Annotated in this window: 56 protein-coding genes, 2 tRNA genes and 1 pseudogene (2 of these 59 only partly in view); 25 read left to right on the top strand and 34 right to left on the bottom strand. The window is 69.2% G+C overall.

The window, feature by feature from the left end; genetic code table 11:
- From U5918_RS08540 to U5918_RS08500, 9 genes are all read right to left on the bottom strand, one after another.
- On the bottom strand, positions 1–2,031 hold the 5' portion of the coding sequence (locus U5918_RS08540; protein ID WP_336000908.1) for a CARDB domain-containing protein. Its footprint begins 69 nt before the window's first position; the window shows 2,031 of its 2,100 coding nt (coding positions 1–2,031); it begins with the start codon at positions 2,029–2,031; its stop codon lies off the left edge, out of view.
- Positions 2,032–2,394: 363 nt separating this feature from the next.
- Positions 2,395–3,009 (bottom strand): 30S ribosomal protein S7, encoded by a 615-nt coding sequence (locus tag U5918_RS08535; protein ID WP_336000907.1) that lies wholly within the window; start codon positions 3,007–3,009, stop codon positions 2,395–2,397.
- Position 3,010: 1 nt separating this feature from the next.
- Positions 3,011–3,439 (bottom strand): 30S ribosomal protein S12, encoded by a 429-nt coding sequence (locus U5918_RS08530; protein ID WP_336000905.1) that lies wholly within the window; start codon positions 3,437–3,439, stop codon positions 3,011–3,013.
- A gap of 86 nt (positions 3,440–3,525) precedes the next feature.
- A complete protein-coding gene (locus U5918_RS08525) occupies positions 3,526–3,951 on the bottom strand; it encodes a NusA-like transcription termination signal-binding factor (protein WP_336000904.1) in 426 nt (141 codons plus the stop codon).
- A 4-nt stretch (positions 3,952–3,955) separates the two neighbouring features.
- The gene (rpoA2, locus tag U5918_RS08520) at positions 3,956–5,200 is read right to left on the bottom strand and encodes a DNA-directed RNA polymerase subunit A'' (protein WP_336000902.1); all 1,245 of its coding nucleotides are present in this window, start codon (positions 5,198–5,200) and stop codon (positions 3,956–3,958) included.
- Between the two features lie 2 nt (positions 5,201–5,202).
- The gene (locus tag U5918_RS08515) at positions 5,203–8,121 is read right to left on the bottom strand and encodes a DNA-directed RNA polymerase subunit A' (protein ID WP_336000901.1); all 2,919 of its coding nucleotides are present in this window, start codon (positions 8,119–8,121) and stop codon (positions 5,203–5,205) included.
- Positions 8,122–9,948: a DNA-directed RNA polymerase subunit B gene (gene rpoB / locus U5918_RS08510; protein ID WP_336000900.1), complete on the bottom strand. Its 1,827-nt coding sequence runs from the start codon at positions 9,946–9,948 to the stop codon at positions 8,122–8,124. It lies immediately after the preceding gene.
- 1 nt (position 9,949) lies between these two features.
- A complete protein-coding gene (locus U5918_RS08505; protein WP_336000898.1) occupies positions 9,950–11,515 on the bottom strand; it encodes a DNA-directed RNA polymerase subunit B'' in 1,566 nt (521 codons plus the stop codon).
- On the bottom strand, positions 11,516–11,743 hold the full coding sequence (locus tag U5918_RS08500; RefSeq protein WP_336000896.1) for a DNA-directed RNA polymerase subunit H: 228 nt from the start codon (positions 11,741–11,743) through the stop codon (positions 11,516–11,518).
- A gap of 282 nt (positions 11,744–12,025) precedes the next feature.
- Between U5918_RS08500 and U5918_RS08495 the strand changes: the two genes are divergently transcribed.
- The 5 genes from U5918_RS08495 (at position 12,026) to U5918_RS08475 (ending at position 15,182) form a co-directional block, all read left to right on the top strand.
- Positions 12,026–12,098 (top strand) — tRNA-Asp (locus U5918_RS08495).
- A 269-nt stretch (positions 12,099–12,367) separates the two neighbouring features.
- Positions 12,368–12,781, top strand: coding sequence for a group I intron-associated PD-(D/E)XK endonuclease (locus U5918_RS08490; RefSeq protein WP_336000894.1), 414 nt, complete (start codon positions 12,368–12,370; stop codon positions 12,779–12,781).
- Between the two features lie 102 nt (positions 12,782–12,883).
- Positions 12,884–13,540: a hypothetical protein gene (locus U5918_RS08485; RefSeq protein WP_336000893.1), complete on the top strand. Its 657-nt coding sequence runs from the start codon at positions 12,884–12,886 to the stop codon at positions 13,538–13,540.
- Positions 13,541–13,869: 329 nt separating this feature from the next.
- Positions 13,870–14,169, top strand: a complete 300-nt coding sequence (locus tag U5918_RS08480) for a winged helix-turn-helix transcriptional regulator (protein ID WP_336000892.1) — start codon at positions 13,870–13,872, stop codon at positions 14,167–14,169.
- A gap of 59 nt (positions 14,170–14,228) precedes the next feature.
- Complete coding sequence (locus tag U5918_RS08475) at positions 14,229–15,182, top strand: AAA family ATPase (RefSeq protein ID WP_336000890.1); 954 nt, start codon at positions 14,229–14,231, stop codon at positions 15,180–15,182.
- Position 15,183: 1 nt separating this feature from the next.
- Here the strand turns inward: U5918_RS08475 and U5918_RS08470 are convergent, their stop codons facing one another.
- The 9 genes from U5918_RS08470 to U5918_RS08430 form a co-directional block, all read right to left on the bottom strand.
- On the bottom strand, positions 15,184–16,866 hold the full coding sequence (locus U5918_RS08470; protein ID WP_336000889.1) for a DUF7519 family protein: 1,683 nt from the start codon (positions 16,864–16,866) through the stop codon (positions 15,184–15,186).
- Positions 16,863–18,239 carry a DUF58 domain-containing protein gene (locus U5918_RS08465; protein ID WP_336000888.1) on the bottom strand — a complete coding sequence of 459 codons (1,377 nt, stop codon included), beginning with the start codon at positions 18,237–18,239 and terminating at the stop codon, positions 16,863–16,865. Before U5918_RS08465 ends, U5918_RS08470 begins: the two co-directional genes overlap by 4 nt.
- Complete coding sequence (locus U5918_RS08460; protein WP_336000887.1) at positions 18,239–18,907, bottom strand: DUF7269 family protein; 669 nt, start codon at positions 18,905–18,907, stop codon at positions 18,239–18,241. The genes U5918_RS08465 and U5918_RS08460 overlap by 1 nt, the downstream gene beginning before the upstream one ends.
- A complete protein-coding gene (locus tag U5918_RS08455) occupies positions 18,904–21,960 on the bottom strand; it encodes a transglutaminase domain-containing protein (protein WP_336000885.1) in 3,057 nt (1,018 codons plus the stop codon). The genes U5918_RS08460 and U5918_RS08455 overlap by 4 nt, the downstream gene beginning before the upstream one ends.
- A 119-nt stretch (positions 21,961–22,079) precedes the next feature.
- Positions 22,080–23,180, bottom strand: a complete 1,101-nt coding sequence (locus U5918_RS08450) for an aminotransferase class V-fold PLP-dependent enzyme (RefSeq protein WP_336000883.1) — start codon at positions 23,178–23,180, stop codon at positions 22,080–22,082.
- Between the two features lie 38 nt (positions 23,181–23,218).
- Positions 23,219–24,196 carry a fumarylacetoacetate hydrolase family protein gene (locus U5918_RS08445; protein ID WP_336000882.1) on the bottom strand — a complete coding sequence of 326 codons (978 nt, stop codon included), beginning with the start codon at positions 24,194–24,196 and terminating at the stop codon, positions 23,219–23,221.
- Between the two features lie 52 nt (positions 24,197–24,248).
- The gene (locus U5918_RS08440; protein ID WP_336000881.1) at positions 24,249–24,599 is read right to left on the bottom strand and encodes a fluoride efflux transporter FluC; all 351 of its coding nucleotides are present in this window, start codon (positions 24,597–24,599) and stop codon (positions 24,249–24,251) included.
- Positions 24,596–25,015, bottom strand: coding sequence for a fluoride efflux transporter FluC (locus tag U5918_RS08435; protein WP_336000880.1), 420 nt, complete (start codon positions 25,013–25,015; stop codon positions 24,596–24,598). Before U5918_RS08435 ends, U5918_RS08440 begins: the two co-directional genes overlap by 4 nt.
- A 23-nt stretch (positions 25,016–25,038) precedes the next feature.
- Positions 25,039–26,190 carry an acyl-CoA dehydrogenase family protein gene (locus tag U5918_RS08430; protein ID WP_336000879.1) on the bottom strand — a complete coding sequence of 384 codons (1,152 nt, stop codon included), beginning with the start codon at positions 26,188–26,190 and terminating at the stop codon, positions 25,039–25,041.
- A 116-nt stretch (positions 26,191–26,306) separates the two neighbouring features.
- On the opposite strand from U5918_RS08430, the gene U5918_RS08425 reads away from it, so the two are divergent.
- Complete coding sequence (locus U5918_RS08425) at positions 26,307–26,750, top strand: DUF7382 domain-containing protein (RefSeq protein WP_336000877.1); 444 nt, start codon at positions 26,307–26,309, stop codon at positions 26,748–26,750.
- A gap of 15 nt (positions 26,751–26,765) precedes the next feature.
- Here U5918_RS08425 and U5918_RS08420 read toward each other — a convergent pair whose 3' ends face one another.
- The 4 genes from U5918_RS08420 to U5918_RS08405 all read right to left on the bottom strand — a co-directional run bounded on the left by U5918_RS08420 (position 26,766) and on the right by U5918_RS08405 (position 29,928).
- On the bottom strand, positions 26,766–27,530 hold the full coding sequence (locus tag U5918_RS08420; RefSeq protein ID WP_336000874.1) for a protein-L-isoaspartate O-methyltransferase family protein: 765 nt from the start codon (positions 27,528–27,530) through the stop codon (positions 26,766–26,768).
- Positions 27,531–27,608: 78 nt separating this feature from the next.
- Positions 27,609–28,235, bottom strand: coding sequence for a protein-L-isoaspartate(D-aspartate) O-methyltransferase (locus tag U5918_RS08415; RefSeq protein ID WP_336000872.1), 627 nt, complete (start codon positions 28,233–28,235; stop codon positions 27,609–27,611).
- 1 nt (position 28,236) lies between these two features.
- Entirely contained in the window at positions 28,237–28,890 is a 654-nt protein-coding gene (locus U5918_RS08410) for an HVO_0476 family zinc finger protein (RefSeq protein ID WP_336000870.1), read from the bottom strand.
- 81 nt (positions 28,891–28,971) lie between these two features.
- The gene (locus U5918_RS08405; RefSeq protein WP_336000869.1) at positions 28,972–29,928 is read right to left on the bottom strand and encodes an aminopeptidase; all 957 of its coding nucleotides are present in this window, start codon (positions 29,926–29,928) and stop codon (positions 28,972–28,974) included.
- A 145-nt stretch (positions 29,929–30,073) separates the two neighbouring features.
- Here U5918_RS08405 and U5918_RS08400 point away from each other — a divergent pair, with 145 nt between their 5' ends.
- Both U5918_RS08400 and U5918_RS08395 read left to right on the top strand, forming a co-directional pair.
- Positions 30,074–31,099 (top strand): type II glyceraldehyde-3-phosphate dehydrogenase, encoded by a 1,026-nt coding sequence (locus U5918_RS08400; protein WP_336000868.1) that lies wholly within the window; start codon positions 30,074–30,076, stop codon positions 31,097–31,099.
- 89 nt (positions 31,100–31,188) lie between these two features.
- On the top strand, positions 31,189–31,572 hold the full coding sequence (locus U5918_RS08395) for an Hsp20/alpha crystallin family protein (protein WP_336000866.1): 384 nt from the start codon (positions 31,189–31,191) through the stop codon (positions 31,570–31,572).
- 3 nt (positions 31,573–31,575) lie between these two features.
- Here the strand turns inward: U5918_RS08395 and U5918_RS08390 are convergent, their stop codons facing one another.
- Entirely contained in the window at positions 31,576–31,941 is a 366-nt protein-coding gene (locus U5918_RS08390; protein ID WP_336000865.1) for a hypothetical protein, read from the bottom strand.
- A 68-nt stretch (positions 31,942–32,009) separates the two neighbouring features.
- Complete coding sequence (locus U5918_RS08385) at positions 32,010–32,885, bottom strand: ATP-grasp domain-containing protein (protein ID WP_336000864.1); 876 nt, start codon at positions 32,883–32,885, stop codon at positions 32,010–32,012.
- 96 nt (positions 32,886–32,981) lie between these two features.
- On the opposite strand from U5918_RS08385, the gene U5918_RS08380 reads away from it, so the two are divergent.
- The gene (locus U5918_RS08380; RefSeq protein WP_336000863.1) at positions 32,982–33,413 is read left to right on the top strand and encodes a universal stress protein; all 432 of its coding nucleotides are present in this window, start codon (positions 32,982–32,984) and stop codon (positions 33,411–33,413) included.
- A gap of 189 nt (positions 33,414–33,602) precedes the next feature.
- Here the strand turns inward: U5918_RS08380 and U5918_RS08375 are convergent.
- Positions 33,603–33,707: transfer RNA gene (locus U5918_RS08375), tRNA-Arg, on the bottom strand.
- 98 nt (positions 33,708–33,805) lie between these two features.
- Here U5918_RS08375 and U5918_RS08370 point away from each other — a divergent pair.
- From U5918_RS08370 to U5918_RS08360, 3 genes are read left to right on the top strand one after another with little or no spacing between them, the layout of a single operon-like run.
- Complete coding sequence (locus tag U5918_RS08370; RefSeq protein ID WP_336000862.1) at positions 33,806–34,360, top strand: AAA family ATPase; 555 nt, start codon at positions 33,806–33,808, stop codon at positions 34,358–34,360.
- Complete coding sequence (locus U5918_RS08365; protein ID WP_336000861.1) at positions 34,357–34,773, top strand: coaE operon protein; 417 nt, start codon at positions 34,357–34,359, stop codon at positions 34,771–34,773. The genes U5918_RS08370 and U5918_RS08365 overlap by 4 nt, the downstream gene beginning before the upstream one ends.
- Positions 34,770–35,384: an HAD family hydrolase gene (locus U5918_RS08360; protein WP_336000859.1), complete on the top strand. Its 615-nt coding sequence runs from the start codon at positions 34,770–34,772 to the stop codon at positions 35,382–35,384. Before U5918_RS08365 ends, U5918_RS08360 begins: the two co-directional genes overlap by 4 nt.
- Before the next feature lie 12 nt (positions 35,385–35,396).
- On the opposite strand, the gene U5918_RS08355 is transcribed toward U5918_RS08360, so the two are convergent.
- Positions 35,397–36,353, bottom strand: coding sequence for a lamin tail domain-containing protein (locus U5918_RS08355; protein WP_336000858.1), 957 nt, complete (start codon positions 36,351–36,353; stop codon positions 35,397–35,399).
- 90 nt (positions 36,354–36,443) lie between these two features.
- On the opposite strand from U5918_RS08355, the gene U5918_RS08350 reads away from it, so the two are divergent.
- Together U5918_RS08350 and U5918_RS08345 are read left to right on the top strand one after the other, a co-directional pair.
- Positions 36,444–37,343: a CBS domain-containing protein gene (locus U5918_RS08350; RefSeq protein WP_336000857.1), complete on the top strand. Its 900-nt coding sequence runs from the start codon at positions 36,444–36,446 to the stop codon at positions 37,341–37,343.
- A 128-nt stretch (positions 37,344–37,471) separates the two neighbouring features.
- Positions 37,472–37,603 carry a hypothetical protein gene (locus U5918_RS08345; protein WP_336000855.1) on the top strand — a complete coding sequence of 44 codons (132 nt, stop codon included), beginning with the start codon at positions 37,472–37,474 and terminating at the stop codon, positions 37,601–37,603.
- A gap of 43 nt (positions 37,604–37,646) precedes the next feature.
- On the opposite strand, the gene U5918_RS08340 is transcribed toward U5918_RS08345, so the two are convergent.
- A complete protein-coding gene (locus tag U5918_RS08340) occupies positions 37,647–38,303 on the bottom strand; it encodes a helix-turn-helix domain-containing protein (RefSeq protein WP_336000854.1) in 657 nt (218 codons plus the stop codon).
- Between the two features lie 83 nt (positions 38,304–38,386).
- On the opposite strand from U5918_RS08340, the gene U5918_RS08335 reads away from it, so the two are divergent.
- A complete protein-coding gene (locus U5918_RS08335; RefSeq protein ID WP_336000852.1) occupies positions 38,387–39,595 on the top strand; it encodes an FAD-dependent monooxygenase in 1,209 nt (402 codons plus the stop codon).
- Between the two features lie 48 nt (positions 39,596–39,643).
- Here U5918_RS08335 and U5918_RS08330 read toward each other — a convergent pair whose 3' ends face one another.
- From U5918_RS08330 to U5918_RS08320, 3 genes are read right to left on the bottom strand one after another with little or no spacing between them, the layout of a single operon-like run.
- Positions 39,644–40,669 carry a nucleoside recognition protein gene (locus tag U5918_RS08330; RefSeq protein WP_336000850.1) on the bottom strand — a complete coding sequence of 342 codons (1,026 nt, stop codon included), beginning with the start codon at positions 40,667–40,669 and terminating at the stop codon, positions 39,644–39,646.
- Positions 40,670–40,715: 46 nt separating this feature from the next.
- The gene (locus U5918_RS08325) at positions 40,716–41,273 is read right to left on the bottom strand and encodes a magnesium transporter (RefSeq protein WP_336000848.1); all 558 of its coding nucleotides are present in this window, start codon (positions 41,271–41,273) and stop codon (positions 40,716–40,718) included.
- The gene (locus U5918_RS08320; RefSeq protein WP_336000847.1) at positions 41,273–41,851 is read right to left on the bottom strand and encodes a magnesium transporter; all 579 of its coding nucleotides are present in this window, start codon (positions 41,849–41,851) and stop codon (positions 41,273–41,275) included. Before U5918_RS08320 ends, U5918_RS08325 begins: the two co-directional genes overlap by 1 nt.
- Before the next feature lie 78 nt (positions 41,852–41,929).
- On the opposite strand from U5918_RS08320, the gene surE reads away from it, so the two are divergent.
- The 10 genes and pseudogenes from surE (at position 41,930) to U5918_RS08270 (ending at position 50,619) form a co-directional block, all read left to right on the top strand.
- A complete protein-coding gene (gene surE / locus U5918_RS08315) occupies positions 41,930–42,823 on the top strand; it encodes a 5'/3'-nucleotidase SurE (protein ID WP_336000846.1) in 894 nt (297 codons plus the stop codon).
- Between the two features lie 153 nt (positions 42,824–42,976).
- The gene (locus U5918_RS08310; protein ID WP_336000845.1) at positions 42,977–43,987 is read left to right on the top strand and encodes an NAD(P)-dependent alcohol dehydrogenase; all 1,011 of its coding nucleotides are present in this window, start codon (positions 42,977–42,979) and stop codon (positions 43,985–43,987) included.
- Positions 43,988–44,022: 35 nt separating this feature from the next.
- The gene (locus tag U5918_RS08305; protein ID WP_336000844.1) at positions 44,023–44,235 is read left to right on the top strand and encodes a YgaP family membrane protein; all 213 of its coding nucleotides are present in this window, start codon (positions 44,023–44,025) and stop codon (positions 44,233–44,235) included.
- Positions 44,236–44,317: 82 nt separating this feature from the next.
- Complete coding sequence (gene rpl18a / locus U5918_RS08300) at positions 44,318–44,491, top strand: 50S ribosomal protein L18Ae (protein WP_336000842.1); 174 nt, start codon at positions 44,318–44,320, stop codon at positions 44,489–44,491.
- Positions 44,488–44,952: a prefoldin subunit alpha gene (gene pfdA / locus U5918_RS08295; protein WP_336000841.1), complete on the top strand. Its 465-nt coding sequence runs from the start codon at positions 44,488–44,490 to the stop codon at positions 44,950–44,952. The genes rpl18a and pfdA overlap by 4 nt, the downstream gene beginning before the upstream one ends.
- Before the next feature lie 6 nt (positions 44,953–44,958).
- Positions 44,959–46,116 (top strand): signal recognition particle-docking protein FtsY, encoded by a 1,158-nt coding sequence (gene ftsY, locus U5918_RS08290; RefSeq protein WP_336000839.1) that lies wholly within the window; start codon positions 44,959–44,961, stop codon positions 46,114–46,116.
- Between the two features lie 291 nt (positions 46,117–46,407).
- A complete protein-coding gene (locus U5918_RS08285; protein WP_336000837.1) occupies positions 46,408–47,439 on the top strand; it encodes a metal ABC transporter substrate-binding protein in 1,032 nt (343 codons plus the stop codon).
- Positions 47,436–48,173 (top strand): metal ABC transporter ATP-binding protein, encoded by a 738-nt coding sequence (locus tag U5918_RS08280; protein ID WP_336000835.1) that lies wholly within the window; start codon positions 47,436–47,438, stop codon positions 48,171–48,173. The genes U5918_RS08285 and U5918_RS08280 overlap by 4 nt, the downstream gene beginning before the upstream one ends.
- 49 nt (positions 48,174–48,222) lie before the next feature.
- Positions 48,223–49,089, top strand: a pseudogene (locus tag U5918_RS08275) (metal ABC transporter permease); the annotation flags it as partial.
- 117 nt (positions 49,090–49,206) lie between these two features.
- Entirely contained in the window at positions 49,207–50,619 is a 1,413-nt protein-coding gene (locus U5918_RS08270; RefSeq protein ID WP_336000833.1) for a signal recognition particle protein Srp54, read from the top strand.
- 1 nt (position 50,620) lies between these two features.
- Here the strand turns inward: U5918_RS08270 and U5918_RS08265 are convergent, their stop codons facing one another.
- The 4 genes in view from U5918_RS08265 to U5918_RS08250 are tightly spaced (each overlapping or abutting the next) and all read right to left on the bottom strand, a layout consistent with a single transcriptional unit that may run on beyond the window.
- Complete coding sequence (locus tag U5918_RS08265; RefSeq protein WP_336000832.1) at positions 50,621–51,322, bottom strand: maleate cis-trans isomerase family protein; 702 nt, start codon at positions 51,320–51,322, stop codon at positions 50,621–50,623.
- Positions 51,319–52,914 (bottom strand): hydantoinase B/oxoprolinase family protein, encoded by a 1,596-nt coding sequence (locus U5918_RS08260; RefSeq protein WP_336000831.1) that lies wholly within the window; start codon positions 52,912–52,914, stop codon positions 51,319–51,321. Before U5918_RS08260 ends, U5918_RS08265 begins: the two co-directional genes overlap by 4 nt.
- Positions 52,911–54,914 (bottom strand): hydantoinase/oxoprolinase family protein, encoded by a 2,004-nt coding sequence (locus U5918_RS08255; protein ID WP_336000830.1) that lies wholly within the window; start codon positions 54,912–54,914, stop codon positions 52,911–52,913. The genes U5918_RS08260 and U5918_RS08255 overlap by 4 nt, the downstream gene beginning before the upstream one ends.
- Positions 54,915–55,200, bottom strand: the 3' end of a protein-coding gene (locus U5918_RS08250; RefSeq protein ID WP_336000828.1) for an Nramp family divalent metal transporter. Its footprint extends 923 nt past the window's final position; 286 of the gene's 1,209 nt are visible here — the last part of the coding sequence; the start codon falls outside the window, past its right edge; the stop codon is at positions 54,915–54,917.

The raw sequence follows: 55,200 nt of genomic DNA, 5'->3' as shown, positions 1-55,200 counted from the left end.
ACCGGACGGTGCGGGCAGGCCGACGTCGCCGTTGACCGTGCTGTCGAGGACGTTACAGCCGCTCGCGCCGGGCACCTCTAACTCGTTGTCGACGAGCGTGGCCCGGGCCGTGCCGTTCTCCTCGAAGGTGGCCGGGTCGGCGGGCGAGCCAGTCAGATTGCCGCTCTGACCGGTGGTCCCCTCGACGTTGACCGAGATGCCACAGTCCTCACCCTGACCGAGCTCCTCGATATTAGCGAAGATGGGGGCGTTGAACGATCCCGAACCGTTGGAGGTGTCGAGCGACCCAGTGATGGTGTCGGTAGCTCTATTGTCGGTGGCCAGCGGACCCAGCGTGTTCGACGAGAAGTCGATCACGGGGAAGTTGAAGTTCTCCGGTGAGACAGTGTAGTCGCCAGTCGACTGGTCGAAGCTGGCGTTGAAGTACACACAGCCCTTGTCCGTCTGGGCTTCACCGTTGGGACAGTGCGGGATTTCACCGTAGCCGGCGGTGCTGCTGTTCCCCACGTCGATGTAGCCGTCCTCGGTGTAGGCGGTGAACGACTGGTACTCGGTTCCGCCCGAGCCGGAGTCGCTCTCGACGGAAACGCTCGTCGAGCCGGTGTCGTTCGCGCTACCGACCGTGGCGGTGTAGTCGCCAGCGTCGCCAGACGCGGTGGTCCACGACAGCGAGACGTCCTGGCTCGCACCGCTGTTCAGCGTCACGCTCGTGTCGTCACGAACGGTCCCGCCGACCGACAGCTCGACCGTCTGCGTTCCGGCCTGGTCCCCGGTGTTCTGGACCGTCGCGTTGACGAGCAGCGTGTCGCCTTCCGTCACCGGCGAGTTGCTGTTCACACCCGAGACCTGGAAGTTCGCGGCCGAGTCGGGAGCGTTGACCTGCACGCTCGTGCTCACGGAGTCGTTCTCCGTCGCGACCGTCGCCGAGGAAGAGCCGGCGTCACCGGTCTGGGTGGGCACCGACAGCGTGACTTCCTGGCTCGCGCCGCCGGCCAGGGTCACGTCGGAACTGTCGCTCTCGTCGAGCACCGACAGCGTGACCGTCTGCGTGCCCTCCAGGTCGCCGGTGTTCTGGACCGTCGCGTCGAGAGTCAGCGTCTCGCCTTCCGTCACCGGCGAGTTCGTGTCGATGTTCGAGACCTGGAAGTTCGCCGGCTGATCGGGCTGCTGGGACTCCAGCGTGATCTGCGCGGTCGCTGAGTCGTTGGCCGTTGAGACGCCGTGCGTGTAGGTACCGGCCGATAGCGAACTCGTGTCGACGTCGAAGGTCACCGTGGTGCTCCCAGCGCTGGCCAGGGTCTGGTCCTGACTCGCGAGCGTTTCTAGCGTTCCGTCACCGTCCGTGTCGACGCCGAAGGTGACCGCCTGGGTCCCTTCGGACTCGCCGACGTTCTCCACGTCCGCCGAGACGGTGATCGTGTCACCGACCGTCGCCGTGCCCGGTGCGTTCAGGTTCGAGACCTGGAAGTCCGCGGGCCCGGCCGGATCGGTGTCGGTCCCGTCGTCACCGTCGCCGCCATCGTCACCGTCGCCACCGTCACCGATGCCGCCGAAGTCCGGCGCTTCGCCGTCACCGATGCCGGAGAAGTCGGGACCTTCACCTGCGCCGTCGCCGATCCCGCCGAAGTCCGGCCCGTCGCCACCGTCACCGATGCCGCCGAAGTCCGTTGCGTCTCCAGTGTCACCGATGCCGGAGAAATCCGGCGCGTCGCCGTTCCCGATGCCGGAGAAGTCGGGGGCGTCACCGCTGCCGCTCCCGATGCCGGAGAAGTCGGGCGCCTCACCGGCGTCGCCGAAGCTGAACCGCGGTGAATCGCTGGCGTCGCCGAAGCTAAAGACCGGACTGTTGCTGTCCCCGTCGAATCCGAACTCGCCTCCATCCTCGCTATCGTTGAGGTTGAAGTCGAAGTCGGAGGTGTCCTCGGCCTGCGCGGCTGCCGGTGTGGCACCCACGAGCAGCAAGCCGACGACGGCCAACAGGGTGACCGTTACGATCGTTCCGTTAGGTATCGTTCCCTTGTCGTATCCCATAGTGTCGCTCCATGCTGTTCGCGCTGGTTCGCTCCCAACGCGGTGGCACGACCCCCAACACCGGGACTGGCGGCCAGTCCCGTCCGCGGGCCCCACTACCCGCGGACGACCTCTCGTTCCCTCAGCGCATGCACGGGGCCACCCGCGCACGCGAAATCGACTCAGGCCGTCCTGGCGTCGTGGCCACTACGGAGATACTGGGTGGCGACGTCGTGCTTAGGATTTCCCCGGACATGGACGGCTATTTATTACTAACTGGTTCGGATGGGGAAAATATACTTGCGGGACGCCACCGGATTACCGGCTCCGCGGACTGGTGACTCTGCGGACTCCGGGCGTCGGCGAAAAAGAGGCGCGCGTGTCTCAGCGAGCGGCCGCGGCGACGCGTTCTTTCTCTTCTTTCTGGTTGACGGCGTAGGTGCCGACGTCGTCGTTGGCGGCGCCGACGAGCTGGTTCGCCAGCGCCTCCTCCACGTCGGTCGTCGTCTTGAAGGCGTCCTGGTAGACGCCCTCGGCGAGGAACTTCAGGGCCTGGTCGACGCGGCGCTGGGGCGCGACGTCGACTGCCTTCGGGACGGAGATGCCACCGTACTTCAGGCGGACGGTCTCCTCGCGGGGGGCGCTGTTCTCGACGGCGTGGACGAGGACCTGGACGGGGTTCTCGTCGGTCCGCTCGTGGACGATCTCGAACGCCTCCCGGACGATCCGGGTCGCCTGCTGTTTCTTGCCCGTGTTCTCCTCGGTCTGCATCAGCCGGTTGATCAGGCGCTCCACGATGGAGATCTCGCTTTTCTTGAACTGCTTGCCGGCGTGACGCCCCATCGTGTGGGCGATGGGGGTGATCGTGATGTAGCGTTCGGTGCTGGGGTCGTAGTACTCCATGTCCGTGACCTCCCACTGACCGAACAGCTTCGCGGGTGCGCTCTCCTCTTCGTCGGTGCCGGCAGGGGACTCCGGCTCGGGTGCGTCGCTGGACATGTTATCGGACCGGTTTCTCGGCGTTGCCGCGGACCAGTTCGATCATCGACACGCCGTTGACCTTCTCGACCTTGTAGTTGACACCGGAGAGGTCGCCCATCGCGCGACCCTTCGCGCCACCGATCCCGGCGATGGTGACCTCGTCGTGTTCGTCGATAAAGGAGATAGCGCCGTCACCCGGACAGAAGGCGGTCACCTGTTTGCCGTTCTTGATCAACTGGACCCGGACGCATTTCCGGACCGCGGAGTTGGGCTGTTTGGCCTCGACCGCTGTCTTTTCGAGTACGATACCGCGACCCTGGGGCGCCCCCTCGAGTGGGTCGGACTTCTCCCGAAGTCCCCGCTCTCGGCGCGCGTACTTCGAGTCGGACCACCGGTGCTGCTGGCGGTCCTTCCGGAGCTTGCGCGCGGCGTATTTGCCGTTCGCCATAGTACCCGTCCGTACCCTATCGAGATACTTAAGCGTCCTCTTTCGCACTCGAAAAAATCACGCGAGGGCGTACCACGCTGCCGTCCTCACGTTAACTGGATGTCGTCCACGTCGAAGTGTCGCTTCGCCATCCGCCGGGCGGCCTCGATGTTCCGGCCGTCCTTGCCGATGGCGACGCCGGTGTCGTCGTGGTCGACCTCGGCGTAGGCCACGGTGTCCTCGTTCTCGCTGATCGTGACGTTGTACACCGCGGCGGGGGCCAGCGCGTTGGCCACGAACGCCTCGGCGGTGTCGGCGTCCTCGATCAACTCGACCGTGCTTCCCAGTTCCTCTTCGATCTGCTCGACGTTGCGTCCCCCCGGGCCGATCGCCTCGGCCATCTCCCCCGCCGCGACGACGAAGACGACGCGGTCGTAGGTCTCGTCGACGACGCAGTCCCGGACCGTGACCCCGATCTCGTCCTCGAAGCGCGCGATGTACTGGCGCTGCCGGTCCGAGAGGGAGACGGTCATCGACTCAGTCGGCTCCCTCGCCGTCGCGGGCCGGCTCCGACCCCATCCGGAGGTTCACGTCGCCGGTGCCGAGCTTGATCGGCTTGCCGACGATGACGTTCTCCGTCACGCCGTTGAGGTCGTCGACCTCGCCGTGGATCGCCGCGTCCAGCAGGTGGTTGACCGTCACCTCGAACGCCGCGCGTGCGAGGACGGAGTCCTTCGACCCGGAGATGCCGTGGCGGCCGATGGACTCGATGGTGCCGTCGTTGGTCATGATGTCCGCGACCAGCATGAGGTGGCGGATGTTCACGTCGTCGAGCCCCTGCTCTTCGAGCGTGTTCATCGTCTCCTCGATGATGGCCTCGCGGGCCGCCTCGACGCCCAGCTGGCGGTAGATCTCGTGGATGTTGTTACAGGTCGAGCGCGAGGCGTCGACGCCCTCGATCCCGAGGACGTTGCCCAGCTCCGACCCCTCCGTGTAGAGGACGAACTCGCCGTCCTCGCTCTCCTCGGTGTCCTCGCGGCGGATGACGACGCGGTCGATGTCCTCGATCCCCTTGAAGACGATCTCCCGGAGGTCCTCGACCAGCTGGAGCAGCTCGCGGTAGCTGGGCTGGTCCGGGCCGAACTCGATGGTCGTGTCGTCCAGCTGGACGACCTCGACGCCGAGGTTCGACTCGATGGTCTCCGAAATTTCGGTGACGATCTCCGCCAGGTTGTCGACCGTCGGCCACCGCTCCTGCAGGGTGTCCGGGTTGAGGTCGACGCGGACGAGCATGTCCGCCACGTCCGTCGAGATGTCCCCGAGCGCGAGGATGCGCGTGGCCTCGATCTTCCAGACGACCTCGTGAGCGCGCTCGCGGTTCTGCGCGAACTCGTCTTCGAGGTGGACGGTCATCATCGGCGTGTCCGGCGTCTTCCGGGCGTCCACCAGCTCGATGAGCCGGGGGAGCCCCTGCGTGACGTCGATCTCCGCGACGCCCGCGTAGTGGAAGGTGTTCATCGTCATCTGCGTGCCGGGTTCCCCGATTGACTGGGCGCTCACCGTCCCCACGGGATCGAGCGGATCGACCCGCGTGTCCATGTAGCGGCTCTCGACGGCCTTTGCGATCTGGTCTGCCTCCTCGACGCTGGCCTCACGCTCGTCGACGGTCGCGTAGACCCGCGTCTTCAGCCGGCGGGGCAGTTCCGTGTCCTCGACGACGGCCTCGACGTCGTCGTCGACGCCGTCGAACTTCCGTTGGGGGTCGTAATCTATTTCACTCATGATTAGTCGTCACTCTGGGCCATCCACCAGTCGTCGGCGTGTTCCGAGAGGTTCGTCGGCGAGCGCCCCTCGCCGAGGAACTCCTGTCTGGCCTCGTCGCTGTCGAATTCGGTGTCGAGCACGCGATCGGCGATCCGGTCGACGTCGATGTCGTTGTCCTCGTTCGAGGACACCTTCACCGGACTGGTGCCGTCTTCGCCGAACTCGAACTGCACGATGGTGTCCGAGGTGTCGCGGACGGTCCCGTCGTACTGCGTCTCCAGTTCGGAGAGCGCGTTGATCAGCCGGCGCTGCAGGTAGCCGGACTTCGAGGTACGAACGGCCGTGTCGACGAGCCCCTCGCGGCCGCCCATCGCGTGGAAGAAGAACTCCCGCGGGTTCAGGCCGCCCCGGTAGGAGTGCTCCACGAAGCCGTGGGCCTCCGCGGAGAGGTCGTCCTGCTTGTAGTGGCTGAGGGTGCGGTCCTCGTAGCCGCGGTTGATCCGCTCGCCACGGACCGCCTGCTGGCCGACGCAGCCGGCCATCTGGGTCAGGTTCAGCATCGACCCACGCGCGCCGGATTCCGCCATCACGACCGCGGGGTTGTCGTCGTCGAAGTGCTCCTCGGCGATGTCGCCGGCGGAGTCACGCGCCTTCCCCAGCGTCTGCATGATCTTCATCTCCAGGGTCTCGTCGACCGTGCGGCCGGGCAGCGATTCGAGTTCGCCCCGGTCGTAGGTCTCGATCAGTTCCTGGACGCGGGCGTAGGCGTTGTCGATCGCCTCGTCGATCTGCTCTTCGGCCGCCGGCGAGATCGACTCGTCGTCGATCCCGATCGAGAAGCCAAAGTGCATGATCGAGCGCATCGCCAGCGAGGCGACCTCGTTGACGAAGATCCGCGCCCGGGTCTTCGAGTAGACCTTGGCGATCGTGTCGACGATCTCTCCGCCAAAGGCACCGACCGCGTCCTCGTCGATGGTGCCCTCGACGAGCTGGCCGTTCTCGATGACGACCGTGTCGCCGGCCGAGGAGGTGAACTCGATGTTCAGGTCCTCGGGCAACAGCTCCGAGAACACCGTGCGGCCGGTCCAGTAGGCCTTGCCGGTCTCGTCCTCGCCGTCGGGCTCGGGCAGTTCGTCGATCCGCGTCGCCCGGAGCAGGTCGAGCGCCTGCGTCTCGTTGAAGTGTGGGTTCTGGTTGGTCAGCAGGTAGGTCCCGCTGATGTGGTCCTGGATCGCACCGATGATGTTCTCACCGAACCGCGGCGAGAGCATCTGTTCCTGCACGCGCATCAGGACGCGGGCCTCCGCCCGGGCCTCCTCGTTCTGGAGGGCGTGCATGTTCATCTCGTCGCCGTCGAAGTCGGCGTTGTACGGCGGACAGACCGTCGTGTTCAGCCGGAACGTCTTGTACGGCATCACGACCACTTCGTGGGCCATGATGGACATCCGGTGGAGCGACGGCTGCCGGTTGAAGATGATGATGTCCCCGTCGATCATGTGACGGGAGACCTCCCAGCCGGGTTCGACCTTCTCGGCCAGTTCCTCGCAGTTCTTCTCGGTCACCTTCAGCCGCCGGCCGTCCGGCCGCTGGACGTAGTTGGCGCCGGGGTGTGCCTCCGGCCCGTTGGAGACGTAGCGGCGCGCCTCCTCCAGGTTCCGCTCGTTGACGTTCATCGTCTGGGTCATCTCCGTCGCGACCCGGTCCGGGACGCCGACCTCGTTCAGCGAGAGCGTCGGGTCCGGCGAGATGACGGTACGAGCCGAGAAGTTCACGCGCTTCCCGGACAGCGAGCCCCGGAAACGGCCCTCCTTGCCCTTGAGTCGCTGGGAGAGGGTCTTCAGCGGGCGCCCGGAGCGGTGTCGCGCCGGGGGCGTCCCGCTGATCTCGTTGTCCATGAACGTGGTGACGTGGTACTGCAGCAGTTCCCAGAGGTCCTCGATGATCAGCTGGGGTGCACCGGCCTCGCGGTTCTCCATGAACCGCTGGTTGATCCGGATGATGTCCACCAGCTTGTGGGTGAGGTCGTCCTCGGAGCGCTGGCCGTTGTCGAGGGTGATCGAGGGTCGCGCCGTGACCGGCGGCACCGGTAGCACGGTCAGGATCATCCACTCCGGTCGAGAGCGCTCGGCGTTGATGCCGAGCACGTCGAGGTCCTCGTCCGGGATGTCCTCGAACCAGTCCCGGATGTCGCTCGGCATCAGCTTGTTCATGTCCTCCTCGGTGAGGTCGACGTCCAGGGCCCGCTCGAGGGCCTTGCGGTCTTCCTCGCGCGGACGGAACTCGCCCGAGAGGATCTCCTGGACGCGGCTCTGGTCGATCCCCGTGTCGTCGGCGAGTTCGACCGGGGAGACCCCGCGGTCGTCCTCGTCGTCGGGGTCGGGCTCCATCGCCTCGGCGATCAGGTCCGGGTACTCCGCGGAGAGCACCTGCTGGACCTCGTAGTAGGTCGTGGGCTTCTCGTGGTTGATGTCGTACTGCTTCCCGCCGCAGAAGGGACAGTGGTCCTTCTTCCGGGCCTGCCGGATGGCGGCCTTCGTCACGTCGTTGAGGTCGTTGCTGAGCTCGCGGGATCGTCGCAGGCGGCTCGTGAACTCCTCGCGTTCCTCGTCGTTGAGACAGAGGCGGGAACACTCCCGGCAGGTCCCGCGCAGGAGTCGCCGGATCAGCTTCGCGAAGCCGACGTGGATGACCGGCGCCGCGAGTTCGATGTGGCCGAAGTGGCCGTTACAGGACCCGGAGTGTTTCCCGCAGGTCTTGCACTCGAGGCCGGGGTCGATCACGCCCAGTCGCGGGTCCATGAGGCCCATGTCGATGGGGAACCCGTCGTCGTCGTAGGTGTCGGCCGTGATGACCTTCGTTGCGCTCATGTCCCGGTACTCCTCGGGGTTCATCAGCCCGAACGTGAGCTGGCCGATCTCTTTGGGTGCGTGTTGACTCATTTATACTGCGTCCTCCAGTTCGATCCGCGGGGCGATGCCCAGCGCCTTCATCTCGTCGAGCAGGAGCTTGAACGCGTAAGACATCTCGATCTCGTGGATGTCCGTCTCCTCCTCGCAGTTGGGGCAGTAGACGCGCCGTTGCTCGACGTTCTCGACGGCCGCCATGCCACACTCGGCACAGACGTAGATCCACTCGCGGTCGGACTCGTCGAGCAGCCGTTCCTTCAGCGTCATGGCCGCGCCGTGGCCGATGAACACGTCCCGTTCCATCTCACCGATACGCAGGCCGCCCTCGCGGGCGCGCCCCTCGGTGGGCTGGCGGGTCAGCACCTGCACCGGCCCGCGCGAACGGGCGTGCAGCTTGTTCGAGACCATGTGGTAGAGCTTCTGGTAGAAGATCGTCCCGACGAAGATGTCGGCCTCGATCTGTTCCCCGGTGACGCCCGAGTACATGATCTCCTTGCCGCTGGACTTGAAGCCGCGCTCCTCCAGCGAACCCCGAAGCTCCTCCTCGTTCTCGCCGGTGAAGGGCGTCCCGTCGACGCGCCGTCCCTCCAGCGCCCCGACCTTCCCACCCAGCATCTCCAGCACGTGGCCCACCGTCATCCGCGAGGGCAGCGCGTGGGGGTTCAGGATCAGGTCCGGCACCACGCCCTGCTCGGTGAAGGGCATGTCCTCCTGGGGGGCGATGTGGCCGACGACCCCCTTCTGGCCGTGCCGCGACGCGAACTTGTCCCCGAGTTCGGGGATCCGCTCGTCGCGTACCTTGACCTTCGAGAGCTTCGAGCCGTCCTCGCCCTCCATGAGCGTGACGGTGTCGACGACCCCCGACTCGCCCGAACGCATCGTGACCGAGGTCTCCCGGCGCTTCTGCGGGGAGAGCCCGCCCATGTCGTCGGGTTCCTCGAGGAATCTCGGGGGACTGGTCTTCCCGAGCAGCACGTCGTTCTCGCCGACGTGGGTCTCGGGGTTGACCAGCCCGTCCTCGTCGAGGTGGGTGTAGGCTTCCTCACCGCGCGCGCCCCGGACGTCCTCGTCGGGGATCTCGAAGTGGTCCTCCTGGCCGCCGGGGTAGCGCCGTTCCTCGCCCTCGTAGGTCCGGAAGAAGTGCGACCGGGCCAGCGCCCGATCCACGGACCCGCCGTTGAGGACGAGCGCGTCCTCGATGTTGAACCCCTCGTAGCTCATCACGGCGACGACGAAGTTCTGGGCCGCCGGGCGGTCGTCGTAGCCGATCTGCTCGGTGGTCTGGGTCTTGACCATCGAGAGCTGTGGGTAGTGCAGCAGGTGCTGGCGCGTGTCCGGCCGGATCCGGTAGTTGGCCGAGGGCAGTCCCAGCGACTGCTTGATCATCCCCGAGCCCATGGTAATCCGCGGGCTGGCGTTGTGCTCGGGGTAGGGGATCATCCCCGCACCGATTCCGAAGATCAGCTGCGGGTCGACCTCCAGGTGTGTGTGGTCCTCGGTGACGCCCTCCTCGTCGACGGCGACGAGGATGTCCTCTTCCTCCTCGGCGTCGATGAACTCGACGTAGCCCCGGTCGACCAGTTCGTCGAAGCCGAGTTCGCCGGCCTTGACCGCCGCGACCTCCTCGTCGGACATGAGGGGTTCGCCGTCCTCGACGACGATCAGCGGGCGCCGCGCCCGGCCGGCGTCGGCGTTGACGATGACCTCGTCGGTGCGGTCCTTGACCGAGACGTTCACCATCTCGCTGACGTCGCCCCGGCGCCGTGCCTGCCGGATGTCGTCCGCGAGCTTCTCCGGTTCGGGATGCGTCCCGACCAAACTGCCGTTGACGTATACTTTTGCGTCGCGTCCCTGACTCATATTAGTCGTCCGCTGGCTGCTGTTCGATGGACTCGATCCCCGGGATGCCCGAGACGCCCATCGACGCGAGTTCGTGTTTCAGTCCCTGTTCGTCCTCGATGTTCTGTGACAGCTCCATCGCCTGCGCGAAGTTCTTCACCAGGCCGCAGTTGGGCCCCTCGGGCGTCTCTGAGGGACAGATCCGCCCCCACTGGGTCGCGTGCAGGTCACGCGCCTCGAAGTGCGGCTGGCTGCGCGACAGCGGCGACCGGAGCCGGCGCAGGTGGGAGAGAACCCCCATGTAGTCCGTTCGGTCGACCAGCTGACTCACGCCGGAGCGGCCGCCCACCCAGTTGCCCGTCGCGATCGGGTGTTCGAGCCGCTCGGTCAGCACGTCCGAGCGAACCACGGTCGACACCGACAGCTGCCGGTTGCGCATGTTCGCGCGTTCGAGCTGGTACTTCACGTCCCGTGCCAGCTTGTTCAGCGCCGTCCGGAACAGGTCCTTCATCAGGTCGCCCGAGACCTTGAGGCGCTTGTTGGCGTAGTGGTCCTTGTCGTCGGATTCGCGGCGTCCGAGCGCCAGCTCGAAGCAGGCCTCGGCCATCCGGCAGAGGTAGTACGCCTTGTTGATCCGGACCTCCTCCTCGTCGACCCCGTCCTCGTGGAGGTGCGGGAGCAGGTACCGGTCGATGACGTAGTTCGCTCGCTTCAGCTGGTAGTTCTTGCCCTGGCCGGAGGCGACGCGCTTCCCGAGCGTCTCGATGGCCTCCTCGGTCGTCTGGACCTCGGCGGCCTCCAGGTTCTCGAGCATGAACTTCACGATCTCCGGGTCGTCGCTGACCCGGTGGACGATCTCCTCGTCCGATTCGAGCCCGAGCGCGCGCACGAGCGTCACGAAGTTGATGCTCCCCGAGACCGACGGGAAGGAGACTTCCAGGATCCCGTCGCGGGTCCGCTCACAGAGCACCAGCGCGCGGTAGCCCCGGCGCTGGGAGAAGGTCTTCGCGACCTGGATCTCGTCGCCGTACTTGGTGTCGTACTCCGCGAGGATCTTGTTCGGCGCGAGGTCCTCGCTGGTCATCAGCACTCGCTCGGAGCCGTTGACGCAGAAGTAGCCACCGGGGTCGGCCGGGTCCTCACCGATGTCGATCAGTTCGTTGTCGGTAAAGCCCGAGATGTTGCACTTGTTCGAGCCGACCATGATCGGCATCCGGCCGATCTTCGTCTCGGTCTGGTCGACGACGTGTTCCTCTTCCTCGATGCCGCCCTTGATGATCGCCATCTCCATGAACACCGGCGCCGCGTAGGTGATGTTCCGGAGACGGGCCTCCTGGGGATAGAGCAGCTCCTCGGAGCCGTCGGCTTCGCGGACGCGCGGGGTGACCACGCGGACGTCGCCGAGCTCGACGAAGACAGGCTCCTCGCCCTCCTTGTCGCCGATGTCGGTTTCGATCGTCTCTTTCTCGTCGACCACTTCCTGCATCCCCCGGTCGAGGAACGCGTTGAACGAGCGGAAGTGGTGTTCTGCGAGCCGTTCCCTCGAAAAGTACTCGCGCGAGATCGCGCGTCTGTCGTCGATCCTCATTTATTCCACCACGAGCCGGTATACGACTGCCCGATCCGTCGTGCGGGAGTCGCGGACGATCTCGATGACGTCGCCCACGTCGGCCTCCTCGGGGAGCGCCGGGTCCGCACGGGTGATCTTCGGCAGGTCTGTTCGGTCGATGTTGTACTCCTGAAGCACGTCCTCGAGATCCTCGTCGGGGAGGACGTTGTGGTCCGGTACGAGTTCGTGTTCGCTTACGTCTACCATGTGTGGCCTGGCTGGCTGGAGAAGGTTGCTGTCACGAGATACTACAGCCTCCTTGCGCTGGGGCCCATTTAAGACTTGTCAAAATCCGCCGAGCGGCGCTACGCGGCCCTCGTTTTCGGGGCCGGCGGGGCGTGTTGCCGTGACAGTACGAGAACTGCGCACATAGGAGTTTGGGTTCTCACGGTCTCCGTCTGACGCAGGGCGTCGCCGTGGGAACGCGTGACGACGCCGACTCCTTTGGAAAGTCTTAATACTGCAACCCGGGTACGAAGAGTTGCGTTCGCCCGGATGGTGTAGTGGCCCATCATACAACCCTGTCACGGTTGTGACGCGGGTTCAAATCCCGCTCCGGGCGTACTTCTTCGGCGAACTATCCCGCGAAAACCGCGTAGCGTGTTCTCGCGTTCGTGAGCCGAGAATACGCCAGGGATTTGAACCCTGGAAGACGAGCGAAGCGAGTCTTCATCCGGTTCAAATTCCGACCGACGGGGTCGGTCGGCGTGCGCGGTGCAAGCGCGCACTCCCGCTCCGGGCGCTTTCTGCTGACGCCAAATCGGGAGCGACGGGTGCGACCCGGACGCTGGTGTGAGTGTTTATGCGCGAGAGCGGGTGCACCGACTCCCGATGGGCGCCACGAAGAACCGAGGGGACGAGTCGGAAGCGCGGATCGTCCACGAGTTGCTCGCAGCGGGATACAGCGTGTCGATCCCCTTCGGAGACAACGACAAGTACGATCTGATCGTCGACGACGGAGAACGGATGCACCGGGTCCAGTGTAAAACCGCGTGGGCGAACAAGCAGAACACGATCCGATTCAACACCCACTCACAGACGACCGAGGACGGGCAATACAGCGAACAGACGTATCAGGGCCGAATCGAGGCGTTCGTGGTTCGGTATCCGCCGAGAGAGACGCTCTACTGGATCGACGTCGCCGACGCCACGACGCAGAAGATGGAACTCCGCTTCGACGCGGAGATCGACCACCCGTCGATCAACTGGGCGGCGGATTTCGAGTTCGACGGGGAGATTCCGTAGCTCGGCCGTCCCGGGCCAACCTCGAAGCCTCTCATCGCACCTCGTTCCCACGACTGAGAACACGGACCAAAGCGTATAGTGGCGGGGGGCGGAAGAGGGGGTATGAACAGCCGGGACGACCCGCCGCGGGAGATGCCCAAGGCGCTGATCGAGGACTACCTCGAGCAGGAGGCGGGGACGCGCGCCTTCCTGGACGACCTCCAGAAGCTGGCGGCAGAGGGCCGACACGCGGCGGTGCGCGATCGGCTGCGGGACTTCGCCGAGCACTCGCAGGGTGCCTTCTTCGCCGTCGCGCTGAGTCTCGGCGGCTCGGCGCAGTTCTTCGCGGACGTGGAGGCCCAGATGGACGTCGAGACGGGGCAGAAGCTCCGGGATCTCGAGGCGACCTACGGGACGCTGGCCGACGAGTTCGGGCTCGTCCGTTCGGAGCAGACCCAGGACCGGAAGAACTCGGTGACGAGCCTGGGGACGGCGACGACCTACCAGGCCGACGAGGAGGTGCCGCTGATCGAGTACACGCCGCTGTCGGGCGAGGTGGAACTGTACACGGGGCGTGAGTCCCCGGAGGAGGTGCTGCAGGTGGCCCACTTCCTGGTGCGGGCGACGACAGACGCGCTGGACGTGGCGCTGGAGAACGAGCAGCCGGTCAACACCGAGGAGCTGAGCGCGCTGATCGACCGGCGGGAGGAACTGGAGTCGGAGCTGGGGGCGCTTCGGGATCAGATCGACGAGTTGCGGCGGACGCCGGTGGACGAGTAGCGAGCGACGCGACCGAAGGGAGCGTCGCCGGACGTGCGAACGGCGAACGAAGTGAGCCGTGAGTAGGGAGATTCGACTGAAAGGAGAATCTCCGAACTGGTGAACGGGCGCGAAGCGCCCGTGAACCGGGCGGTCGAGCGTAGCGAGGACGACCGGAGGGGACTCCTCGAACAGTCGAGCGGTGAAACCGCGAGACAGCGAGACCGCCGGATGAACGAACGGCGAACGAACCGTCAGCGAGGCGACCTGATTAGTGGGCGAACGCCCCGGCCGAGGGACATACAAGAACTATAAGTCGGGGGCGGCTACGACTGTGGAGATACCCCAGTATGGACGAGCGACTCAGGAACCAGGTGGAGAAGGAACGGCGAGATCTGGAGATCCTCCGCGCGGTCGTGGCCGACGGTCCGATCGGGATCGTCAAACTGGCCGATCGGACGGACGTCCCCGAACACAAGGTGCGGTACTCCCTGCGGATGCTGGAGAACGACGGGTTCATCGAGCCGACGCCGGAGGGTGCAGTGCCGGCCGACGACATCGACGAGCGCCTCCAGCGCGTCAACGAGGGGCTCGACGAGTTGATCGCGCGGCTCGAACGCGTTCGCGACGACGAGGTCGAGGGGACGTAGGGCGGCCCGCGGTCGGACACAGCACGAAGATTCTTGTGGGTGAGTTTGCACCTACACGCATGGACGTGACGGACGCCGCCGGGGAGTGTACGGCGGTCCTCGACGAGGTACAGTCGGCTGTCATCACGGACCGGACCTTTCTCGAGCGGGTGCTGACGGGAATCCTCGCGCGCGGCCACGTCCTGTTCGAGGACGTGCCGGGCGTGGGCAAGACGCTGACCGCGCGGAGTCTGGCGACGGCGCTCGGCCTCGAGTTCTCACGAGTGCAGTTCACGCCAGACCTGCTCCCCGCGGACGTGACGGGGACGAACGTCTACGACGAGGGGGCGGGGACCTTCGAGTTCGCGGAGGGGCCGATCTTCGCGAACGTGGTGTTGGCCGACGAGATCAATCGCGCGCCGCCGAAGACGCAGGCCGCGCTGCTCGAGGCCATGGAGGAGCGCCAGGTCACCGTCGACGGGACGACACACGAGCTCCCGGAGCCCTTTTTCGTGATGGCGACGCAGAACCCCGTCGAACAGGAGGGGACCTTCTCGCTGCCGGAGGCCCAGCGCGACCGGTTCATGATCAAGAGCTCGATGGGCTACCCCGACCGCGACGGGGAACTCGAACTGCTGGACCGGCGGGCGAGCCGGACCGAGCAGGCCCCGACCGTCGGCCCGGTGGTCGACCCGGAGACGGTCCGGGACCTCCAGGCGACGCCCGAGACTGTGACCGTCGAGCGCAAAGTCAGGGAATACGTCGTCGACCTGGGGCGGGCGACGCGGGCGGACGACCGGGTACAGGTCGGCGTCTCACCGCGGGGGATCCAGCGGTTGTTCGAGGCGGCTCGCGCGTACGCGGTGATCGCCGGCCGGGACTACGTGGTCCCGGACGACGTGAAGACGGTGGCCGACGCCGTGCTGGCCCACCGGCTCGTCCTGACGGCGGAGTCGAGCGTCCGGTCGGTCTCGAAACGGGACGTGCTGGCCGACGTGCTGGACCGGGTGCCGGTCCCCACGGTCGAGCGGTAGGTCACTCCCGGAGCGAGGAGAGCAAGAGCAGCGTGGTCCCGAAGGCGACGGTCACCGCACCGGCCGCCAGCGCGGCGTCGGAGGCGGCGGGGACGATGGCCTCGCTCGCGATCAGCAGGGCGAGGACGAGGGCACCAACGACGGCGAGCAGCGCGACAGCGAGGCTCCCGCCGACGTGGACGAGTTCGCCACGGGTCGACGCGGCGCCGGCCGGGAGTTCCTCGCGGAGGCCGGTCGCGAACTCGCCGGCGTCCCAGACCACCACCGCGGCGGCGACGACGACGAAGGCGACCAGCGACGACCCGCCGAAGAGGACGACGAGCATCGCGAGCCCGAACGCGGCGGCACTGGAGAGGGTGGGACCGAGCGCCCGCTCGGGGAGGACGGGGGAACTCACGAGCACGGCGAGCGCGACGAACGTGAGGCCGGCGAGGATGAGCGCGGCGAAGGCCACCACGAGGACGGCCGTGACGACCCCGCCCGCGAGCAGCGACTCGGCGGCGGGGCGGACCGTCGGCGGCGCGGTCGCCAGCAACTCGTCCGCGCTGACCAGCAGGTCGAGGCCGAGGCCCAGCACGAGCGCGACGACGAAGGCGCCGAGCGGTGGCATCCCCTGTCGCAACAAGTCGGCCTCCGAGAGTCGGCGCACGCGCCGGCGGAGTCGTTCGGCGACGACGACTGCCCCCATCGTCCCGATGGCGATGACGAACAGCGTCCGGACCCAGAGGGTCGTCAGCAGCCAGACCAGCGGCCCGCCGACGGCGTCGCCCAGGACGCCGGCCAGGGCCGCCGGTGCGTGGACGCCGGCGACCGCGGCCGCGACGTAGAGACAGACGGCGGCGGCCGTCACGCCGAGGAGGAGTCGGCCCAGTCGCGTGCCCACCCGATCGAGCCGTGCCGTGACCATCGGTCGCTGGCGCGGCGGGAACAGCGTCGCGACGGGGATCGATCGCAGGACGAGTCGGAACAGGTAGAGCACGAGCACGACGTACAGGAGGAAGGTCAACAGCGCCGTTCCGCCGCTGGGGGCCAGCAGGGCGCGGCCCAGCGCCAGTAGCGGGTCGGGGCTGTCGACGACGAGTCGCGCGAGGACGACGACGACCGACTCCTTGGCGGCGACGGCGACGACGAGCACCTGCGCGACCGTCAGCGGGACGAGCATCCCGACGAAGCGCATGAGCGAGCCGGCGAGGATCGCTCCCTCGCGCAGCGGGACGGCGGTCAGCACCGCGCCGAACCCGGTGCCCGCGAGCAGGACGACGATCAGGGCCGCGAGGTGGCCCACCGGCCGTCCGACGTCCAGCCCGAACGCGAGGCCGACGCCCAGCGCGACGGCGAAGGCGACGGCGGCGGGTGTCAGGAGCGCGCCGGCGGCGAACAGTACCGCGACCCGGTCGCTCCGGAGGCCGTACAGCCCGGCCGCGAGCAAGCCGCCCGCCAGCAGCGACGCGACGGTGAGCCTGCTCCCGAGGAGCTGTCCGCCCGCGAGCGCGGCGGCGAGGATCGCGACGAGGGCGCCGACGACCCCCGACAGTTGCGTCCCGCCGACCGTCTCGAACGCCGCGGCCAGGATGCCCTCGCCGCTCCCCAGCCGCGGCAGGACCCGCTCGCTGCCCCCGTCGGTGCGGGGCGATCCGTCGGTCTGACCCTCGCTCTCGCCGGCGGTCGCGTCGACGCCCCTCATTCGCGCCACCCCCTGCTCGCGGCCGACAGCACGTCGGCGAGTGCGATCTGGAGCGGCTCGTCCGGTCGCCAGTCGATCCCGACGACGCCCAGCCGTTCGATGTCGGTCAGCCGGGTCCGCCGCCTGATCTCGGACACGGCCTGGCCGGGCGTGGGGTGCTCTCCCTCGTTCGCCGTCGTGACGTCCGGGCTGAGGACGGTCACGGCGTGGCGGTTCGACAGTAACGTCTCGACGACGGCGACCGGCGCGTCGTCGGAAAGCGGCGTGCAGAGCACGACCTGGGCGTTCGCGGGGAGCCGTTCGCACAGCGCGAGGCCGAGTGCGGTCCCGTCGGGGCCGTCCGGCTCGGCGTCGCCGGGTTCGCCGTCGTCCCCGCCCGCGTCACCGGCTCCGTCCGTCGCAACGGGGGTGTGTGCGGGCTGTGGCCCGGGGCCGTCGTCCTCGCCGCTCTCGTCGAGGCGGTCGAAGAGATCTGCGGCGGCGGCCTCCGTCGCGCCGCCGCGGCCGGGCGACACCCAGTCGCGCTCGTCGCCGGGTGAGAGCGTCGTCACGCCCACCTCGTGGCCGGCGTCGGTGAGGGTGACCAGGCCGCGGGAGGCGGCGTAGAGCACGTGGTCGAACGCCGAGGGGCCGCCGGCCACGGGCTGGGGCCGGGCGATCGGGCGGTCGTCGACGACGAACACGACCGTCGCGGCCCGCTCCTGGCGGAAGGTGACGGTCGCGAGTTCGCCCGTGCGGGCGAGTCGCCGCCAGTCGACGTGCGAGAGGGGGTCGCCGCGGCGGTACTCCCTGACGGAGTGGAACTCGATGCCCTCCCCGCCGGTGTCGGTCGGGCGCTGGCCAGCGAAGGGGGTCGTCAGGTCCGCGAGCGGGAACTCGTCCAGCAGGGTCGAACAGCGCAGCGTCTCGGATCCGACGGGCGCGACGGTGGTCGTCCCCGTGACGGTGCCCGCCAGGTTCCGCCCGCGGACGGCGACGGTCCCGAACTCGTGGCTCCCCCGCGGCGGGTGGACCTCGTAGGTCACGGTCGTCGACTCGCCCGGCCGGAGCGCGATGGCCGCGGCCGGGGAGCCGTCGACGACGGCCACGTCCGCCGGGACGCCGTCGACCAGCCGCAGGTCCGGGATGGCTCGCTCGCCCGTGTTCTCGACGGTGAGGTGGACTGTCACACGGTCCCCGGGGTCGACGTGCTCGTCGTCGAACGTCCGCTCGACGGACAGCGAGGGCGGCCCGAGCCCCGTGAGGTGGCCGTAGACGACGTACGAGAGGGGGATGGTCGCGGCCAGGAAGAAGACGTGGTCGCCGACGTACAGCCCGAGGGCGCTGGCGAAGAGGGCGCCGACGAGGGCGCCGTGCCAGCGGGCGACGCGCATCACGCGCCGGACACCTCCTCGGCAGCGTCTTCGGGGGCCGACTCGGTGGATTCGGTCGCCCGGTCGGCGGCTTCGAGCGCGTAGATGGCCCGGATCGTCCGGATCGTCTGGCGGTGGAAGGCCCCGCGTTCGCCGAGCATGTCCCGGAACCAGAGCCGCAGCGGGACGTCGGGGGCGTCGGCCCCGCCGACGAACGCCGCCGCGGCCGGGTCGTCTGTCCAGCTCCCGTCCTCGACCGCGCGGGCGGCCGTCTCCCAGTCACAGCGGTGGGTCCGCTCGTAGACGTCCGTCGCCAACCGCCGGAGCTCCTCCCGGAGGACCGCCTCCGACTCGGCGGAGCGACCCCCGACCCGGCTGACCGCCGCGAGTCGGGCGTCGAAGTCGTCCCCTACCACCGTCCCGTCGGCGTCCTCGTCGGTCAGGTCGCCGTCGACCGGCAGCGGCGGCGGGCGCGACGGGGTCGTAGAGGACCACAGCCCCTGGACCGCGGCGGTCAGGCCGGCGACGACGGCCAGCGCCGCCAGCCCGACCGTCCCGGTCAGCGAGTCCATCGCCGACGCAAGCTGTGACCGCGGGATCGGCAGGAGACCGGGGGCGAGCGCGAGCGTCGCCGCCGCGAGCAGCCCGACAGCGCCACCACCGACCAGCAGGCGAGTCCGGGAGATCACGCGTTCTCACTCCCGTCCGGTGATTCCGCCGATCCATCACTGGCCTCGCCGCCGTCTGTGGCCGCCGCGCTCTCGGCACCGTCTCCGCCCGCCTTCGAAAGTTCCCGCTGCGCCTCGTCGACGGCGTCGACGTACCCGGCGGGGTCGCGCCGGCCGTACTCCACGTCCCGGATCGCGTCCCGGAGCGTCCGAACGGCGCTCCGGGGGAACCCCGCGTCGACGCCCGAGCGGGCGAGTTCGCCGGGGGTCTTCGTCCGGTGGTCCGCGACGGGCACCTGCGCGCGGAACTCACGCCAGGCCCGCCGCACCCGTTCGCGTGCGTCCGGCGTCGGGTCGTCGGTCGCCGCTGCCGTCGCCGCCGGCGGGTCCGGCTCCGGGTTCGAGTCCCGTCCGGACAAGGAAGCACCGACGCGCCCGACGAGCCTCGCGAGTGCGGCGAAAAGGTGTGTCAGGATGGCTCGCGGCGCGGGCAACCGCCCGAGGTCGAACTCCCGGGCGCGGACGGCGGCGACGAATGCCTGGATCGCCTCGGCCAGTGCGGAACGCAATCGGCGCAGGTGGGCGGGCAGCGCCGCGAGCAGCGCCTCGCCGCGGACCGCGAGGGCGACCAGACCGGCGACGAACGCGCCGGAGAGCCAGTGGAGCGCGACCCGGACCTGCTCGCGCAGGGATCGCCCGGCCGCGACCGCGCGGGAGCGGAGCATCACCGCCCCGGCGACGGCGAGGATCGCCAGCACCGCGAGGAAGCCGGCCGTCAGGTAGCGCATCTGTACTGGCTGGCTCTCGGTGAGCCCGGCCGGCGTCTCGGCAGTCACGGTAGCGCCGGGCGAGAGCGGGAGCGAGACGGTTGCCGTTCCGTCCGAACCGGTTTCGACCGTCTCGCCCCCGGCGGAGACGGTGGCGCCCGGGACCGGTTCGCCCCCGTCAGTGACGGTCGCCGTGACGGAGAGGCCCGGCAACGCGAACCCGGAGACGGTCACGTTCAGATCGGCCAGTCGCAGGGTCCGGTTGCCCGCCGCCTCGCCGCGCTCGACCCGGATCGACGCCCGCTCGCGAACGGGCAGGGTCACGTCCAGCCGGCCGTCTGAACCTGTGCGACCGACGTCGGTCCCGTTGACCGTCACTGCGGCCTGCGAGACCGGACTTCCAGCGATGGTCGCGTTCACGGTCACGGACGCGCCGGGCGCCGGATCGCCTTCGACGCCGACCGCGATCGCCGTCGGCACGTCGAAGGTTCTGGTGGTGTTGGTCTCGTTTTGCAGGGGGGCCGCGGGACTCGATCCCGCGAGCGTCGTCGGGAGTGCGAGCGCCGCACTCCCGGCCGGTCCGCCCTCGTCGTCGGGAACCGAGACGGTCACGTCGAGCTGTGCGGAGAAGGGGACCTCGCCGCTGACCTGCCCGGACTCGTTCGTGACGCCGATCCGGCGACCGTCGAAGGCTACCGCCACGCCCGGCACCGGGTCGCCGTCGCGCTCGACGCGGACGCCGACTCGCTGGCCCGGAACGGGATCGCTCGACAGCGACACCTGGACGCTCGCCTCGCTCGCCGGGTCGAACGTCTCGCCCGGACTGCCGGACTCCGTGTGGTTGTACGTCTCCGCGTCCTCGCTCGCGTTCTCGGCGCCATCTCCCTCGCCTGAGCCGTCCGTGCCGTCGTCACCCTCGCCCGAGCCGTCCCCGGGGTCGGGTCCGCTCTCGCCCCCGCTGGCGGACTCCTGGCCGTCCGGATCGAAGGGGTTCCCGCCGTCCTCGCGGCTCGCGGATTCGAGGAAGCGCCGGGCGGCGCCCTCGGCGTCGCCGTTCTCGGCGGCGCGCTGGTAGGCGCGGAACTCGCTGGCCAGGCGCTCGCGGCCCGGCGTCGGGTCGAACCGGACCCAGCCGGTGCCGGGCACGTACATCTCGACCCACGCGTGCGCGTTCATCGCGCGCACGAGGTACGTGTCGTTCGAACGGGGTTCCCCGGTCGAGTAGCCGACGACGTACCGCGCCGGGATGTCCTGGCTCCGGAGCATGACCGCCATGGCCGTCGCGAAGTACTCGCAGTAGCCCCGCTCCATCTCGAAGACGAACTGCTCGGCCACGTCGCCCCCCTCGTGGCTGGCGTTCAGCGAGTACCGCTTGTTCGCCTCCAGCCACCCCTCGATGGCGACGGCCTGGTCGTAGGGGGTGTCCGCGTCCGCGGTCAGGTCGTCGGTGAAGGACTCGAGACGGTCGGAGCCGTCCCCGGCGCCGTCGACGTAGCGCGATTCGATCTCGTTGGGATAGTCGGTCCCTGCGGCCCGGAGTCGCCCGGGGTCCCGCGGCGGTGCCGCGCTGGTCACCGTGTAGGTCGCGTTCGTCGAGAGCCCCCCGGCGTACCGGAGGCCGCCCTGGTCGGTCACGCGCACGTCGGTCGCGTCGTCGACGCCGACGTCGGTCGGCTGCCAGGCCGCCGGGAGCGAGCCGGCGGGCTGGAGCAGGCGGTAGCGCTGCGTGATCGTCTCGCGGTCGTCGGCGGCCGTCGTCGGCTCGCGTGGCCAGTTCCCCGACGTCGCCTCGCCCCGGCCCTCCCAGCCGTCACCGGTGTAGCGGGCGTAGGCCCCGGTCCGCCAGTAGGTCGCCGCCGAGCTTTGCACGAGGAAGTGCGGCTCCGCGGACTGATTCCGGAGGCTGTCGGAAAGCGGCGCGCCCTGCGACCCGACCCCCGTCCGCTCGCCCGGATCGAGCGCGCCGAACCCGCCGCCGTCGCCGAGTCGCTCGCCCGCGCCGCCGCCGCTTCCCTGGCCCGCGCTTCCAGGGTCGCCGCCCGAGAGCGAGCCCACGAGCCCCTCGACGAGCGATCCCTCGCCGCCACCGCCGCTCGCGTTCCGGCCGCCGAGGACGTCGCCGAGCGCGCCGCTCCCGTCGCCGGTCCCCGCCTCGCCTGCGCCCTCGCGGTCGAGCAGCGACCCGCCCGGCGCGTCCGCGCCGACGACGGGCAAGACGACCGCGACGAGGACGAACCCGGTGATGGCCAGGACCGCGACAGCAGTCCGTGCTCGCTCGCGCGTTGCCGTTGCCGCCTCGGATGCCATGGTAACGATGTCGTCCCCGGCGAGCTACCCCCGCGAGACGCTCGCCGGTAATCTCATCGTAACCCAGCGGCAGGAAGGGATTAAACATTCGGTACGAATTATCAGATCCGATTAGACAGTCACAGCGCGCCGAGAAGTCGGTCCACGTCCGCCGCCGTGTTGAAGACGTGCACCGAGGCCCTGGCCGTCCCGTCGGGGAGCGACCGGACGACGACGCCCTCCTCGCCGAGCCGCTCGACGAGCCCCTCCGGATCCGCCGCCCGGAAGGTCACCAGCCCGGACTCGTACTCGCGGGGCGAGAGCAGTCGGTCGCCCAGCCCCTCTTTGAGCCGATCGGTCAACCGTTCGATCCGCGACTGGATCGCGTCGAGTCCGATCGCCTCGATCCGGTCGATGGCCGTCGCCAGCGCGACGTGGGGCGCGGGCGAGACAGTTCCGATCTCGAGTTTGTGGGCGCCGGCGGACAGCTCACAGCCCGGCGCGCTCGGGTCGTCGACGCTCCGGTAACTGGCCCGCCGGGGTTCGAGGGTGGCGGCGAAGTCGGGGTCGACGTGCAGGAAGCCCGCGCCCCAGAGTCCGAGCAGCCACTTGTGGCCGGCGGCCGCGACGGCGTCGGCGCCCCACTCGGTCACGTCGACGGGGTGCTGGCCGGGCGACTGGACGGCGTCGACGATCACGCGCGTCCCGGCGTCGTGGGCCACGTCCACGACGTCGGAGACCGGCAGGCGCGTCCCGTAGTTCCAGGAGAGCGAACTCAGACAGAGGACGCGCGCGTCGGCCACGACCTCCTTCACCGCGTCCATCTCGACCCGGCCGGCCTCGGTCTCCAGCACCCGGACGTCGAGGTCGTGGACGTCGGCGGCCCGCTCCCAGGGGAGGATCCCGGCGGGGTGTTCGAGGTCCGTGTAGGCGACCGTCTCGCCCGGTTCCCAGTCGATGGCGGCGGCGACCCGGGAGATGCCGTCCGCGGTGCTGTTGGTCAACGCGAGGTCGTCGGGCGCGGCGCCGACGAAGGCGGCGACGTGCTCCCGGGCGGCCCCGAGTTCGTCGTAGGCCATCGAGTAGGGCTCACCGGCGGCGTGGGCGTCGTACTCGTGGCGTTCCAGGAAGTCCGTGGCCGCCTCGACCACTGGGCGCGGACTCGGGCCGCTCGCGCCCGTGTTCAGGTAGACGGTGTCCTCGATTGCGGGGATCTCCGCGCGAAGGTCCTCGGGGGTCATACCGGGCAATTGGCCGCCAGGTGTTTGAATTCCCCAGTTCAGGACTCGACGACGGTGTTGGTCAGCGTCCCCAGCCCCTCGACGGAGATGGAGACGGTGTCGCCGTCGTTCAGGAAGTTGCCGATTTCGAGGCCGCACCCGGTGCCGACCGTGCCGCTCCCGAGCACGTCGCCGGGGTAGAGCGTCTCGGCCTCGGTGACGTGCGCGACGATCTCGCCCCAGGAGTGGCCCATCTCGCCGACCGTCCCCTCGGACCATGTTTCTGTCTCGCCGTCCGCGTCGGTGACCTCGATGGCGAAGTCGGCGTTCGGCAGGTCGAGTTCGTCCGGCGTCACCAGGTAGGGGCCGAAGGCGTTGGCGAAGTCCTTCCCCCGGGCCGGGCCGAGGTTGGCGTCCATCTCCTCGCCCTGCTCGTCGCGGGCCGAGAAGTCGTTGAAGAGGGTGTAGCCGGCGACGTAGGCCTCGCCCTCGTCGGCGTCGATCCCGGTGCCGCGCCGGCCGATCACGGCAGCGATCTCCAGTTCGATGTCCCAGAGGTTCGAGTAGGTGGGCCAGGTGACGGTCTCGTCGGGGCCGACGACGGCGTCGGCGTTGCCCTTGTAGCAGACCGGCCTGTCGTACCACACGTCGGGCACCTCCCCCATCGCGTTCTCGACGTGCTCCTCGAAGGCCATGTAGTCCCGCAGCGAGTTCGGCCGGGGGACCGGCGCCAGCAGGTCCACCTCCCCGGGGTCGTACCGCAGGCGGGCGCCGCCGGGCCCGGTCTCCGCGTCCGCGTCCGGAATCCGGTCCAGCACCGCCTCCCCGGCGTCGAAGGCGCGCTCACCGCGCCACAGGAACTCGATCATGTCCGGGGGCGCGACGGTCTCGGCGACGTCGACCGGCGACTGGTCGCCCTCTCGGTCGAGGACGTGCGCGTAACCGGCGGTCACGTCCAGCAGTTCCCCCTCGTCGACGACGCCCACCCGGCGGACCGGACCGACGGGCGTCGCCACCGCGAAACTGGCGAGTCGCATGGACGTACGGGCGACCGGGCGGCAGGTATAGCTTTGGCATCTGGCAGTCCGCTCAGGTGACCATTGAGGCGATCGCCGTCCCCAGCGCGACGGCCGCCAGCGCCCCGACGAGGTTCAGGACGGCGACGGCTGCGGCCCGGCGTCGCTCGCCCGTCTCGTACAACCGGACCGTCTCGAAGGCGAACGTCGAGAAGGTCGTGAACGCGCCGCAGAACCCGGTTCCGACGAGCAACAGGAGCGTCTCGTCGACCGGGACCGCGACGAGGAACCCTAGAAAGAGGCTCCCGAGGACGTTGACGGCGAGGGTGTCGAGCGTGCCCTGCTCGATCCGCTCGCCAGCGAGGTGGCGCGCCAGCGCGCCGACGACGCCGCCCGCCCCCACCAGCAAGTACGGGTCGGTCACGCGGACATCACCCGGGCGACGGATCGGCCCGCGAGGACGGCGAGGAAGCCCAGCGCGTAGTTGGCCGCGACGTTGGCGACGAGCAACTGGGGTTCGAGTCCCGCGGTCTCGACGGCGAAGGTGCTGTAGGTGGTAAAGGAGCCGAGGAAGCCGGTTCCGACGACCAGCCGCGTTTCGAGGCTCAGGGCGTTCGCGAGGTGGCGCTCGTACAGCAGGACGCCCAGTGCGAAACTCCCGGCGACGTTGGCGGCGAGGGTCCCCCAGGGTAGGGTGGTGGCGGGGAGCGACAGAGACACGGCGTGCCGGAGGACCGCGCCGACGAACCCGCCCACGGCGATCAGGACCAGCGGTTCGGCGCGGGCCAGCCAGTGGATCGACCCGTCGGCGTCCGCTGCCGTTGCTTCTCCGTCTCCCATCTACTCCAGGCGTCTCGGAGGGGCTACTCGGCGTTTTCGGTTCCGTAGTCGTCGACGACGGCGTCGGCCAGCGCGTCACGGTGGCCCTCGTTGGGGCCGCCGGCGATGGTCAGCAATCGCGCGTCGCGGAGGTAGCGTTCGACGTCGTGTTCGCGCGTGTAGCCGACGCCGCCGTGGAGCCGCATCGCCTCGTTGGCGTTCTCCACCGCGGCCTCGGTGGCGTGGACCTTCGCCATGGCGAAGGCGCGGTCGACCGAGCGGCCGCGGTCGGCGCGGTCGGCCGCACGGAGGGTGAGCAACCGGCTCGATTCCACGCGATCGGCCATCTCGCCCAGCCGCCAGCGGACGCCCTGGAAGTCACCGATGGCCCGGTCGAACTGCTCGCGTTCGGCGGTGTAGGCGACGGTGTCTTCGAGCGCCGCGCGGGCGATCCCCACGGCGCGAGCCGGGACGTTCACGCCGGTGTGGACCGTCCCGCGCTGGACGTACGCCTCGCCTTCGTCGCCGACCATGGCGTCGTCGGGCACGCGAACGTCCGAGAGCGTGACGCGCGGCGAGGACACGCTCCGCGCCCCGAGGGTCTCCCAGTCGCGGTCGACTTCGAACTCCGCTGTCGGGACGAGGAACGCGCTGACGTTGTGGGGGCTCGCTGATTCCGGCCCCGTCTTGGCGTACGTGAGCACCACGTCGGCGTGCGGGAAGTTCGTCACCCACTGCTTGTGGCCGTTCAGGACCCACTCGTCCCCCTCGCGATCGGCGGTCGTCTCCATGGCCAGTTTGTCGCTGCCGGCGTCGGCTTCGCTGAGCCCCAGCGCGCCGACCGTCTCGAACCGCGCCATCTCGGGGACGTACTGCTCGCGCTGCTCGTCGGTTCCGAAGCGCTCGATCACGGTGGCGACGCCGAGGTTGAGCGCCACCGCGCTGGCGAGGGCCATCTGCGCCGCGGCCAGTTCCTCGGTCGCGATCACGAGTTCGACCAGTCCCTCGCCCCGGCCGCCCAGTTCCTCGGGGAGCGTGAGGCCGGTGATCCCCATCTCACCGAGTTCGTCGAGGATATCTTCGGGGTAGGTCTCGGTCTGATCGAGGTCCGAAGCGACGGGCTCGATCTCATCGCGGACGAACGCACGGACCTCGTCCCGCAGGCCACGCTGTGACTCCGTCAACTGGAATCGCATACCGGGGCCATGGCGGGGGATCCCGATAAGTTTCGGGCGACCCGTGGCTCCCGGCACCGGCAGCAACTCGATCGTCGGGCGAGCGTTTAAGACAGATACCGGGACCAGCCCGATCCATGTTCGAGCGATTCACCGGCGACGAGCGAGCGATCGAAGGACTCCCCGTGCGACTCGTCATCGCCCTGGTCGTTGGCGTGGCGAGCCTGAGCGTCATGATGAACACGCTCGGCGGGCTGAACGCCCTCGGCGTGACCGAACTGGACGCGAAACCCCAACCAGAAGTGATCGCCGAGAGCGGCGGCGAGGTCGCGGTCACCGTCGTCACGCCGGCGGGCGAGCCCGTGTCGAACGCGACCGTCGTCGCCAAGGACGGGACCGCGACGCTGTCGGAGATTCAGCCGGCGAGGACCGGGCCGAACGGCACGGCCACGCTCTCGCTCGACCCGAGCCTCGGGCCGAACCAGCGCGAGGGGACGATCACGCTGGACATCAAGCCGCCCGCAGGCGGGGAGTACACGGACGAGCGGCGGAACACGGAGATCCTGGTGGTCGGCGACTGAGGGGGATCGGGGGAGTCAGTCCTCGTGGGAGCGCTCGGCGTCGGCAGCCTCGTCCCAGTCGATCCAGGACTGCTCCCAGCCCCGGCGCCGGCGGGCGTCCCGTCGCTCGTACTCGCGGTCCTCGCGGCGGGTCCGGTTTCGCTCGGGCGTGTCGGCCTGCTCGCCCTCGACGAGCATCGGCCCGAAGGCGACGCCGCCGAGTCGTGTCACCACCTCGCCGTCCTCCACGCAGACGAGGGTCTGCTCGCTGGTTCCCAGGGGCATCACCAGGCGGCCGCCCTCGGCCAGCTGGTCGACGAGCGCGCGCGGCGGCGAGACGGCGGCGGCTTCGAGCAGGATGCGGTCGTAGGGGGCGTACTCGGGGAGGCCGTCGACGCCGTCCCGGCAGTCGACGAGGACGCCGCCGTAGCCGGCGCGGGCGAGGTTCTCGCGGGCCTCGTAGACGACCCGGCGGGTGATGTCGATGGCGTGGACGTTGCGGTCGCCGACGATCTCGGCGACGACCGCGGCCGTGTAGCCGACGCCGGCCCCGACCACGAGGACGGAGTCGTCGGGCTGGGGGTCGAGCGCCTCCAGCAGGCGGGCGGCGGTGCTGGGGGCGAGCACGCGCGTCCCGAACCGCTCGAAGGGGCGGTCGGCGTACGCAGAACGCTCGTCGGCGACGAACTCGTGGCGCGGCACGTCGCGCATCGCCACGCTGATGGAGTCGCTGTGGACGCAGCCCTTGCTCTCGTGTTCGAGGCTGTCGACCATGTCGTCGCGCAGTACCACGGGGTCCATTGTAGGCCGGTTCGTGTGCAGGCTATTGAATGGCGCGCCTGTCGCCACCGGCGCAGGTCACGCCGCCAACCTGTCGGCTCACTGCATCTCCACGAACCGCACGCCGCCGTGGTCCGTGCGGTCGAGCGAGCCGTCCTCCCGCTTTCGGGCGCGGACGAGGGTCTGGCGGCCCCGACCGAGCGGCCCGAGCAGGAGACCGCCGGTTCGGACCTGCTCGACGACGGCCTGCGGAAAATCGGGCGCGGCGCAGGTCAGGTACGCCCGGTCGTAGGGCGCGTGGTCGGGCCACCCCTGCTTGCCGTCGCCGACGCGGACGGAAATCCCGACGTAGCCGAGGCGCTCGAAGCGCTCCCGGGCCTGCTCGGCAAGGGAGTCGTGGTACTCGACGGAGTAGACGTGCTCGGGGCCGACGAGTTCGGCGGTGACGGCCGCGTGGTAGCCACAGCCGGTGCCCACCTCCAGCACGTCGTCGCCCGCCTGGAGGTCCAGCAGTTCGGTCATGATCGCGACCATGTGGGGCGCGCTGATGGTCTGGCCGTCGCCGATCGGAAGGGGTCGGTCGGCGTAGGCGGCGTCGCGCTCGGCTTCCGGGACGAACTCGTGGCGGGGCACTGCCCGCATAGCGTCGAGCGTCGCGGGGTCGTCGACCCGGCCCGTCGATTCGAGGCGGTCGACCATGCTCTCGCGCCGCTCCGCCCAGTTCATGCTACCAGGCCGACCAGGCGGTCGAGGTCTCGTCCCGGACGTAGAGGCGCTTGACGTCCTTCGCGGCGACGGTGTCGCCCTCGTAGTCGAGCTTGTCGAACTCGTAGCCGGAGGCGTCGTCGCGGACGTGGATCCCCTCGACGGTGAACTCGAGGTCGCCCAGTTCCTCGACCCGGCCGACGACGAACTCGTGGTCGCCGGGCACCTGGATCTTGGTGCTCTCGGTGGCCTCGCGGCGGCCGTCCTTGGGGTGTTTGGTCACGTTGACGGACACGTTCCCGACCGCGCGGGTCCAGACGGTCTCGACGTCGGTCGCGGGCGCGGATTCGACCCGTTTCCCGTCGAGTTCCAGGCTGGTGATCCGGACGGTCATCACGGCGGCGTCGGTCTCGGCGACGAACTCCTCGCCGGTCGCGAGCGTCTCGTCGGCTGGGGCCTCCACCTGCGCGGAGAAGGACTCGCCGTCCTGGGAGATGACGACGTCCAGCTGGGCGCTTTTCTCCTCGGGCAGGCTCTCCTTGTGGACGTGTTCGCACTCGGTACAGCGCAGCGTCGCCTCGCCACCGCCGGTCGTCAGGACCTCGTGGACCGTCTCGAACTGCGGCGAACAGGACGGACAGGCGATACCGACCCTGTCCCCGGCTTCGGTAGTCATACCCGCTCGTACTCGACGCGCACGTAAAAGGTCGCTGACCGGCGCTGAGCAGGGCGGCCGCCCTCGATGGGGGGTCCCGGTTCAGACACCCGAGGGCAGGTCGATCTCCTCCCCGTCGACCAGCACTGTCGGATCCCGCAGGATGCCGTCGAGGTGGATCGGTGCCTCCACGTCGCCGCCGATGGCGTGGTCGTCCCCGATGGCGATGTGGACGGTGCCGGCGGCCTTCTCGTCCAGGAGTACCGAGCCGATCAGTTCGGTGACGCCGACGTTCGTGCCGATGCCGAGTTCGGCGAGGTTGTAGGCGTCCTGGCCCACCTGTTCCGCGGCGGCCTCGAGTTCCTCGCGCACGCCGTCGTCGGAGACCTCGGTGACGGTGCCGTCCTCGACCTCGAACTCGAGGACGTGGCCCTCCTCCAGCAGGCCGTGGGGCATCATCGTCCCGTCGACGACGAAGGTGCCGTCGGCGGTCTCGGGGCTCATGAACACCTCGCCGGCCGGGAGGTTCGACATCTCGCCGGGTTCGTGGACGATACCGGTGTCCTGGCGCCACTCGCGGTCGCCCGGCCGGAAGACGATGTCCGTCCCGCGGTCGGTCCGGACGCGGACGTTCGTCGCTCCGCGAACCTGTGCGTAGAGGTCCTCGCAGTGGCGCTTGATCTCCGAGTAGTCGGCGTCGAGGCCCGTGACGAACACCTCCTCGGTGATCCCGGGGAGGGTGGCGACGCGGGCGCCCGCCGCGGTGGCGTCCGAGCGTGCTTTCGTGTGGGTGAGGCTCTTCTTCGTCGGGACGAGCACCACGTCGGGAGCCTGCATGGCGGCGGCGACGGCCGCCGGGGGTTCGGCGCCGTGTTGCTCGCCTGGGGGGTAGCGGATGATACTCGCGTCGTCCGTGCGTTCGTTGGCCACCTCGTAGAGGGCCTCGCCGATGGGCTGGCGCTCGTGGTCGGTGACGATCAGGCAGGACTCGTCGGACTGGAGTCGCATGCACTTCCGGACGGCCGTCTCGGCCGGGGCCCGGAGTCGGGGCTGTGTCATGGCGGTGACTGGGAGGTCCGCCCGATTAGTCGTTGCGTCTCCGACGGTCTCGATCGGGGGCCGAGCGAGGACTGACTCGCCACCGAGTGAATCCCGGGCATCGAACCTCGAAACGGTTATGCGCGTCGCTATGGGACAACCGGACATGAGCGTTCAGGTCGGAATCAACGGGTACGGGACCATCGGAAAGCGGGTGGCCGACGCCGTCCGCGCGCAGCCGGACATGGACGTCGTGGGCGTCGCCAAGACGCGCCCCAACTTCGAGGCCGAGCGGGCCGTCGCCAACGACTACCCGCTCTACGCCGCCGTCCCGGACCGCGTCGAGCAGTTCGAGGCGGCCGGCATCGAACTGGCCGGCGAGGTCGAGGAACTGGTCGAGGCGAGCGACATCGTCGTCGACACCACGCCCTCGGGCATCGGCGCCGAGAACAAGGCGATGTACGAGGAGTACGACACGCCCGCGCTCTACCAGGGCGGCGAGGACGCCGACCTGGTTGACGTGAGCTTCAACGCCCGCGCGAACTTCTCCGAGGCCGAGGGAGCCGACCACACGCGCGTGGTCTCCTGTAACACCACGGGGCTCTCGCGGCTCGTCGCGGCCCTGGAGGACGAGTACGGCGTCGAGAAGGTGCGCGCGACGCTGGTCCGCCGGGGCGGCGACCCCGCCCAGTCCTCCCGCGGGCCGATCAACGACACGCTGCCGGATCCGGTGACCATCCCCTCCCACCACGGGCCGGACGTCAACACCATCTTCCCGGATCTGGACATCGACACGCTCGGGATGAAGGTGCCGGCGACGCTGACCCACACCCACAGCGTCAACGTGGAACTCGGATCGGACGCCGACACCGAGGGCGTCCGGGAACTGCTGGAGGGCGAGTCGCGGCTGTTCGTCATCCCCGAGCACATGGGGATCGACGGCTCGGGCAAGCTCAAGGAGTTCGCGCTCGACGCCGGCCGGCCCCGCGGGGACGTCTGGGAGAACGCCATCTGGGGCGAGTCGATCACCGTGGAGGGCGGCGACGAACTCTACCTGTTCCAGGCGATCCACCAGGAGTCCGACGTGGTACCCGAGAACGTGGACGCCATCCGGGCCGTGCTGGGGACCGCGGACGCCCGCGAGAGCATCGAGCGGACCAACGAGGCGCTCGGCGTCGGTTTCGACCGCTGATCGGCGGGCGGCGAGCCAGCGGACCTCTCGGGATTCGGGGATTGACAGTGACAGAAACCTTTTGACGGGACCGCGCTAAAGCGGCACACATGAGAGACCGCGACGATCACGATCCGATCGACGATATTCTCAGCGAGATCGAGCGGGTCATGAACGAGATGATGGGGGACGACGTCCACATCGACCGGGGCGCAAGCGCCGGCTTCGGGTCGGACCTGCACGTGGACGTCTACGAGGACGAGGCGCAGTTGCGGATCGTCGCGGACCTCCCGGGCGTCGAGAAAGACGCCATCGACCTCAAGTGCGACGGCGAGGTGCTGACCGTCGCGGCCGCCTCGGACCGCCGGGACTACGAGGAACGGATCAGGCTCCCCGCCCGCGTCGACGAACACTCCGCGAGCGCGACGTACAACAACGGCGTCCTCGAGGTCACCTTCGACCGGGCCGACGACTCGGCCGACATCGACCTGTAACGCTCAGGATATCTGACTTCTGCGGCGACCGTCGCTCCCCAGCCGATAGAGCTGGTAACAGAAGGCCGCGAGCGCCAGGGCGAACAACCCGAAGGGGAGCAAGGGCCCGCGACTCCCCCGGAGGTAGAAGAAGGTCGCGAACAGCATGATGAACAGCGAACTCACCAGTTGCCCGTAGACCGATTCCCGTAGCGGCCGGTAACTGTAGGTGAGCGTGAACGCGACCAGCAGCCAGCCGAAGGCGAGCGTCTCTAGCTGTGCGACGGTCGGACTCTCGTGCCGGCCGGTCGCGACCGCGACGCCGACGCCGAGGACGAGCCCGAGCACGAGGAACGGCCGGCTCAGGTCCGATCGCCGGGCTTTGGCCATCTCTCTCGATGGTTACATATCCGGCCTAATATAGCTTACCGTGGTGTCGAACGGCCGTGCGCCCGGCGTCAGACGCCCGCCGTCCGCCGAATCAGTGCCGCCAGATCGTCGTAGAACGCGGGGCCGTACTTGGACTCGCTATCGATGGTCGGCCGCGCGTTGGTCTCGGTGACGACGGCGCGGTCGTCGGTCACCAGCAGGTCCACGCCCAGCCAGGGGATCCCGAGCGTCTCGGCCGTCCGCTCCGCGAGGTCGCGCAACTCCGTCGGAAGCTCGACGCCGGTCGCCTCGGCGCCGCGGTGGACGTTGTGCTTCCACTGCCCGGCCTCGACGGCGGGGTCGGGCAGCCGGCGTTCCACCGCACCCGCGTACTCGCCGTCGACGACCATGACACGGTAGTCCCGGGCGGCCGGGAGGTACTCCTGGACGAGGAAGGACCGGTCGCCGGTCGCGCGGTAGTCGTGGACCAGGTCGAGGTAGTCGGTGATGCCCAGGAAGGAATCGACGTCCGTCGCCTTCGCCACGCCGACCCCGCGGGTCGCGGAGTTGGGCTTGACGACCACCGGCGGTTCGAACCGCTCGAAGGCCGCGACCAGATCGCTCCTGTCGGCCGGGTTCGACACCGCCACGGTGTCCGGGACGGGGACGCCGGCACGGTGGAGTCGGGCGAGCACGTCGGCCTTGTTCCGCGAGGTCAGGATCGCCTCTCGGTCGTTGACCCACGGGACCGAGAGGAGGGCGTCGGCAATCCCGCCCTCCATGATCCGCGGGGGGTAGACGAAGCCGACGTCGAAGCCCGCGAACTCCCCGGCGGCGTCGGTGTCGGTCACCGGGAGCGTTCGCTCTCTGGTCCGGACGTGTTCGGCCTCGATCCCCCGGTCTTCGAGCGGGGAGCGCATCCGCTCCAAGGTCTCCTCGTTCGTCGCGACCGCCAGCCGGAGCATGCACGCTGTCTGGGACCGCGCGACCTAAAGTCCGCCGCTCGCCGCGAACCTCGGGTGCTGCCCACAACTAAGTGGCCGGCACCGGTAGGGTCGGGTGTGTACGACGAGATACTCTTCCCGACCGACGGGAGCGACGGTGCGACGGCCGCCCTCGACCACGTCATCGAGCAGGCCCGGGCCCACGACGCGAGCGTCAACGTCCTCTTCGTGGTGAACACGACCTACCTCGGCGGCGGCGCGGCCGAGGGCACGACCATCGAGACGCTCCGGACGAGCGGCCGCGAGGCCGTCGCGGACGCCGTCGAACGGCTCGAAGACGCCGGTCTCGACGCCGAGGGCGAGGTCCGCGAGGGCGGGCCGTACAAACAGATCCTCGACCACGCCGACGCGGTCGCCGCCGACATGATCGTCATGGGCACTCACGGCCGCCGCGGCATCGACCGCTATCTCCTCGGCAGCGTCACCGAGAAAGTCGTCCGGACCGCCGACGCACCCGTGCTGACCGTTCGCGTCTCCGACGCGGTGTGAGGGCGTTCACGACTGCGTCTCGACTTCGTCGATTCGAGTCGGTATCCGACGGTTTTGGGACGGGCACGGTGGGATTCGAACCAGAGGAAGACGGTCCTGCTCGCTCACTTCGTTCACTGCGCGGGCTGCGACTTCCAGGGTTCGAATCCCCTGCGTGCCGGTTCGGTCGTCGCTGGGCTCCCCCCTGCACGGGCACGGTGGGATTCGAACCCACGACCGTCGGATGGCTTCCGCGAACACCTGCGGCGTCCACGTTAGAAGTCCGACGCTCTATCCGGACTGAGCTACGTACCCTCACCGAATCTGTGCCGGCCCCGGACAAAAAGAACCCCGGTTTCCCCGACCGCGACCAGTCACAGGGCTTAAGCGCGCCTCGCAAGTAGCGACTGCCAATGACCGTTATCGGGACCGTCGGCCTCCCAGGCAGCGGGAAAGGCGAAGCCGCCGAGGTGGCGCGGGAACTCGGTATGCCCGTCGTGACGATGGGCGACGTGATCCGCCGGGAGTGTCGCGACCGCGGGCTCGACCCCGCCAGCCACCACGGGGAGATCGCCCAGAAACTCCGCGCGGAGAACGGGCCAGGCGCCATCGCCGAGCGGTCGCTCCCGCTGCTCGAGGAGCGGCTCGAATCGGCCGACACCGTCCTCGTCGACGGCCTGCGCTCGGACGTGGAACTCGACGCCTTCCGCGAGCGCTTCGGCGACGACTTCGTGCTCGTCAGCATCGAAGCGCCCTTCGAACTCCGCCGCGAGCGGATCACCGACCGCGGGCGCGACGACACCGACGACGGCGAGAGCCTGAAAGAGCGCGACGAGCGCGAACTGGGCTTCGGCATGGGCGCGGCGATGGAGCGGGCGGACGTGACAATCGAGAACACGGACACTCTCGAGCGGTTTCGCAAGCGGATCCGGGCGGTCTTCGAGGAGGGGCCGGAGGCGCTGCCATGATCTACAGCGTCGAGGTCCAGGTGACCGCGCCGGTCAACGACACGGAGGTCACCGACCGGGTCGCCGACGCCATCTTCGAGCTGTTTCCGAACGCGACGATCGACGAACGGCCCGGCGAGCTGGTGGCCGAGGCCCACGACCTGGAGACCCTCTCGGAGTGCTTCCACCGCCAGGAGATCCTCGACGCCGCCCGGAAGGTCTTCTTCGAGAACCGGCAGGGGGACACCTTCGCCTTCGACCTGAAGAAACAGCCGGCCTTCGAGGGCGTGGCCACCTTCGCGGTGGGCAACCCGAGCGAACTCGGCGACCTGCACGTCCGGGTCCGCGTCGAGGAGCCATCGGTCGAGGAGTACATCGACCACGTCGCGCCCCCGACCGAGGAGGGACGACCGATCCAGCCCGACGACCGATGACCGCCGCGATCTTCTTCGCACTCGACGGCACGCTCTTCTCACGCACCGAGGCCCGCGAGGAGATCGTCGAACGCGGACTGGAGCGGGCCCTCGGATCGGTCGATCCGGCGCTGGTCGAGACCTATCTCGAAACCATCGACGAGCGGCGGGCGGCGCTGGATCCGAACCCACAGCGAGCGGGTGCGAAGGCGGTCTGTGACGCCGCGGACGGCGATTGCGCCCCGGACGCCCTCGTCGCGGCGCTCCGGGAGGCAGAGATCGAGGCGACGTCGGTCCCCGACGCGGCCCGGTCGGCGCTCTCGGCGCTTTCGGAGACCGACTACCTGGGAATCATTACGAACGGCGGCCGCGAGCGGCAGACAGCCAGACTGGACGCCCACGATATCGACGACCTCTTCGAGACGGTCGTGACCGCCGCCGAGGCCGGGGCGCGTAAGCCGGACCCTGCGATCTACGAGTACGCCCGCGAGCAGGTCGACGCCGACGAGTACGTGATGGTCGGCGACGACTACGAGGGCGACGTCGAGGCCGCACGCGAGGCGGGGTTCGTCCCGGTCCACTACGAGGACGACGGGCCGAGTTTCTGGCGGGCGCTAGACGCGATGGTCTGACGGTCGACGGGCTCAGTACGCCTCTCGAACCATCACGGTCCCGTTCGCCGCGCGCACCGTCACCGTGTCGCCGCCGTTGTTCCAGACTGGCTGGGACTGCCCCCAGTAGAGGGTGTCGCCGGAGTTCGTTCCGCTCCCGGTCCTGAGCGTGACCTGTTCGTCGGGGGCGAGCGCCGTCCCGTCCGCGAACATGTATCGGTGATCGGCCTCGTCCGAGACCGTCCAGCCCGAGAGATCCAGCGTCTCCTCGCCCCGGTTCTCGAAGACGACGTACTCGTCGTTCAGGTTCTGCCCGTCGTGGCCCTCGGCGTCTTCGTGAATCGTCGCGACGGCGAGCGGTCCGTCGGTCACTTCACCGCCGTCGGCGATCGGTTCCGGCGTCGGCGTCGGCGGCGAGTCGGTCGCGCAGGCCCAGACGCCGGTGCCGTTCTCGCGTGCCCGCTGCTCGGCGGCGTCGAAGGTCGCGCGCTCGGTGAACTGGCTGTCGTAGACCCGGCCGTCCCCGTCGGCGACGAGGCGGTAGTTGACGTTCTCGTCATCCTCGTAGACGTAGGCCAGCAGCCGGTCGTAGTAGCCCCGCCCGTCGCTCTCGGCGTCCAGGCCGATGGTGACCCGTTCCCCCAGGAGCCGCTGGGTCATCGTTCGCGTTGCGTCGTGGCCGGCCTCGCGGAGACAGGAGCGGCCCGCCTCGGTTTCGGGGACGCCCTCGAACTCCGCGGGGTCGTTCTCGCTCTGGGTCTCGGGCGTGTCGACGCCCAGCAAGCGAACCGTGTCCTGGGTCCCGTTCTCGAATCGGATCTTGATCGTGTCGCCGTCGACGACGGCCGTCACGGTCACCGGGTAGCTCGCTGCGAGGTCGGCGTCTTCGGGCGGTTCAGGGGCCGATTGCGTGTCCGGCGAGAGGCCCACACAGCCGGCGGTGAGGACGAGGACGACCAGGGCGGCGAACGCGGCGACGGAGCGGTCCATACCGGCCCCTGAACCCCCAGGCACTTGAGCGGCGAGGCCGGCGTCCGGGGACCCCAAGGCATAGGGACGCCGCCGTCGAGTGTTCACGCGATGCTCGCGCCCGTCACAGTCCGGGACGTCATGAACCCCACAGTGGAGACGATCGGCCCCGATCTCGACGCCGCCGCGGTGGCTCGACTGCTTCACCGGCGGGGGATCGGCTCGGCCGTCGTCGTCGAGGCTGGTGAGCCGGTCGGCATCGTCACGGAGTCCGACGTGGTGGGTATCGTGGCCGAGGGCCGCGACCCGGAGACCCTCACCGCGGCGGACTGCATGGCCGCGCCGGTGATAACCGTCGACGCCGGCGACGAGATCGAGATGGCCGTCGACCTGTTCCGGGAGCACCGGATCAAGAAACTCCCCGTCCTGGACGCGGGCTCGCTGGTCGGTATCCTCACGACGACGGACGTCTCCTACTACCTCCCCCACTTCACCCGCCGCGCGATCGTCCGGGACCGGGCCGTCGACGTCGACCGCCACCACCGCGAGCGCGTCGACACCGCCTACGAACGCGATGACTGGACGTTCGAGAGCCTCGGGCCCCGCGACGACCGCATCGAGGTCGGCGACGTGGTCCGGTTCACCAAGCCCCTCTCGCAGGCCGACGTCGAGTCCTTCGCGGAGGTTAGCGGCGACACCAACCGCCTTCACCTCGACCCGGCGTACGCCGAGGGGACCCGCTTCGGCCGCCCCATCGCGCACGGGTCGCTCGTCACCGGCGTGATCAGCGCCGCGCTCGCGCGCCTGCCCGGCCTCATCATCTACCTCTCGCAGGACACCAGCTACCTCGGTCCCGTCGACATCGGGAGCGAGGTCACCGCCGAGTGCGAGGTCGTCGAGGACCTGGGCAACGACCGCTACCGGCTCACCACCGCGGTCAGCGCCGACGGCGAGCAGGTAATCGACGGCGAAGCCGTCGTCGTCGCCGATCCGATCCCCGACACCGCCTGAGCGACCGTCTGTCCGCCGCTGCCGGCGTTCGCGCCCCGACCGAATATGCCACTCTCTACCGTGGGGACCGTCACCATATCTATCAGATGCAAAGAACTAAGGTCTACTGCATCCCTTATACAATCATAATGTACTGCCCACAGTGCGGGGCGCGGATGGCGCTGAACGACGAGACGACGAAGCTCAACGAGTACACCTGTAACGTCTGCTACAACACCGAGATCGAGACCAAACAGCCCGTCGCCGGCCACGCACTCTGAGGCCGATTCCGCTCCGTTTTCCGACCGTCGAGCGGCCGCGCTGTCACTCGGTGCGGGTCCCGAGTACCCGCGATTCGATCTTCCGCAGGTGATCGCCGGCGGTGGTCGGTGCGATGCCGACGGTCTCGGCCACGTCTTCGTGGGTCGCTTCACGCGGGACGCTGTAGTAGCCGACGTCGATTGCGGCCTCGAGGACGTCCTGCTGGCGATCTGTGAGGACGTTCGCGAACGCGTCGTCGGTCGGTTCGTAGGTCCCAGTTTCGGTGACTTCGACGGTGAACCCCTCCGCATCGACCGTCTTCTGGAACAGCGCCGTGAGCGCCCGCTCGGTCCCGAGGTAGGTGACGCGAGCCGTCCCGTCGTCGGTGAACCTAATGGGCGTGTCCACGACGACCTCGGCTTCGGACTGCATTGTCAGTATGCGTCTGATGGCCTCGTTCGGTTCGAACTGGCTGATCGCCAGCCACCGGTCGCGCCCCGTAGCGTGTTCTTCGAGCACGTACGGTGACGATTCGGAGATCTCCTCGTACCGCTCCCGGTCGCCACTCGCCTCCGCGAGTAGCAACACTGTGCCATCAGGTCGGAGTTCGGCGTGGTGGATCGCTTCCCGACGGATCGACGGGTCGGCCGTGAGCCGCTGCCCGAGCGGGTGGAAGGCATCGCCCTCCGTCGGTCGAACCAGCACAGTGAGGTACCGCATGTCCGCGCCGAGTCGTCGGAGACAGATAAAAGAGCGTGGATGACCCCCAGTACCGGTTTGCTCGCTCTGGTCGACGTCGACACATGGTCGAACGTGATGCGACGATTCTGATCGTCGGCGGGGGTATCTGTGGCCTCACGACGGCGATCGCACTCGAACGGTACGGCTTCGAACCGACCGTCTACGAGGCCGCATCGACGTATCGCCCCGTCGGTGCCGGTATCGGGCTACAGGGCAACGCGATGCGCGTCCTCGACCGACTGGGTCTGGCCGACCGCGTCCGCTCGGCGGGCGTCACCCTCGACACCGGCGGCGTGTATACGCCGGACGGACGGCGGCTGTTCGGGCTCGTGGACTCCGAGGATGGGACGATAGCTCCCGTCACGATCCACCGCGCGGCGCTCCAGCGCGTCTTGCTCGAGGAACTCGACACGACCGTCGAGACCGACATGGAGTGTGTGGCGGTCCCGCGAACTGGCCCACCGGTCGCACAGTTCGCAGATGGACCGACGATTACGCCGGACGTCCTCGTCGGCGCCGACGGGATCGGCTCCACCGTCAGGACCGCGGTCGCGCCGGACGTCTCCCGCCGACCGATCGACGCGGTCGCCTACCGGGCAGTCGTCTCGGCCGACCACGACCCTGCCGACACGATGCGCGGCCTCGAAGTTTGGGGTCCCGGAACCTTCACCGGCCGCGCGCCCGTCGACGACAGTCGGTTCTACTGGTACGCCACTGGCCCGCGGTCGCTGACGGGCGACGCGACCACGGACGAGGGGCAGGTCGCGGCACTCCACAGACGATTTTCCGACTATCCCGACCCCATCTCCACCGTGGTAGATCGGCTCGACCCCGCCGATCTCTTCGTCACCGACCTGGCCGACATCCCCTCCCTCGACCGGTGGACCCGTGGCTCGGTCGCACTCGCCGGCGACGCTGCACACGGGATGCTCCCGTTTCTCGGTCAGGGCGCGGCACAGGGCATCGAGGACGCGCTCGCCCTCGCGGCCGCACTCGCCACGTACGACGACCCTCCGGCCGCGCTCGAGGCGTACGAGGCCGAGCGAAAACCGCGAGCCGAGTGGATACGGGACGAGTCGCGACGACTCGGTCGGATCAGCACCATCTCCTCACCGCTTGGCTGTCGCCTCAGAAACCTCGCCGCCGCGCTCGTCCCGGCGCCTCTCGTCGACCGACACCGTCGGCGCGTCACCGACCCACCACTTCCAGCTGACTCGTTCCCCCGCACGGACGATGTGGCCACTCCCGATCCGCGTCCGACTACGCGGTGACCGGTGGGACAGCCCTTCGCGGGGGAGGCCCGGATCGCCAGCCTGGCCTCAGACAGCCGCCGGCGCGAGCAGAATCACCAGCGCAACGGCGATGAACAGGATCTTGAGGACCGTGTTGACGACGATCACCTTCGTCCCGAACTCACGGCCCCAGATCCCGTACTGGAAGGGGATCGACCGCTTGAACGTCGAGACGGCGAAGGAGACGATGCCGCCGACGAGCATCGTCGCCACCGCCGCCCGCGCGGTGAAGGTTCCGTTCTCGATCAGCGGCGCGATGAAGACGGCGCCGTTGGTCGTGTCGATGGCGAACACCGCGATGGCCGGGATCGCCGCGCTGGGGAGACCCAGCGCGCCGGTGATCGGTGCGACCGCACTCGCGATCCCCAGCGCGTCCGAACTGCCGAACAGCGCCGCGACGATCGGGTCCCAGTAGGCCACCAGCGTCGCGACCACCAGGTAGACGACGAAGAGTCGGGGGAGGATCTCCCGGACCTTCTCGGCGGTGCTCGCCCCGGCGGCCCGCAATTTCGCGCGGCGGTCGCGTGGTTCCCCACCGTCTGCCTCCGTTCCCGCGGTCTCGTCCACGTCGGCCTCGACGGTCGTGTCGACGTTGCGCTCGGAGAGCAAGAGCGCGCCGGCGAGGACGCCGGTCGCGGTGATCGCCAGCGAGATGAGCGCTCGCGCGCCGACGTACATGACGCCCACCTTCAGCCCGAGGATCGGGATCAACACGGGCGCGTAGAAGGTGAATATGTGCTGGGCGAAGCCGAAGAACGTGTTCATGGTCACGGCGACCAGCGTCGCGCGGTCGTCGAGCAGCCCCGCCTCCCGGTACTCGGCGAGCATGCCGTACCCCGCGGTCGGCGAGGCCGTGGTCGCCAGGATGGCCGTCCCGACCTCCGGCGGGAGGTTCGCCGGCTGTGTCAGCGGCCGGGCGAAGCCCGCGACGTACTCGACCGCGCCGAACTCGACGGCGACGCTGGCAAGCCCCACGCCGAGCGCGACGAAGACCGCGATCGACCCCACGCGGACGAGGACCTCGGCCAGCAACGCCGTCGGCGCCGGCTCCATGTCCCGTCGTTGGGACGTGCGGGCCAAAGCCCTGACTATCCCGCCCTCAGACGACCAGCCCGACGACGAGGAAGAGGACGACCACGCCCAGCACGTCGCAGACGTTGGTGACGACGGGGATCACCACGTCGTCGGGATCGAGCCCGAAGCGGTAGGCCCCGTAGGTCGCGACGAGCGTGACGGCGACCGCCAGGAACGCGAGCACCGCGCCGCTGGCCAGCGCGACGACGACCACCGTGCCCAGGCCCAGCGCCGTCCCGCCGACGACCCGCTGGGCCAGCCACGCGCCCCCGCCGACGAGTGGAAAGAGCGTGAGCGCGAGCGCGACCGTCGCGACCGCGTTGCCCAGCAGGTACTCGTCGTCGGGCTCGAAGGAGAGCAGCCCGAGGTGGAGGACCGTCGACAGCCGGGCGGCCAGGACGCTCCCGAGGTTGCCCGCCATCCCGATGGTCACCGGGACGAGGACGAGCAGCGAAGGGTACCGGAGGAGGGTGCCTTCGAAGGTATCGAGGACGAACCCGCTGGCGAGTTCGATGGCGGTCAACACGAGGAGGATCGGGAGCATCGTCCGCATGATCGCGGCGGGGGTCCAGCGCGTCTCCATCAGAGGCCACCCACCCCCAGGACGATCCGCGTGGCGAGCAGCAGCGTCGCGACGCCGACGACGTCACCCGTCGTGGTGACGACCGGCCCCGCCAGCGTGTCCGGGTTGTAGCCGCGGCGGTAGCCGACGAAGACGACGCTGACGACCGCCGCCGTGAGCAGGAGGCCCGAGACCAGGCCGGCCAGGCCGGCGATGCCGACCAGCGTCGTGAGCGGCGCGACGGGCCGCCCGATGACGCCGAGGACGACGAAGGCAAGCACCGCCGCGAAGAGGCTCACGAGGACGCCGTTGGCGAGGGCGGCCGCCACCGCGCCGCGCAGGCGCTCGTCGCCGCGGTCGAACCGGGGTTCGATCAGCCCCTGGTGGAGGGCGGAGCCCAGGCGCGCACCGAGCGAGCCGTAGACGTTCCCGCGCGTCGCGAGCAGGGCCGGGACGAGCATCAGGAGGCCGGGGACCGCCTGGAGTTCGGCCTCCATCCCGCCGAGGACGACGCCCGCGAAGAGGCCGCCGACCGCGCTCACGGCGAGCACGGGGAGCGCCTCGCGGTAGGCCTCGACGGCGACCTCGCGGACGGTCATTTGCGGGTGCAACGGAGCCCCGGGGTAAAAACCCCTGCAGCCCGAAAGACTGACGCGCCGGCGCACCTATCCTCGACCGTGACTGCCCCCCACGTCCTGTTGACGAACGACGACGGCATCGACGCCCCCGGGCTGGCGGCCCTCTACGAGGAACTCACCGGGGCCGCCGAGGTGACCGTCGTCGCGCCGATGGACAACCAGAGCGGCACCGGCCGGACCCGGACCCACCGCACCACCCGCGAGGAGCACCCCTGGGGCTACGCCATCGACGGCACGCCCGCCGACTGCGTGGCCTACGGCGTCGGCGGCCTCGACGCCGACTTCGACCTCGTCGTCGCCGGCTGCAACCACGGCCCCAACGCCGGCAACTACGTCGTCGGCCGGTCCGGAACCGTGGGCGCCTGCATCGAGGCGGCCTTCCTCGGACTGCCCGGCATCGCCATCTCCGCCTACCACGCCCAGGACTTCTTCGTCCACCCGCCCGAGGAGTACGACTTCGGCCGGCCGGCGAAGGTGGCCCGCGAACTCGTCGTCCGCAGCCAGCACAGCGCGGTCTTCGACGAGGCGGACGTGCTGAACGTCAACGCGCCCGTCGACGTCCCCGAGTCCCCGATGCGCCTGACCGAACCCCACCACGACTACGCGGTCGACGTGGAACACGACGCCAGCGAGCGCGACGAGGTCGACATCGGCAAACCCCGCGAGGGCGACATCGCGCTCCGGGACGTGGTCTGGCCGGGCACCGTCGGCTGGGAGAGCCCGTTCCCGGCCGACGCGGACCTCCAGGATCGCTACCCCGAGGGCTCGGACCGTCGGGCGCTCGTCGAGGGCGAGGTCAGCGTCTCCCCGTTGACCGCCCCCGCGCTGTCGGTCGAGACCGGCGCGATCCAGCAGGTCGTCGACGGGTACAACGACAGTGAGCGCGCCCGAGAGCGCGCCCAGGAGGAGCAGCGCCGCGACGGACAGGCCTGAGCCGTCGCCCCTCGCCCCTGCTCTTATATCGTCGGCCTCACGAGGGGGTTTCTTTACCGGACCGGCATCCTTCCTGTGCAATAGCATGAGAGGACGGGTAGCGAGGGCACGCATCGAGAACCGATCGCCAGCCGACGGGGAGGGCCACTGACCGTGCGCGCCGCGCGCTTTCACGGCCCCGGCGAGGGGCTGGTCGTCGAGGAGGTCCCCCGACCCGAACCGGGGCCCGGCGAGGTCCTGATCGACGTGTCCGCCTGCGGGCTCTGTCACTCCGATCTGCACCTGATGCACGGCGACCTGCCGATCCCGACCCCCCGGACGCTGGGTCACGAGGCCGCCGGGGAGGTCGCGGCGACCGGCCCGGGCGTCGACCACCTCGACCCGGGGACGAGCGCGGTCGTCTTCGGGGGCTGGGGCTGTGGCCACTGCGAGGTCTGCACCCGCGGCGACGATCAACTCTGTAACGTGCTGGAGTGGGCCGGTATCGGCCAGGACGGCGCGCTCGCGGACTTCGTCGTCGTCCCCGACGCCAAGTACGTCCTCCCGACGGAGATCGACCCCGTCGAGGCCGCACCCCTGACCGACGCCGCGTTGACGCCCTATCGGGCGGTCCAGCGCGCCCGCCAGCACCTCTCGCCGACCGACACCCTGCTCGTGGTCGGGATCGGCGGGCTCGGACAGTTCGGCGTCCAGTTCGCCGCGATGACCGGCGCGCAGGTCGTCGCCGCCGATCAGGACGCCGAGAAACTCGCCCTCGCCGAGGACCTCGGTGCGGACGTGACCGTCGACGTGACCCAGGAGTCCATCCAGAGCGCGGTCCGGCGGGTCACCGACGACGGGGCCGACGCCGCCATCGACTTCGTCGGCAAAGACGAGACCTTGCAGGCCTGCGGGAACGCGCTCGGCACGCAGGGGCGGCTCTACATCGTCGGCATCGGCGGCGGGTCCTTCGAGCTCTCCTTCAACCCGCTGGTCGGCAGCGAACTCGTCTGCACGAACGTGTTCTGGGGGAGCATCGACCAGCTCCGGGACGTGCTCGACCTGGCCGAGGCGGGCCGACTGGACGTCGGCGTCGAGCCCGTCGGGTTCGAGGACCTGGCCGCGACCTACGACCGGCTGGAAGCGGGCGACGTGGACCGGCGAGCGGTCCTCGTCCCGGAGTGACGAAAATTAAGTCCCTGGCGCCCCATACTTCGGGTATGATCGAGAAGAACGTCGGCGGCGCGGACCGAAAGGGGCGTGCACTGCTCGCGATCGTTCTGACGGTCGTCGCCGTCACGGCTCTCCAGCGGGGGAATCGAGGCACGGGGATCGTCGCCGGACTCGCCGCGCTCGGGTTCGGGTTCAACGCGACGACCTGTTTCTGCGGGCTGAACGCGGCGCTGGGGGTCGACACGACCGACGGCGAGTAGGGCCGCCGCCGTCGGGTCGGGGTCCCGTCGTCGGGAGGAGAGGTCGGTACATTCTTCCCCGTCGGTCCCGCACGTCCCGAACATGACCGAGTTTACCGTGAGTGGTCGCTGGCAGGCACGCGACGGCTGGGAATCTTTCGAGAAAAGTCTCGAAGCCGAAAACGAGAACGTCGCGGTCGAACACACCTACGCGGAGTTCGGCTCGAAACACGGCCTCAAGCGCACGCAGGTCGAAGTCGAAGAGGTGGCCCAATGAGCCTCGGTGGTGGCGGTGGCGGCCAGCTTCAGCAGCTCGCCGAAGAGATCCAGGCGCTCGAAGAGGAGAAGGAAGCCATCGAGGGCGAGATCGAGGGACTGCAGGCCGAACAGTCCGAGATCGACGAGGCCATCGAGGCCATCCGGACGCTCGACACGGGCGAGACGGTGCAGGTCCCGCTGGGCGGCGACGCGTACGTCCGCGCCGAAGTCCAGGACATCGACGAGATCATCGTCAGCCTCGGCGGCGGCTACGCCGCAGAGCGCGAGCAGGACGACGCCGTCGACACCCTGGAGAACAAGAAAGACACGCTCGACGACCGGATCGAGGAGCTCCGGAGCGAGGTCGCCGAGATCGAGTCCGAGAGCGACGAACTCGAGGAGAAGGCCCAGCAGATGCAACAGCAGCAGATGCAACAGCAGATGTCCCAGATGCAACAGCAGGCCGACGACGACGAGTAAGGGGCCATGTTCGACGGACTGAAAGACAAGCTCAACAGCTTCAAGGAGGACGTCGAGGAGGAGGCCGAACCCGTCGACGAGGACGCGGCCGAGGCCGAATCAGTCGACGAGGCAGCGGCTGCCGAAGCCGAGGCGGAAGCCGCCGAGTCGGCGGCATCTGACGCCGAGTCCACGGCGCCTGCGGACGCCGACGAGCGACCGGAATCCGACCGGGACGCCGAACCGGAGCCGCAGTCGGAGTCCGCCGCCGAGGACGACGGCGGGAGCGACCGCGGCCTGATGGAGCGGGCGAAACTCGCCGCTACGGGCAAAGAGGTCATCGAACTCGAGGACCTCGAGGGCCCGCTCGACGAACTGGAGATGGCGCTGCTCTCCTCGGACGTCGAGCTGAGCGTCGCTCAGGAGATCCTGACGGGGATCCGCGAGAACCTGGAGGGCGAGACGCGCTCGAAGGTCAAGACCACGGGCCTGGTCGTCGAGGAGGCGCTCCGGGACGCGCTGGTCGACGTGATCAGCGTCGGCCAGTTCGACTTCGAGGAGCGGATCGCCGAGGCCGACAAACCCGTGACGATGGTGTTCACCGGCGTCAACGGCGTCGGGAAGACGACCACCATCGCGAAGCTCTCCCAGTGGTTCGACGAGCGGGGCTACTCGACGGTGCTGGCGAACGGCGACACCTACCGCGCCGGCGCGAACGAGCAGCTCCAGCAACACGCCGACGCCCTCGACGAGCGGCTGATCTCCCACGAGCAGGGCTCGGACCCGGCCGCGGTCATCTACGACGCCGTCGAGTACGCCGAGGCCAACGACGTGGACGTGGTGCTGGGTGACACGGCCGGCCGGCTCCACACCAGCAACGACCTGATGGACCAGCTGGAGAAGATCGATCGGGTGATCGAGCCCGACATGACGATCTTCGTCGACGAGGCGGTGGCGGGCCAGGACGCCGTCAACCGCGCGACGGAGTTCGACGACGCCGCCGCGATCGACGGCGCGGTGCTGACCAAGGCCGACGCCGACCCGCAGGGCGGCGCGGCCATCTCCATCGCCCACGTCACCGGGAAACCCATTCTGTTCCTCGGGACCGGTCAGGACTACGACGACCTCGAACCGTTCGACCCCGAGGTCATCGTCGACCGCCTCCTCGGGCACGACGAGGACTGAGCCGCGCTCACTCCTCTGCGCGACGCGTCGAGAGTTCCTCCCAGACCTCCGCACAGCTACGGCCTCGTCGACGTCGGCTCGTGGACCCGCTGCGAGATCCGCACCGTGACGACGGCCGACCCGGTTCCTCCCCCTCGGCGGGTTCGCTCCCGTCAGCCGGACGCTCTCGTCCACGAACCACCGGACTGCGCTATCGGCTACGAACCGCCACAGATCGGCTGAGTTAGACCAGTCTAATTGTCTGATTAGGTAGACACAATTATATACTTGTATCCAATGAAGACTAGCACGATGAACGATCGAAACTCACCCGTCCGTCGGCGCTCGCGGCGGTCGGTGCTCGCCGCGGGCGGGGCGCTATCCGCCGTCGGTCTCGCGGGGTGTTCCGGGCTGTTGACGGCCGCGGAGGGGGAGCGCGCCGACGTGGCGGCGTCCTTCTTCACCTTCTTCGACTTCGCGCGAACGATCACGGCGGAGACGCCCGTCACGGTCGAGAACCTCGTGCCGGTCGGGATGCACGGGCACGGCTGGGAGCCGGACGCGAGCGTCACCCGGGCGATTATCGACGCGGACGTGTTCGTCCACGTCGGCGAGGGGTTCCAGCCCTGGGCCGACCGCGCGATCCGGACGGCCAAAGACGACGGCGCCGACACCGCGTTCGTGAACGTCCGCGACGGGATCGAACTGCTCGACGTCGCCGCCAGTCTCGACGAGGACGAAGCGGTCGCCGACGGCAAGGACCCTCACTTCTGGCTCGACCCGCTTCGGTCGAAGACGGCCGTCGACAACGTCGAGGCGGGGCTCGCGGCCGCGTATCCGAACCACGCGGAGACGTTCGCGGCCAACGCGGACGCGCTGCGGTCGGAACTCGACGTCATCCACGAGGAGTACCGGGCGGTGTTCGCCGACCCGCCGCGCGATCAGGTGGTGCTGGCCGCACACAACGCCTTCCAGTACCTCGGCGCGCGGTACGACGTGGCGATGAACCCCCTCGTGTTCAACCTCGCTGCCGAGGGCGACGTGCCGCCGGAGGCGATCACCCGTGCGGCGAGGCTCGTCGCCGAGAACGACATCGAGTACATCGCGGCGGCGGTGTTCGAATCCCACCGACCGGCGAGGCAGTTGATCGAGGAGACGCGAGTGAAGCAGTACTACCCGGTGACGCCGTACGCCGGCACGCTCGAGCAGTGGGTGGAACGCGGGTGGGGCTACGCCGAGATCGCCCGGCGGATCAACATGCCCACCTTCGAGATCGTGCTCGGGAAGACCCCACCAGCCGAGACCGTCCACGCCGACTACGACGGGGGGACCGAGTCGCTATGACGGTCCTCGACCTCGACGGCGTGACCTTCGGCTACGGGCCGACGCCGGCGGTCGAAGACGTCTCGGTCTCCGTCTCGGACGGCGAGTTCCTCGGCGTCGTCGGCCCCAACGGCTCGGGGAAGAGCACGCTCCTGGCGCTCATGCTGGGCCTCCGCGAACCCGACGCGGGGTCGGTGCGGCTGTTCGGCGAACCCGCCCACTCCTTTTCGGACGGGACGCGCGTGGGCTACGTCGCCCAGGACGTCCGGGAGTCGGCCACGGACATGCCGATCACCGTTCGGGAGGTGGTCCTGATGGGCCGCTACCCCCACGTCGGCTTCGGTCGGCTCAGAGAGCGGGACCGGACCGCCACCCGAGAGGCGCTGGAGCGGGTCGGTATCGCGGACCTCGCGGATCGACGGATCGGGCGACTCTCCGGTGGGCAGCGCCAGCGAGCGTTCATCGCGCGCGCGCTCGCCGGCGACGCTGACCTCCTCGCGCTCGACGAACCCGCCGTCGGCGTGGACGCAGAGTCCCGCGAGGCGTTCTACGACCTGCTGTCGGCCCTCCACGCCGACGGCCTGACCGTCGTCCTCGTCGATCACGACCTCGGCGTCGTCAGCGAGCGGGCCGAGACGGTCGCCTGTCTGAACCGCCGGCTCCGGTACTACGGCGACCCGGCAGAATTCCGGGAAAGCGACACCATCGCGCGGGTCTACGGCGCGCGACCGCAGGTCTCGGGGACGACGCCATGACCCGGAACTCGTCCGGTCCGGAGGTGTCGCCGTGCTCGAACTGATCGAGGGCATGCTCGGCTACGGGTTCATGCGCCGGGCGTTCGTCGTCGGGCTCTGCATCGGCGTGATGGCCCCGCTGATCGGGACCTTCCTCGTTCACCGCCAGCTGGCGCTCATCGGGGACACGCTGGCCCACACCGCCTTCGCCGGCGTCGCCGTCGGCCTCTTCCTCAACGGCGTCCTCGAACTGGGGGTCTCGCCGTATCTCACCGCGACGGTGGTCGCCGTCCTGGCCGCGCTCTGCATCGAGCTCATCTCCGAGGTGACCGATGCGTACAACGACGTCTCGATGGCGATCGTCCTCTCGACGGGCTTCGCGCTCGGGACCGTCCTCATCAGCCTGAACGCGGGCGGGCTCGCCGTCGGCATCAACCAGTACCTCTTCGGCAACCTCTCGACCGTGACGAGCGAGAACATGCGGCTCATGCTGGTGCTGTTCGCACTGGTCGTCGGCGTCGTCGCCGTTACCCACAAGCAGCTGCTGTTCGTCACCTTCGACGAGACCGCCGCGCGGGTCGCCGGCCTGCCCGTCGCCTGGTACAACCGCGTGATGGTCATGCTGACCGCGCTCGTCGTCGTCGGCGCGATGCAGATCATGGGCGTCATCCTCGTCGCCGCGATGCTCGTGGTGCCCGTCGCCGCGGCCACCCAACTGGCCGACAGCTTCCGGGCCTCGCTCCTGGCCGCCGTCGTCCTCGCCGAACTCGCGGTCGTGCTCGGCATCACGCTGGCGTACCTCTCGTCGGCGACCGCCGGCGGCGTCATCGTGCTCGTGAGCGTCCTCCTGTACGTCGTCTCGGTCACCGTCGGCAAACTCCTCGCACGCTCGGGCGCGGGCGAGGCGGAACCGGTCGACGCCACGCCCGCGGACTGAGGCTCCCGGCTGGCCGCGACCGTCGATCGACGATTCCCGGGACTGCAGCAGGGTCCCGGGCCGGCGACCACAGAAAAAGGCTTTACCGCCTGGCCGGTCTACCCCAGGTAACTAATCATGGTGCTCGACGATCTTGGGAGTTCGCTCCGGGGGACGCTGAACGACCTCCGGGGGAAGTCCCGCATCGACGCAGACGACGTGGAAGCCGTCGTCAAGGAGATCCAGCGCTCGCTGTTGCAGGCCGACGTGGACACGAGCCTGGTGATGGAGCTGTCGGACAACATCGAGACCCGGGCGCTCGAGGAGGAACCGCCAAGCAGCACGTCAGCGCGGGACTGGGTCCTCCGCGTCGTCTACGAGGAGATGGTCGAACTCGTCGGCGACTCCACCGAGTTGCCCCTCGAAGAGCAGACCATCCTCCTCGCGGGTCTCTACGGGTCGGGGAAGACCACCACGGCCGCGAAGATGGCCTGGTGGTTCTCGAAGAAGGGCCTGCGCCCGGCGGTCATCCAGACCGACACCGACCGCCCCGGGGCGTACGACCAGGCCAAGCAGATGGCCGAGAACGCCGAGGTGGACTTTTACGGCGACCCCGACGCCGACGACCCCGTCGAGATCGCCGAGGCCGGCCTCGAAGCCACCGAGGAGGCCGACGTCCGGATCGTGGACACCGCGGGCCGTGACGGCCTGAACGAGGAACTGATCGCTCAGATCGAGCGCATCGACGAGGCCGTCGACCCCGACCGGAACCTGCTGGTGATCGACGCCGCGATGGGCCAGTCCGCCAAGGACCAGGCCCAGGAGTTCGAGTCGGCAATCGGCATCGAGGGCGTCGCGATCACGAAACTCGACGGGACGGCGAAAGGTGGCGGTGCGCTGGCGGCCGTCAACGAGACCGGCTCCTCGATCGCCTTCCTCGGGACCGGCGAGACGGTCCAGGACATCGAGCGGTTCGAGCCGTCGGGGTTCATCTCCCGGCTGCTCGGGATGGGCGACCTGAAACAGCTGACAGAGCGCGTCGAGCGCGCGATGGAGGAGACCCAGGACGAGGAGGACTGGGACCCCGAACAGCTCATGGAGGGGGAGTTCACCCTCCGGGACATGCGCCACCAGATGAAGGCCATGGACAACATGGGGCCGCTCGATCAGGTGATGGACATGATCCCCGGCATGGGTGGCGGGCTGATGGACCAGTTGCCCGACAACGCCATGGACGTCACCAAAGACCGGATGCGAAGCTTCGAGGTCATCATGGACTCGATGACCGACGACGAACTCGAACACCCCCGCTCGATCGGCCAGAGCCAGGTCAAACGGATCGCGAAGGGCTCGGGCACCAGTGAAGACCGCGTCCGCGAACTGCTCGAACAGCACAAGATGATGGCCAAGACGCTCAACCAGTTCCAGGGGATGGGCGATGCGGACATGGAGCGGATGATGAAGCAGATGCAGCAGGGCGGTGGCGGCGGCCCCGGCGGCCCCGGCGGAATGGGCGGTATGGGCGGCGGTGGCGGTCCGTTCGGCGACTGAATCAGCGCTCGGCGAGTCGCGTGTCGAGTGACGTCGACAGACCCAGTCGATCCGTGAGGTCCCACATCGTCGCGCTATTGCTCGAAATCACCGGGACGTCGAGCGCCGCCTCAAGTTCGGAGAGGGCCGGGACGGTGCGGTAGTTCGTACAGGAGACGAAGACGGCGTCCACGGAGTGAGCGGAGGGAACGGCCGACTCGACCTGCTCTCTGGCGTCCGCGGCGGTCAACTCGCCGATCTCGGTGTTGGCGACGAGTCCCCGGCCGTCGAGGCTGGCGACCTCGAACCCCGAGTCGACCAGATACTCCCGTTCCCGCTCGTTCAGCTCCGAGGCGTAGGGCGTGACGACGGCGACCGTCTCGGCGTCGAGCGCGGCGAGGGCGCGTTTCACCGACAGGGCCGTCGCGACGGCCGGCGCGCCGGCCGCCTCGGACAGCCGCGCCTCCAGTTCCTCGTCGAAGCCGGTGCCGTGCAGGAGACTTCCGGTGGTGCAGGCGTAGGCGATCCCGTCGACGGCGGCGTGGGAGAGCAGTTCCGCGGCGCGTTCGGCACCGCCTGCCATCTCGTCGAGGTCGTCGACGGTCACGTCCTCGAGCGGCATCCGGGCGGCGTGGACGGTGCTCTCTTCGGGAGCCATCGCCCGGAAATCCGGTTCTACCGTCGTGTTCGAGGAGGGGACGACGAGGCCGAGACGGGTGGTCATTCGCTCACCTTCCCGTCGCGGCGGTCGTCTTCTCGTGCCTCCCCGGATCGGTCGTCGGGGTCGCCGTGACCGCCGCCACCGGGCGTGCGGATGGTCACGGTCGCGCCGGCGCTCACGTCGACCGATGCCTTCGAGGGAACCGATTCGCCGTCGACGAGGTTCTCGCCCATCGCGCCGTCCTCGCCGCCGTCGACGCCGGCGGGCGCGGTGCGGCGACGTTCGGTGAGCAGGGAGACGGTCGCGTCGGTCTCGACCGTGACCGAGCGTTCGAGTCCGAGTCCGCCACGGTGTTTCCCGTCGCCGCCGCTTCCCGACCGGAGGGCGTACCGCTCGACGCGGAGCGGGTACTCGGTCTCCATCGACTCGACCGGGGTGTTCAGCGTGTTCGTCATCCCGACCTGGACGCCGTCCATGCCGTCCCTGGTGGGTCGGGCGCCGAACCCGCCGCCGATGGTCTCGTAGTAGGTGAACTCGCCCTCGCGGTCGCCGATGATGAGGTTGTTCATCGTCCCCTGGCCGCCCGCGGGGACCCGCTCGGGGATGGCCTCGGCCAGCGCCGCGAGGGTCACGTCGGTCACCCGCTGGCTGGTCTCGACGTTGCCGCCGACGACCGCGGCCGGGGGCCTCGGGTTGAGGACCGTCCCCTCGGGTGCCGAGACGGTCACCGGTTCGTAGCAGCCGTGATTCGACGGGATCTCCGGGTCGGTGACCGCCCGGACGACGAAGTAGACCGCGCTCTTTCCGACCGAGAGCGGCGCGTTGAGGTTGCCGGCCACCTGCGCGGCGGTGCCCGCGAAGTCGACGTCGATCGTCGACCCGTCGATCGTGACCGTCACCTCGATCGGGATGTCCTCGTCCGTCACGCCGTCGCCTTCGAGCACGTCGTGGGCGCGGTACTCCCCGTCGGGCAGGTCGGCGATCTCGGACTCGACGCGGGCCCGCGAGTAGTCGACGACGGCGTCGAACGCGTCCAGCAGCAGCGAGCCGTGGTCGTCGAGCAGTTCGCCGATCCGCTGTTCGGCCCGCTCGTTGGCGGCGCGCTGGGCCCGGAGGTCCGCCCGGCGCTCGTCGGGCGTCCTGACGTTGGCCAGCAACACGTCCAGCACCGCCTCGTTCAGGTCGCCGCCGTCGACGAGGCGTACGGCCGGCAGGCGGAGCCCCTCCTCGTAGATCTCCCTGGCGCCCGGGGGCATGCTGCCGGGTGCGCTGCCGCCCACGTCGGCGTGGTGGGCGCGCGAGACCGCGAACCCGATCACGTCGTCCTCGGGCGCGATGGTCGAGACGAGCGTGATGTCGGGGAGGTGCGTCCCGCCCGCGAAGGGGTCGTTGACGATGAACACGTCGCCCGGTTTCGGGTCGTCGTCGATGATCGCGTCGACGGCGTCGGGCATCGCGCCGAGGTGGACCGGGATGTGTTCGGCCTGTGCGACCATCTTCCCGTCGGCGTCGAACAGGGCGGTCGAACAGTCCTGTCGCTCCTTGATGTTCGGCGAGTACGCGCCGGTGATGAGGACGTGCCCCATCTCCTCGGCGATGCTCTCTAGCTGGTTCCGCAGGATTTCCAGCGTCACGGGGTCGATGTCGTCGGTCATCGTTCGGTCACCTCGGAGACGAGGGCGCCGTCGTCACGGATCCGCACGTCCCAGTGCGGGGGAACGACGACCGTGCTCTCGTCCTGTTCGACGATCGCCGGGCCACCCAGGGTTCGTCCGGGCTGGAGCCGCGACCGGTCGTACACCGGCGTCTCGTAGACGCCGTCCTCGAAGGTCGCGTCCCGTGCTCCCTTCAGCGGGTCGCCCGTCGCGGCGTAGTCGATGGCCGGTACGTCGCGGTCGACCGTCGCCGTCACGCGGCAGTTGACCAGGTGGACCGGCTCGTCCATCCGGTAGCCGTACGCGACCTCGTGGGACTCCTCGAACCGGTCCCGGGCGGCCACGGGGTCGAACGAGTCGCCGACCTCGACGGCGAGTTCGAAGCTCTGGCCGGCGTATCGCAGGTCGGCCGAGTACGTCACAGTCGCCCGCTCTGGGTCGCTGATCTCGGCCAGCACCTCGTCGGCCAGGTCGTCGTAGATTCCCTCGACGGCATCGGGGTCGACGGCGTCGAGCGGGCGCTGGTAGGTCCGGACCGCGTCCTGTTTCTCGTCGGCGGCCAGCAGGCCGTACGCGGAGAGGACACCCGAGGCCCGCGGCACGACTACCCGCTCCATGTCGAGGCTGCTCGCGATGGAGACGGCGTGCATCGGGCCGGCACCGCCGAAGGCGACGAGGCCGAACTTCCGGGGGTCGTAGCCGCGCTCGACCGTGACCGACCGGATCGCGCGAGTCATGTTGGCGTTGGCGACACGGTAGACGCCCCGGGCCGCCTCGACCGGATCGTCCATCCCCGCCCGTTCGGCCAGGTCGGCCATCGCGTCGTGGGCCGCCGCCTCGTCGAGGGATAGCTCCCCGCCGAGACTGGTACTCGACCCGATGTATCCGAGGACGAGGTTGGCGTCCGTCACGGTCGGCTCGGTGCCGCCGCGACCGTAACAGGCCGGTCCAGGCTCCGCGCCGGCCGATCGGGGGCCGATGCGGAGGGCCCCGCCGGAGTCGACCCACGCGATCGAGCCGCCGCCGGCACCGACCGTCTCGATGTCGACCAGCGGCGTCCTGATCGGCCGGTCGTTGATCTCGCCGTCGGTCGTCCGCTCGACCTCGCCGTCGCGCACCAGGCTGACGTCGCTGGAAGTGCCACCCATGTCGAACGTGACGAGTCGCGCCGGGTCGTCGTCGGCGGTGGACGCCATCTCGTTCGCGCCGACGACGCCCGCGGCCGGGCCCGAGAGCGTCGTCAGGACGGCGTTCCGTCGCACGGTCTCGGCGTCCGTGATGCCGCCGTTGGCCTGCATGATTCGGGGTTCGGGCAGTCCGGCGTCGGTGGCTCGCTGCGAGAGGTGGCCGACGTACCGGTCGATGGCGGGTCGCAGGTACGCGTCGACGACGGTCGTCGAGGTCCGCTCGTACTCCCGGAACTCCGCCAGCACCTCGTGGGACGCGGAGACGGGCACGTCCAGTTCCTCGCGGAGGATCCGGGCGACCGCCTGCTCGTTCTCGGGGTGGGCGTAGGCGTGCAGCAGCGAGACGGCGACGGCCTCGGCGTCGTCCACCCGGATCGCGTCAGCGACGTCGCGGATCTCGTCCTCGTCGACCGGCCGCTCGACGCCTTCGGTCGTCGTCCGCTCGTCGACCTCGTATCGCCGGCGACGGGGGACCAGCGGGGCGGGCTTCTCCGCGTCGAGATCGTAGAGGGCGGGCCGGTCCTGCCGGCCGATCTCCAGTACGTCCCTGAACCCGGCGGTCGTCACGAGCGCCGTCTTCGCCCCCGACTCCTCCAGGAGCGCGTTCAGCGACACGGTCATCGCGTGTGAGAACGCCTCGATCTCCCCGGGGTCGATGCCCGCCTCGGCACAGGCCTTCTCGATCCCGGCCATGACGCCGTCGCTCTGATCCGCCGTACTCGGAACCTTGGCCGTGACGAGGTCGCCGTCGACCAGCAACGTCACGTCGGTGAAGGTCCCGCCGACGTCGACGCCCACGACTCTGTCGCTCATCTAGAGCACCCCGGATACACTCAGGAGCGTTCGAAGGCCCAGCCAGACCACGATGATCGTCACGATGGCCCCGAGCGCGTTCGCGACCGGGCCGTTCGTGTACTCGCCGAGGAGGTCGGTCTGGTTCATCGCGTAGATGAGGAAGATGGCGACGATGGGGAGGAGAATGCCGTTGACGACCTGCGCGAAGACGATGATCTGGACCGGACTCCCGCCCAGCAGGACCGACAGGACGCCGACGGCCAGGATCGTCCCCCAGACCGCGCGGAACCGCGGACTCTTGAGG

Source organism: Halorientalis sp. LT38 (assembly GCF_037031225.1).
GTDB classification, from domain to species: Archaea; Halobacteriota; Halobacteria; order Halobacteriales; family Haloarculaceae; genus Halorientalis; species Halorientalis halophila.
This window is presented reverse-complemented; position numbering and strand designations above follow the sequence as displayed.

Coding starts and splice junctions, on each gene's coding strand:
- U5918_RS08355 (WP_336000858.1), bottom strand. CDS start 36,353: ATGGACCGCTCCGTCGCCGCGTTCGCCGCCCTGGTCGTCCTCGTCCTC.
- U5918_RS08365 (WP_336000861.1), top strand. CDS start 34,357: ATGATCTACAGCGTCGAGGTCCAGGTGACCGCGCCGGTCAACGACACG.
- U5918_RS08455 (WP_336000885.1), bottom strand. CDS start 21,960: ATGGCATCCGAGGCGGCAACGGCAACGCGCGAGCGAGCACGGACTGCT.
- U5918_RS08485 (WP_336000893.1), top strand. CDS start 12,884: ATGAACAGCCGGGACGACCCGCCGCGGGAGATGCCCAAGGCGCTGATC.
- U5918_RS08285 (WP_336000837.1), top strand. CDS start 46,408: ATGAACGATCGAAACTCACCCGTCCGTCGGCGCTCGCGGCGGTCGGTG.
- U5918_RS08450 (WP_336000883.1), bottom strand. CDS start 23,180: ATGACCCCCGAGGACCTTCGCGCGGAGATCCCCGCAATCGAGGACACC.
- U5918_RS08335 (WP_336000852.1), top strand. CDS start 38,387: ATGGTCGAACGTGATGCGACGATTCTGATCGTCGGCGGGGGTATCTGT.
- rpoA2 (WP_336000902.1), bottom strand. CDS start 5,200: ATGAGTGAAATAGATTACGACCCCCAACGGAAGTTCGACGGCGTCGAC.
- U5918_RS08305 (WP_336000844.1), top strand. CDS start 44,023: ATGATCGAGAAGAACGTCGGCGGCGCGGACCGAAAGGGGCGTGCACTG.
- rpl18a (WP_336000842.1), top strand. CDS start 44,318: ATGACCGAGTTTACCGTGAGTGGTCGCTGGCAGGCACGCGACGGCTGG.
- U5918_RS08330 (WP_336000850.1), bottom strand. CDS start 40,669: ATGGAGCCGGCGCCGACGGCGTTGCTGGCCGAGGTCCTCGTCCGCGTG.
- U5918_RS08260 (WP_336000831.1), bottom strand. CDS start 52,914: ATGACCGACGACATCGACCCCGTGACGCTGGAAATCCTGCGGAACCAG.
- U5918_RS08340 (WP_336000854.1), bottom strand. CDS start 38,303: ATGCGGTACCTCACTGTGCTGGTTCGACCGACGGAGGGCGATGCCTTC.
- U5918_RS08400 (WP_336000868.1), top strand. CDS start 30,074: ATGAGCGTTCAGGTCGGAATCAACGGGTACGGGACCATCGGAAAGCGG.
- rpoB (WP_336000900.1), bottom strand. CDS start 9,948: ATGAGTCAGGGACGCGACGCAAAAGTATACGTCAACGGCAGTTTGGTC.
- U5918_RS08425 (WP_336000877.1), top strand. CDS start 26,307: ATGTTCGAGCGATTCACCGGCGACGAGCGAGCGATCGAAGGACTCCCC.
- U5918_RS08385 (WP_336000864.1), bottom strand. CDS start 32,885: ATGCTCCGGCTGGCGGTCGCGACGAACGAGGAGACCTTGGAGCGGATG.
- U5918_RS08445 (WP_336000882.1), bottom strand. CDS start 24,196: ATGCGACTCGCCAGTTTCGCGGTGGCGACGCCCGTCGGTCCGGTCCGC.
- U5918_RS08270 (WP_336000833.1), top strand. CDS start 49,207: ATGGTGCTCGACGATCTTGGGAGTTCGCTCCGGGGGACGCTGAACGAC.
- U5918_RS08430 (WP_336000879.1), bottom strand. CDS start 26,190: ATGCGATTCCAGTTGACGGAGTCACAGCGTGGCCTGCGGGACGAGGTC.
- U5918_RS08345 (WP_336000855.1), top strand. CDS start 37,472: ATGTACTGCCCACAGTGCGGGGCGCGGATGGCGCTGAACGACGAGACG.
- U5918_RS08360 (WP_336000859.1), top strand. CDS start 34,770: ATGACCGCCGCGATCTTCTTCGCACTCGACGGCACGCTCTTCTCACGC.
- U5918_RS08370 (WP_336000862.1), top strand. CDS start 33,806: ATGACCGTTATCGGGACCGTCGGCCTCCCAGGCAGCGGGAAAGGCGAA.
- U5918_RS08530 (WP_336000905.1), bottom strand. CDS start 3,439: ATGGCGAACGGCAAATACGCCGCGCGCAAGCTCCGGAAGGACCGCCAG.
- U5918_RS08265 (WP_336000832.1), bottom strand. CDS start 51,322: ATGACCACCCGTCTCGGCCTCGTCGTCCCCTCCTCGAACACGACGGTA.
- U5918_RS08435 (WP_336000880.1), bottom strand. CDS start 25,015: ATGGGAGACGGAGAAGCAACGGCAGCGGACGCCGACGGGTCGATCCAC.
- U5918_RS08420 (WP_336000874.1), bottom strand. CDS start 27,530: ATGGACCCCGTGGTACTGCGCGACGACATGGTCGACAGCCTCGAACAC.
- U5918_RS08405 (WP_336000869.1), bottom strand. CDS start 29,928: ATGACACAGCCCCGACTCCGGGCCCCGGCCGAGACGGCCGTCCGGAAG.
- U5918_RS08350 (WP_336000857.1), top strand. CDS start 36,444: ATGCTCGCGCCCGTCACAGTCCGGGACGTCATGAACCCCACAGTGGAG.
- U5918_RS08500 (WP_336000896.1), bottom strand. CDS start 11,743: ATGGTAGACGTAAGCGAACACGAACTCGTACCGGACCACAACGTCCTC.
- U5918_RS08465 (WP_336000888.1), bottom strand. CDS start 18,239: ATGCGCGTCGCCCGCTGGCACGGCGCCCTCGTCGGCGCCCTCTTCGCC.
- U5918_RS08475 (WP_336000890.1), top strand. CDS start 14,229: ATGGACGTGACGGACGCCGCCGGGGAGTGTACGGCGGTCCTCGACGAG.
- U5918_RS08390 (WP_336000865.1), bottom strand. CDS start 31,941: ATGGCCAAAGCCCGGCGATCGGACCTGAGCCGGCCGTTCCTCGTGCTC.
- U5918_RS08410 (WP_336000870.1), bottom strand. CDS start 28,890: ATGACTACCGAAGCCGGGGACAGGGTCGGTATCGCCTGTCCGTCCTGT.
- U5918_RS08280 (WP_336000835.1), top strand. CDS start 47,436: ATGACGGTCCTCGACCTCGACGGCGTGACCTTCGGCTACGGGCCGACG.
- U5918_RS08515 (WP_336000901.1), bottom strand. CDS start 8,121: ATGAGTCAACACGCACCCAAAGAGATCGGCCAGCTCACGTTCGGGCTG.
- U5918_RS08490 (WP_336000894.1), top strand. CDS start 12,368: ATGGGCGCCACGAAGAACCGAGGGGACGAGTCGGAAGCGCGGATCGTC.
- U5918_RS08255 (WP_336000830.1), bottom strand. CDS start 54,914: ATGAGCGACAGAGTCGTGGGCGTCGACGTCGGCGGGACCTTCACCGAC.
- U5918_RS08535 (WP_336000907.1), bottom strand. CDS start 3,009: ATGTCCAGCGACGCACCCGAGCCGGAGTCCCCTGCCGGCACCGACGAA.
- U5918_RS08325 (WP_336000848.1), bottom strand. CDS start 41,273: ATGGAGACGCGCTGGACCCCCGCCGCGATCATGCGGACGATGCTCCCG.
- U5918_RS08320 (WP_336000847.1), bottom strand. CDS start 41,851: ATGACCGTCCGCGAGGTCGCCGTCGAGGCCTACCGCGAGGCGCTCCCC.
- U5918_RS08480 (WP_336000892.1), top strand. CDS start 13,870: ATGGACGAGCGACTCAGGAACCAGGTGGAGAAGGAACGGCGAGATCTG.
- U5918_RS08415 (WP_336000872.1), bottom strand. CDS start 28,235: ATGAACTGGGCGGAGCGGCGCGAGAGCATGGTCGACCGCCTCGAATCG.
- U5918_RS08395 (WP_336000866.1), top strand. CDS start 31,189: ATGAGAGACCGCGACGATCACGATCCGATCGACGATATTCTCAGCGAG.
- ftsY (WP_336000839.1), top strand. CDS start 44,959: ATGTTCGACGGACTGAAAGACAAGCTCAACAGCTTCAAGGAGGACGTC.
- pfdA (WP_336000841.1), top strand. CDS start 44,488: ATGAGCCTCGGTGGTGGCGGTGGCGGCCAGCTTCAGCAGCTCGCCGAA.
- U5918_RS08470 (WP_336000889.1), bottom strand. CDS start 16,866: ATGAGGGGCGTCGACGCGACCGCCGGCGAGAGCGAGGGTCAGACCGAC.
- U5918_RS08505 (WP_336000898.1), bottom strand. CDS start 11,515: ATGAGGATCGACGACAGACGCGCGATCTCGCGCGAGTACTTTTCGAGG.
- U5918_RS08525 (WP_336000904.1), bottom strand. CDS start 3,951: ATGACCGTCTCCCTCTCGGACCGGCAGCGCCAGTACATCGCGCGCTTC.